This window comes from Burkholderia sp. PU8-34 (assembly GCF_053427725.1).
Map to the genome: position 1 here is coordinate 115,344 of NZ_JBSAXC010000010.1, position 57,463 is coordinate 172,806.

At 67.6% G+C, this 57,463-nt stretch carries 51 protein-coding genes and 1 pseudogene (2 of these 52 only partly in view); 13 read left to right on the top strand and 39 right to left on the bottom strand.

Going from position 1 to position 57,463, the window contains the following annotated elements; translation table 11 throughout:
• The 15 genes from ACV22Z_RS23075 to ACV22Z_RS23145 all read right to left on the bottom strand — a co-directional run.
• Positions 1-938, bottom strand: partial view of a type II secretion system F family protein gene (locus tag ACV22Z_RS23075; protein ID WP_448078588.1) — the 5' portion only. The gene continues 40 nt to the left of window position 1, outside the view; only the first 938 of its 978 coding nucleotides appear in the window; it begins with the start codon at positions 936-938; the stop codon falls past the left edge of the window.
• Positions 939-986: 48 nt separating this feature from the next.
• Positions 987-2,354 (bottom strand): CpaF family protein, encoded by a 1,368-nt coding sequence (locus ACV22Z_RS23080; protein WP_448078589.1) that lies wholly within the window; start codon positions 2,352-2,354, stop codon positions 987-989.
• Positions 2,355-2,374: 20 nt separating this feature from the next.
• The gene (locus ACV22Z_RS23085) at positions 2,375-3,583 is read right to left on the bottom strand and encodes an AAA family ATPase (RefSeq protein ID WP_448078590.1); all 1,209 of its coding nucleotides are present in this window, start codon (positions 3,581-3,583) and stop codon (positions 2,375-2,377) included.
• A 22-nt stretch (positions 3,584-3,605) separates the two neighbouring features.
• The gene (locus ACV22Z_RS23090; RefSeq protein ID WP_448078591.1) at positions 3,606-4,067 is read right to left on the bottom strand and encodes a TadE/TadG family type IV pilus assembly protein; all 462 of its coding nucleotides are present in this window, start codon (positions 4,065-4,067) and stop codon (positions 3,606-3,608) included.
• Complete coding sequence (locus ACV22Z_RS23095) at positions 4,064-4,597, bottom strand: TadE/TadG family type IV pilus assembly protein (protein WP_448078592.1); 534 nt, start codon at positions 4,595-4,597, stop codon at positions 4,064-4,066. Before ACV22Z_RS23095 ends, ACV22Z_RS23090 begins: the two co-directional genes overlap by 4 nt.
• A 13-nt stretch (positions 4,598-4,610) precedes the next feature.
• Positions 4,611-5,897 carry a pilus assembly protein TadG-related protein gene (locus ACV22Z_RS23100; protein WP_448078593.1) on the bottom strand — a complete coding sequence of 429 codons (1,287 nt, stop codon included), beginning with the start codon at positions 5,895-5,897 and terminating at the stop codon, positions 4,611-4,613.
• A 25-nt stretch (positions 5,898-5,922) separates the two neighbouring features.
• Positions 5,923-6,222, bottom strand: coding sequence for a hypothetical protein (locus ACV22Z_RS23105; protein WP_448078740.1), 300 nt, complete (start codon positions 6,220-6,222; stop codon positions 5,923-5,925).
• A 19-nt stretch (positions 6,223-6,241) separates the two neighbouring features.
• Complete coding sequence (locus tag ACV22Z_RS23110) at positions 6,242-8,365, bottom strand: type II and III secretion system protein family protein (RefSeq protein WP_448078594.1); 2,124 nt, start codon at positions 8,363-8,365, stop codon at positions 6,242-6,244.
• Between the two features lie 105 nt (positions 8,366-8,470).
• Positions 8,471-9,316 carry a Flp pilus assembly protein CpaB gene (cpaB, locus tag ACV22Z_RS23115; RefSeq protein WP_448078595.1) on the bottom strand — a complete coding sequence of 282 codons (846 nt, stop codon included), beginning with the start codon at positions 9,314-9,316 and terminating at the stop codon, positions 8,471-8,473.
• Between the two features lie 35 nt (positions 9,317-9,351).
• Entirely contained in the window at positions 9,352-10,752 is a 1,401-nt protein-coding gene (locus ACV22Z_RS23120; protein WP_448078596.1) for an ATP-binding protein, read from the bottom strand.
• A gap of 40 nt (positions 10,753-10,792) precedes the next feature.
• Positions 10,793-11,332: an A24 family peptidase gene (locus tag ACV22Z_RS23125; RefSeq protein WP_448078597.1), complete on the bottom strand. Its 540-nt coding sequence runs from the start codon at positions 11,330-11,332 to the stop codon at positions 10,793-10,795.
• A 28-nt stretch (positions 11,333-11,360) separates the two neighbouring features.
• Positions 11,361-11,546, bottom strand: coding sequence for a Flp family type IVb pilin (locus tag ACV22Z_RS23130; RefSeq protein WP_448078598.1), 186 nt, complete (start codon positions 11,544-11,546; stop codon positions 11,361-11,363).
• Positions 11,547-11,680: 134 nt separating this feature from the next.
• Positions 11,681-11,851: a Flp family type IVb pilin gene (locus ACV22Z_RS23135; RefSeq protein ID WP_448078599.1), complete on the bottom strand. Its 171-nt coding sequence runs from the start codon at positions 11,849-11,851 to the stop codon at positions 11,681-11,683.
• 220 nt (positions 11,852-12,071) lie between these two features.
• A complete protein-coding gene (locus ACV22Z_RS23140) occupies positions 12,072-12,245 on the bottom strand; it encodes a Flp family type IVb pilin (RefSeq protein ID WP_448078600.1) in 174 nt (57 codons plus the stop codon).
• 710 nt (positions 12,246-12,955) lie between these two features.
• Entirely contained in the window at positions 12,956-13,216 is a 261-nt protein-coding gene (locus tag ACV22Z_RS23145) for a hypothetical protein (protein ID WP_448078601.1), read from the bottom strand.
• A gap of 78 nt (positions 13,217-13,294) precedes the next feature.
• Between ACV22Z_RS23145 and ACV22Z_RS23150 the strand changes: the two genes are divergently transcribed.
• The 5 genes from ACV22Z_RS23150 (at position 13,295) to ACV22Z_RS23170 (ending at position 18,819) form a co-directional block, all read left to right on the top strand.
• Positions 13,295-14,530, top strand: a complete 1,236-nt coding sequence (locus ACV22Z_RS23150) for a glycosyltransferase family 87 protein (RefSeq protein ID WP_448078602.1) — start codon at positions 13,295-13,297, stop codon at positions 14,528-14,530.
• A gap of 2 nt (positions 14,531-14,532) precedes the next feature.
• Entirely contained in the window at positions 14,533-15,912 is a 1,380-nt protein-coding gene (locus tag ACV22Z_RS23155; RefSeq protein WP_448078603.1) for a glycosyltransferase family 87 protein, read from the top strand.
• A gap of 23 nt (positions 15,913-15,935) precedes the next feature.
• Positions 15,936-17,000, top strand: coding sequence for a glycosyltransferase family 2 protein (locus tag ACV22Z_RS23160; RefSeq protein WP_448078604.1), 1,065 nt, complete (start codon positions 15,936-15,938; stop codon positions 16,998-17,000).
• Between the two features lie 21 nt (positions 17,001-17,021).
• Positions 17,022-17,429 (top strand): GtrA family protein, encoded by a 408-nt coding sequence (locus ACV22Z_RS23165; protein ID WP_448078605.1) that lies wholly within the window; start codon positions 17,022-17,024, stop codon positions 17,427-17,429.
• A gap of 154 nt (positions 17,430-17,583) precedes the next feature.
• Positions 17,584-18,819 (top strand): glycosyltransferase family 87 protein, encoded by a 1,236-nt coding sequence (locus tag ACV22Z_RS23170; protein WP_448078606.1) that lies wholly within the window; start codon positions 17,584-17,586, stop codon positions 18,817-18,819.
• Positions 18,820-18,928: 109 nt separating this feature from the next.
• Here the strand turns inward: ACV22Z_RS23170 and ACV22Z_RS23175 are convergent, their stop codons facing one another.
• Both ACV22Z_RS23175 and ACV22Z_RS23180 read right to left on the bottom strand, forming a co-directional pair.
• On the bottom strand, positions 18,929-20,410 hold the full coding sequence (locus ACV22Z_RS23175) for a sigma 54-interacting transcriptional regulator (RefSeq protein WP_448078607.1): 1,482 nt from the start codon (positions 20,408-20,410) through the stop codon (positions 18,929-18,931).
• Positions 20,411-20,887: 477 nt separating this feature from the next.
• Positions 20,888-21,469: pseudogene (locus ACV22Z_RS23180) on the bottom strand (metal-dependent hydrolase); the annotation flags it as partial.
• Between the two features lie 760 nt (positions 21,470-22,229).
• Between ACV22Z_RS23180 and ACV22Z_RS23185 the strand changes: the two are divergent.
• From ACV22Z_RS23185 to ACV22Z_RS23195, 3 genes are all read left to right on the top strand, one after another.
• Entirely contained in the window at positions 22,230-22,571 is a 342-nt protein-coding gene (locus tag ACV22Z_RS23185; protein WP_448078608.1) for an FKBP-type peptidyl-prolyl cis-trans isomerase, read from the top strand.
• Between the two features lie 23 nt (positions 22,572-22,594).
• A complete protein-coding gene (locus tag ACV22Z_RS23190) occupies positions 22,595-23,371 on the top strand; it encodes an AraC family transcriptional regulator (RefSeq protein ID WP_448078609.1) in 777 nt (258 codons plus the stop codon).
• 219 nt (positions 23,372-23,590) lie between these two features.
• Positions 23,591-25,057, top strand: coding sequence for an MFS transporter (locus ACV22Z_RS23195; RefSeq protein ID WP_448078610.1), 1,467 nt, complete (start codon positions 23,591-23,593; stop codon positions 25,055-25,057).
• Between the two features lie 152 nt (positions 25,058-25,209).
• On the opposite strand, the gene ACV22Z_RS23200 is transcribed toward ACV22Z_RS23195, so the two are convergent.
• The 10 genes from ACV22Z_RS23200 to ACV22Z_RS23245 all read right to left on the bottom strand — a co-directional run bounded on the left by ACV22Z_RS23200 (position 25,210) and on the right by ACV22Z_RS23245 (position 38,138).
• Entirely contained in the window at positions 25,210-26,373 is a 1,164-nt protein-coding gene (locus tag ACV22Z_RS23200) for a glycosyltransferase family 4 protein (RefSeq protein WP_448078611.1), read from the bottom strand.
• A complete protein-coding gene (locus ACV22Z_RS23205) occupies positions 26,373-27,557 on the bottom strand; it encodes a glycosyltransferase family 4 protein (protein ID WP_448078612.1) in 1,185 nt (394 codons plus the stop codon). The genes ACV22Z_RS23200 and ACV22Z_RS23205 overlap by 1 nt, the downstream gene beginning before the upstream one ends.
• Positions 27,554-29,032, bottom strand: a complete 1,479-nt coding sequence (locus ACV22Z_RS23210) for a glucose-6-phosphate isomerase (protein ID WP_448078613.1) — start codon at positions 29,030-29,032, stop codon at positions 27,554-27,556. The genes ACV22Z_RS23205 and ACV22Z_RS23210 overlap by 4 nt, the downstream gene beginning before the upstream one ends.
• An 11-nt stretch (positions 29,033-29,043) precedes the next feature.
• A complete protein-coding gene (locus ACV22Z_RS23215) occupies positions 29,044-30,183 on the bottom strand; it encodes a glycosyltransferase (RefSeq protein WP_448078614.1) in 1,140 nt (379 codons plus the stop codon).
• A gap of 199 nt (positions 30,184-30,382) precedes the next feature.
• Positions 30,383-31,342, bottom strand: a complete 960-nt coding sequence (locus tag ACV22Z_RS23220) for a glycosyltransferase family 2 protein (protein ID WP_448078615.1) — start codon at positions 31,340-31,342, stop codon at positions 30,383-30,385.
• A 30-nt stretch (positions 31,343-31,372) separates the two neighbouring features.
• The gene (locus ACV22Z_RS23225) at positions 31,373-33,598 is read right to left on the bottom strand and encodes a polysaccharide biosynthesis tyrosine autokinase (RefSeq protein WP_448078741.1); all 2,226 of its coding nucleotides are present in this window, start codon (positions 33,596-33,598) and stop codon (positions 31,373-31,375) included.
• 50 nt (positions 33,599-33,648) lie between these two features.
• Positions 33,649-34,830 carry a polysaccharide biosynthesis/export family protein gene (locus tag ACV22Z_RS23230; protein WP_448078616.1) on the bottom strand — a complete coding sequence of 394 codons (1,182 nt, stop codon included), beginning with the start codon at positions 34,828-34,830 and terminating at the stop codon, positions 33,649-33,651.
• Positions 34,824-35,267 carry a low molecular weight protein-tyrosine-phosphatase gene (locus ACV22Z_RS23235; RefSeq protein WP_448078617.1) on the bottom strand — a complete coding sequence of 148 codons (444 nt, stop codon included), beginning with the start codon at positions 35,265-35,267 and terminating at the stop codon, positions 34,824-34,826. The genes ACV22Z_RS23230 and ACV22Z_RS23235 overlap by 7 nt, the downstream gene beginning before the upstream one ends.
• A gap of 16 nt (positions 35,268-35,283) precedes the next feature.
• Positions 35,284-36,696: a UDP-glucose dehydrogenase family protein gene (locus ACV22Z_RS23240; protein WP_448078618.1), complete on the bottom strand. Its 1,413-nt coding sequence runs from the start codon at positions 36,694-36,696 to the stop codon at positions 35,284-35,286.
• Positions 36,697-36,761: 65 nt separating this feature from the next.
• Positions 36,762-38,138 carry an undecaprenyl-phosphate glucose phosphotransferase gene (locus ACV22Z_RS23245; RefSeq protein ID WP_448078619.1) on the bottom strand — a complete coding sequence of 459 codons (1,377 nt, stop codon included), beginning with the start codon at positions 38,136-38,138 and terminating at the stop codon, positions 36,762-36,764.
• A gap of 426 nt (positions 38,139-38,564) precedes the next feature.
• Here ACV22Z_RS23245 and ACV22Z_RS23250 point away from each other — a divergent pair, with 426 nt between their 5' ends.
• Complete coding sequence (locus tag ACV22Z_RS23250; RefSeq protein WP_448078620.1) at positions 38,565-40,085, top strand: mannose-1-phosphate guanylyltransferase/mannose-6-phosphate isomerase; 1,521 nt, start codon at positions 38,565-38,567, stop codon at positions 40,083-40,085.
• Between the two features lie 85 nt (positions 40,086-40,170).
• Here ACV22Z_RS23250 and ACV22Z_RS23255 read toward each other — a convergent pair whose 3' ends face one another.
• The 8 genes from ACV22Z_RS23255 to ACV22Z_RS23290 form a co-directional block, all read right to left on the bottom strand.
• A complete protein-coding gene (locus tag ACV22Z_RS23255) occupies positions 40,171-41,142 on the bottom strand; it encodes a DUF6566 family protein (RefSeq protein WP_448078621.1) in 972 nt (323 codons plus the stop codon).
• 765 nt (positions 41,143-41,907) lie between these two features.
• Positions 41,908-42,489 (bottom strand): DUF3501 family protein, encoded by a 582-nt coding sequence (locus tag ACV22Z_RS23260; RefSeq protein ID WP_448078622.1) that lies wholly within the window; start codon positions 42,487-42,489, stop codon positions 41,908-41,910.
• A 31-nt stretch (positions 42,490-42,520) separates the two neighbouring features.
• Positions 42,521-43,858: a heterodisulfide reductase-related iron-sulfur binding cluster gene (locus tag ACV22Z_RS23265; protein WP_448078623.1), complete on the bottom strand. Its 1,338-nt coding sequence runs from the start codon at positions 43,856-43,858 to the stop codon at positions 42,521-42,523.
• 174 nt (positions 43,859-44,032) lie between these two features.
• Entirely contained in the window at positions 44,033-44,455 is a 423-nt protein-coding gene (locus ACV22Z_RS23270) for a rubrerythrin family protein (RefSeq protein WP_448078624.1), read from the bottom strand.
• A gap of 162 nt (positions 44,456-44,617) precedes the next feature.
• Complete coding sequence (locus ACV22Z_RS23275; protein ID WP_448078742.1) at positions 44,618-45,886, bottom strand: RNA polymerase sigma factor; 1,269 nt, start codon at positions 45,884-45,886, stop codon at positions 44,618-44,620.
• Positions 45,883-46,299 carry a VOC family protein gene (locus ACV22Z_RS23280; protein WP_448078625.1) on the bottom strand — a complete coding sequence of 139 codons (417 nt, stop codon included), beginning with the start codon at positions 46,297-46,299 and terminating at the stop codon, positions 45,883-45,885. Before ACV22Z_RS23280 ends, ACV22Z_RS23275 begins: the two co-directional genes overlap by 4 nt.
• Positions 46,300-46,325: 26 nt before the next feature.
• Positions 46,326-46,748: a YciI family protein gene (locus ACV22Z_RS23285; RefSeq protein WP_448078626.1), complete on the bottom strand. Its 423-nt coding sequence runs from the start codon at positions 46,746-46,748 to the stop codon at positions 46,326-46,328.
• A 114-nt stretch (positions 46,749-46,862) separates the two neighbouring features.
• Complete coding sequence (locus ACV22Z_RS23290; RefSeq protein WP_448078743.1) at positions 46,863-47,216, bottom strand: YciI family protein; 354 nt, start codon at positions 47,214-47,216, stop codon at positions 46,863-46,865.
• 749 nt (positions 47,217-47,965) lie between these two features.
• Between ACV22Z_RS23290 and ACV22Z_RS23295 the strand changes: the two genes are divergently transcribed.
• From ACV22Z_RS23295 to ACV22Z_RS23310, 4 genes are all read left to right on the top strand, one after another.
• Positions 47,966-49,906 carry an ExeM/NucH family extracellular endonuclease gene (locus ACV22Z_RS23295; RefSeq protein WP_448078627.1) on the top strand — a complete coding sequence of 647 codons (1,941 nt, stop codon included), beginning with the start codon at positions 47,966-47,968 and terminating at the stop codon, positions 49,904-49,906.
• 354 nt (positions 49,907-50,260) lie between these two features.
• Positions 50,261-50,647 carry a DUF883 family protein gene (locus ACV22Z_RS23300; protein WP_448078628.1) on the top strand — a complete coding sequence of 129 codons (387 nt, stop codon included), beginning with the start codon at positions 50,261-50,263 and terminating at the stop codon, positions 50,645-50,647.
• Positions 50,648-50,697: 50 nt separating this feature from the next.
• Positions 50,698-51,282, top strand: a complete 585-nt coding sequence (locus tag ACV22Z_RS23305) for a BPSL1445 family SYLF domain-containing lipoprotein (protein WP_448078629.1) — start codon at positions 50,698-50,700, stop codon at positions 51,280-51,282.
• A 185-nt stretch (positions 51,283-51,467) separates the two neighbouring features.
• Complete coding sequence (locus tag ACV22Z_RS23310) at positions 51,468-52,520, top strand: AI-2E family transporter (RefSeq protein WP_448078630.1); 1,053 nt, start codon at positions 51,468-51,470, stop codon at positions 52,518-52,520.
• A gap of 684 nt (positions 52,521-53,204) precedes the next feature.
• Here ACV22Z_RS23310 and ACV22Z_RS23315 read toward each other — a convergent pair.
• From ACV22Z_RS23315 to ACV22Z_RS23330, 4 genes are all read right to left on the bottom strand, one after another.
• Entirely contained in the window at positions 53,205-54,221 is a 1,017-nt protein-coding gene (locus ACV22Z_RS23315; protein ID WP_448078631.1) for an NADP-dependent oxidoreductase, read from the bottom strand.
• Positions 54,222-54,409: 188 nt separating this feature from the next.
• On the bottom strand, positions 54,410-55,198 hold the full coding sequence (locus tag ACV22Z_RS23320) for an SDR family oxidoreductase (protein ID WP_448078632.1): 789 nt from the start codon (positions 55,196-55,198) through the stop codon (positions 54,410-54,412).
• Between the two features lie 276 nt (positions 55,199-55,474).
• Positions 55,475-56,065 carry a phosphatase PAP2 family protein gene (locus ACV22Z_RS23325; protein WP_448078744.1) on the bottom strand — a complete coding sequence of 197 codons (591 nt, stop codon included), beginning with the start codon at positions 56,063-56,065 and terminating at the stop codon, positions 55,475-55,477.
• A 136-nt stretch (positions 56,066-56,201) separates the two neighbouring features.
• Positions 56,202-57,463: the 3' portion of an Nramp family divalent metal transporter gene (locus ACV22Z_RS23330; protein WP_448078633.1), read on the bottom strand. The gene runs 55 nt beyond the window's last position; only the last 1,262 of its 1,317 coding nucleotides appear in the window; its start codon lies off the right edge, out of view — the gene reads right to left on this strand; it ends in the stop codon at positions 56,202-56,204.

Below are 57,463 nucleotides of genomic sequence, written 5' to 3' on the forward strand. Positions count from 1 at the left end.
CCGCAGACCATCAGCACCAGCATCATGCAGACGACCTTCAGGCCGGCCGGATCCTCCCAGAGCACCGAGAGGAACTTGCGGTTCATCGCCATCATCAGCGAGGCGGCGACGAACGGCAGCAGACCGAGCACCCACGCCGACATCCGCCCTTCGGCCGACAGCACACGGATCTTGTCGAACAGCTTGAAGCGCTCGCGGATCAACGCGCCGATGCTGTCGAGCAGCTCCGCGAGATTGCCGCCCGTCTCGCGCTGGATCAGCACCGCGATCACGAAGTAGCGCAGATCGCGGATCGGCACGCGCGTCGCGAGGTTCATCAGCGCGTCGTGCAGCGACACGCCATAGTTGATCTCGTCGAACGTGATGCGGAATTCGCTGCCCATCGGTTCGCTGAACTCGTCGCTGATCATGCCGATCGCGCTCGTGAACGCATGCCCGGACCGCAGCGCGCGCGAGATCATGTCGCAGACCTCCGGAAGCTGCCGTTCGAGCTTGCGCATCCGGCGGTTGCGGCGCCGCATCACGTGCAGCAACGGCAGCCCCGCGCACGACAGCGCGATCGGCAGGATCGCCAGGAGCGGCAGCGGCGTGAACATCAGCACGAACAGCACGAGCGGCGGCACCGCGAGCGACATGCCGATCAGTTTCGAGACCGACCAGCTCATGCCGGACTGCTGCAGCAGCAGATCGAGCGACTGCATGCGCGGCATGCTCATCAGCAGCCGTTCGAGCGGCTTCGCGTCGTTGAGCATCCGGTCCTTGAGAATCGACAGCCGCTCCTGCTGCACCTGCCCGCCCGCCGACATCGCGCGGAGGCGCGACTCGATGCGTTGCGCGGCGGCGCCGTGCCGCGCGTTCCACCAGTGATAGAGCCCCTCGAACGCGAGCACCACCGCGACGAACAGGAGAATCACGAATGCATAGAAAATCGGGTCCATGGCCATTCCTCGACATCGGACGGCGGCCGGCTCGCGCCGGCCGCGCGGTCAGTTCGCCTCGTAGCGGCGCGCCGGGTCATACAGCGAATCGGGCAGGTTGATGCCGAATGCCTGCAGCCGCTCGGCGAATTTCGGGCGCACGCCCGTCGCGCAGAAATGCCCGCGCACCGTGCCGTCCTGGTCCATGCCCGTGCGCTTGAACGTGAAGATCTCCTGCATGTTGATGATGTCGCCCTCCATGCCGGTCAGCTCCGAGATGCTGACGATCTTGCGCTTGCCGTCGGTCAGGCGTGCGGCCTGCACGACGACCGAAATCGCCGATGCGATCTGCTGACGCATCGTCTTCGGCGGCAGCGACAGGCCCGCGACGCTGATCATGTTCTCGAGGCGCGTGAGCGCATCGCGCGGCGTGTTCGCGTGGATCGTGGCGAGCGAACCTTCGTGGCCGGTGTTCATCGCGTTCAGCATGTCGAGCGCTTCGGCGCCGCGCACTTCGCCGAGGATGATGCGATCGGGCCGCATCCGCAGCGCATTGCGCACCAGCGTGCGCTGCGTGATCTCGCCCTTGCCCTCGATGTTCGGCGGGCGGGTTTCGAGGCGCAGCACGTGCGGCTGCTGAAGCTGCAGTTCGGCCGCGTCCTCGATCGTGACGATCCGTTCGTTGGGCGGGATGAAGCCGGACAGGATGTTGAGCAGCGTCGTCTTGCCGCTGCCGGTGCCGCCCGACACCAGCACGTTCACCTTCGCGCGCGACAGCGCGTCGAGCAGTTCCGCCATCGGCGGCGTGAGGCTCTGGTAGCGCACGAGGTCGTCCATCTTCAGCGGGTTCACCGCGAAACGCCGGATCGACATCAGCGGACCGTCGATCGCCGACGGCGGGATGATCGCGTTGACGCGCGAGCCGTCGGGCAGGCGCGCGTCGACCATCGGGCTCGCCTCGTCGATGCGGCGGCCGACGCGCGACACGATCTTCTCGATCACCTTCATCAGGTGCGCGTCGTCGTAGAACGTGACGTCGGTCAGCTCGAGCTGGCCATGGCGTTCGACGTACACCTGCTTGTACGTGTTGACGAGAATGTCCGACACGCTCGGGTCGCGCAGCAGCGTTTCGAGCGGACCGAACCCGAACATCTCGTCGTAGACGTCGATCGAGAGCTGGCGCCGCTCGATGTCGTTCGCCGGCAGCTTGTCCTCGTCGAGAATGCGCGAGATCAGCGCGGTGATTTCCTGGCGGACCTGCTCGAGCGGCAGGCGTGACAGGCGCTCGAGCTCGACCCGCTCGAGCACCGCGGCATGGATCTCGCGGCGCAGCTTCTGATAGGCTTCGCGCACCATCGATCCTGCCCCGCTCCCCTGATCGCCCCGCGACATGAAGGCTGTCGACCGTTGCAACGACATCTGTTCGCGCAGTGACATGATGGACTCCCCGTAAGATTTCACATTGACTTGAGCTTCGGTGCGCCGCCGCGCCCGAACAGCCGCGCAATCAGCGGTTCGCTGCGCGCCGCGCCGTGCGTCGCGCGCTGGTCGCCTTCGACGATCTGTTTCGCACAGGCCTGCAGCGCGCGCGCAACGGCGCTGTTGCGCGCAAGGCGTGTCACCGGATGCCCCTGGTTGATCGATTCGAGCACGACCTCGACGTCCTCCGGAATCACGCATGCGGCACGCATCCCGAGCACCTCTTCGAGCGCCGCGCGCGTGCGCTCGCTCGAACGCGCCTGGCGGTTCAGCACGAGGCGCAGGCGGTCGAGCGGATAGCCGAGCGACATCAGGATTTCCTGCAGCCGGCGGCCGGCGCGCAAGTGCGGCATCATCGGCTGCAGCACCAGCTCGATCTGGTCGCTGCGGTCGAGCGCGATCATCGACAGCTGGTTGAGGCTCAGCCCGAGATCGAAGATCACGAATTCGTAGCGCGGCGCGGCAACGCCGAGGATCCACTCGAGCGCCTCCTCCCGCATCTCGGCGGCCTTGACGGGATCGCCCGCGCCGGCGAGCACGTGGAACGTCTCCGTCACGCGCGCGACGCTCGCGTCGAAAAACGCGCCGTCGAGCCGCTCCAGCTGCGTGCACAGCTGCGGCAGCGTGGACGGCGGCGTCTCGTCGGTCACGAGAAACGCCGCGTCGCCGAAATGCTGGTTCAGGTCGACCAGCAGCACGCGGCGCTTGCAGGCCTCGGCGATCTCGTACGCGACGTTGCCGGCGATGAAGCTGGTGCCCGCACCGCCCTTGCACGACAGGAACGACACGATGCGCGTCTCGTTGCCGTCGCGCCGGCTGCTCTGCGCGGCGGCGCGCTGCAGCGCATCGGTCAACGCGTGCGTCTCGAGCGGCCATGCGAGCACGTCGCGCACGCCCGCGCGCATCGCGTCGAGCAACGTATGCGGCGACGCATCCGCGGTGATCAGCATGCAGTTCAGGCCCTGGTGCAGCCGGCACATCCGCTCGATCGCGGACAGCTCGGCCGCATCGATCGACGCGCCGTCGATCATCAGCACGTCGAATGCATCGAGCCCGTCGGTGCGGTGCTCGATCTGCGTCGGCCGGCCGGCCGCACGCGTGACCCGATAATTGCCGCATTCGGCGACGAGCCGGGCAATTTGAGTCAGTCGCCCCGTATCGTCGGACGCCACGAGGATGTTGATCATGTTGTTCGCCTCGGCTGTTCTGTCATTGGCAAACCGATCCGCCCGTCGACGTCGCCATGCTCTCGCGCGGCAGCGTCGTCGTGAACGGCGGCATCGTCACCGTCAGGTTCACGAAGGGGATCAGCGTCGAAACGGTGACGTTCGAGACCTTGACGGTCACGAACGTGCAGGTGCTGCGCGCGGTCGCTGCATCGGCATCGCAACCGGACGGCAGGTAGGTGAGCGACACGTTCGCGCTCGCCAGGATCGGCAGCAGGTCCGTGATGCGCTGCTTGACGACCGGCGCGGCCACGTCGCAGACAGTCGCGGTGCGCGCGCCGAGGCGCATCGCCTCGCTCGCGGTATTCCAGTAGAACAGCAGGCGGCCGAATTCGCAGATGCCGATCAGCAGCGTGCAGAACACGGCGGAGATGATCGCAAACTCGACGGCGGTCGCGCCACGCTGGCGGCGGCGGCGCGGCTGGGAAGGAGCGCGCGGGTTCATGACACTTGCCTCATCACGGTGATGATGTCGCCGAAGATCACCTGCTGCAGCCCAGGGTACGCGGGGATCGGCTGGTACTGGTAGCCGGTGACCTTCACTTCGACCAGATTCATGCTGCCCGACGGCGTGCCGCTCGCCGAACCGTTGTTGCTGTCGTAGGTCGGCACGTTCGCGAACTGTGCGGGATCGTTCGTACCCGCGCAGCCGGTCGTATGCGACGCGTCGCAGATAACGACCATCGACGTCGTGAGGCCCGGCAAGAGCTCGGTGCCCGACGACCCGCAGGTCGTGCTGCCGTAGACGACGAGGCACTGTGCGGCCGACAGCGGATACGCGGGGTCGCTCGGCTTGAACGTCGACAGGTAGCGCGCCGCGTCTCGCGTCGCCTTGGTCAGCGCCTCGTACTGGTAGATCATGCGGCCGAATTCGGCGACGCCGGTTACGAGCAGGATCATCGGAATCAGCACGATCGCGAACTCGACCGCCGCGACACCGCGCGTCTTCGAACGCCTGACCGGATATGGTTTCATGATCGCCTCCCTGTCATTGGACGAGCACCGACACCTTCGGGCCGACCGAACTGCCGTCACCAGGCACGCCTTCGCTTGCGCACGGATTGCCGGCCGCGGTCGACGTGCCGAGATACTCGACTTGCGCGACGATGGTGCCGGCGCCACTGCTGCCGGCATTCGCATCCATCGGCTCGAGCATCAGCACGCAATCCCACCGCAGCACGGCCGTCTTGTGGGTGCCGGTCACACTCAATGCCGAGCAGTCGACTTCGGGCGCCAGCGCGATGCGGCGGTCCGCGCCAAAGGTCTGGTAACCACTCTTGGTGAGCGCCGTGCCGCCGGTGTTGACATGGGTCGCAGTGTCGCCCTGGTATACGGTGTTCGCGAGCCGGGCGTTCACGAACTTCGTGTAGGCGTCGCCGGAGCCGTAGATGTTCGAGGTCGCGGCATCGCCCGTCGCCGCGTTGAAGGTCAGGCCCGTGAAGTCCGGTGTGTTGTCCGGCGTACCAGCGGTCGGCGCCTTGAAGCCATGCCCATAGACCCCGAAACGCGTGTTCCACGCATCGGAGCTCGCGGCGTTCTGTCCCGGCGAGCCGATCTGCGCGCCGCTTGCCGGCAAGCTGCAGAAGTTGCCGGTCAGCTCGTTGGTGATCTCCGAATTGCTGTTCGAACCGTCGAGCGCCGCCCAGCCGAAATTTCCCGCTCCCCACGACGACTGCGTGCCGCCGAGCGAGCTCAGCCACTCACCTGCCGTATGGCCGCCGCTCGTCTGGCAGAGGAACACCGGGATCGCGCACGTCGTCTGCGCGGAGCCGAGGGTCGCCACCGCAGACACCGCCACCGATGCGTTTGCGACGTTCATCCCCGGCAGCGCGTTCAGCACCTGCATGAACCAGTTGGGAATGTTGGTCAGCGATGCCGTGCACTTGACGTACTTGATCGTCGATGGCGACGTGACCGAACCGCTCGGCAAGAACGGATTGGTCAGCGAATCGCTGTACGTGACGCTCGAATTCACCTGGTATTGCACCGGCGCACCCTGGAACATCGCGTAATTCAGGTGGCCGGCAGTGATGCCGGCCGCCTCTGAAACCGACAGGCTCGGAATCGCCCCTGTCAGATCGCGCGCGGCCGCCAACGCGCAAGCGTCGGCGCTGTTCTGTAGTTCGCTCCGCGCGACGTACAACTTGCCGAGGTCCAGTGCGAGGCCGACGCATCCGATCAGTACCGCCAGCGTCAGCGCGACGATGACCGCTACGGCGCCGCGCTGTCGATGGATGTTGCGAAAGGCTCGCGAGTGTTGAATGACGCTGGACATGGCAATCTCCCTGAGCAACCTGTCGTTATTGGGCGCCGCCCTTGCTGATGCCGATGACGAACGCATTGCCCTTCGGCTCCGGCGCCTGGAACGACTTGTCGTAGTTGTCCAGCGCGGCCGAGGCCGCCGAGCCCGGCATGCCGGCCGGGGACTGCGTATGTTCGGCGGCATGCGGGTCGATGATTTGCGCTTGCATCACGGTACGGACCGATTCACTGAACCGGGTGTCCCACACCGGCGTCGACGACATGCAGCCGGCGAGTGCGGTGGCGAGCGGTGCGGCGAGCGCCGCGCGCCGCAAGAAAACGAGGTAGGCGGATTTCATGAGCTTCCCCTTGATGACTTCAACGATCGTTGGACGACGGCGTCGCGTTCGCACCGGCGACCTGCTGTACGCGGCGCTTGGCCGTGCCCTGCGACCCTGACTGCCCGGCTGCCGCGATCCGCGCGGCCGCCGCTTCGATGCGGGCGACCCGGGCCGCCGTCGCGGCGTCCGCCGCCTGGGTTGCCTGCGGCGCGGACTCCGCCGCCGGCGCGGCAGAAGGCGCGGGTGCCGCAGGTACCGCCTCGGCCGCAGGCGCGGGTGCCGCAGGTACCGCCTTGGCCGCGGGTATCGGCGCCGCGGACGCCGCCTTGGCGGCTTTCGCGGGCGCCGAGACGAGCGGCTCTGCAGGCACGTCCTGCGTCGAGACCGGCATCGGCGACGCGGTCGGCTGCGCGATCGCGTCGGCCGGCTGCGCGGCACGCGGCGCCGGCAGCGCAGCCGTCGGGCCGCTCGGCTCGTCCTGCTGCGGGGCCGGCGCCGGCGCCGGAGCGGGCGCCTGCGACTGCGGCGACGGTGCCGCTTCGCTCGCCGGGGCCGGAGCCCGGCCATGCTTGCGCAGGCCGCCGCGGCCTTCCATGTCGCCCGTCGCAAACACGTCAGCCTCGTTCGGCTTCGTGAAGCTGTCGGTCGGCAGCGGCAGGTCGGCCGTCTGCAGCGGCTTCACGAGATGCGGCGTGATGACGAAGATCAGCTCGGTGCGGTCCTGCTGGAACGACGTGCTGCGGGCCAGCGCGCCCAGCACCGGAATTTCGCCGATGCCCGGCACCGCCTTCAGCGCGCCCGACGCGTTGTCCTTGATCAGCCCGCCGATCGCGAACGATTCGCCGTCGGCCATCTGCACCGTCGTCGACGCGCGCCGCGTCGTGATCAGCGGCAGGATCGACGCGCCGGCGACGTTGGTCGCGGTGAGCGTCACGCCTGTTTGCGACAGCTCGGACACTTCCGGCGCGACGCGCAGGTTGATGCGGCCGCCCGACAGCACCGTCGGCGTGAACTTCAGCGCGACGCCGAACTCCTCTTCCTGCAGCGTGATCGTCGTGCCGCCGCCCGTGTTGCTCTGCGGGACCGGGATGAAGATCTTGCCGCCCGCGAGGAACGTCGCTTCCTGGCCGCTGATCGTCACGAGGTTCGGCTCCGCGAGGATCTTGACGAGGTTGTCGGTGTTCTGCGCATCGACCGCGACGTTGAACGGCCTGTTGTTCGCCTTGCTGGCCGTGATGGCGCTCGCGACGCCCGCGAGCAGGTTGCTCACGAGCGCGCCGCTCCACGAGCCGAAGCCGCCCTGGATGTTGAAGGCCGAGCCGAGCTGGTTGATCAGCGTCTTCGACACTTCGGCGACCTTCACCTCGAGCATCACCTGCTGCGGCTGCGTGACGGTCAGCATGTTCAGGACCGTGCCGGTCTTTCCGCCGCCACCGCCGCTGTCGCCGTTGCCGCCTCCGTTGCCGCCGCCTCCGTTGCTGCCACTGGCAGCGTTCGCATACGCCTTCGCGATCGCCGTCGCCTGCTGCGACGCCTGCGCGCTCGTCACGCTGCCGGCGAGCACGATCGTGTCGGCCGCGCTCGTCACATGAATGTCGCGCTCGTTCGGCATCAGCTGCGCGAGCGAAGCCTGGAGACCGCCGGCGTCGGCGCCGACGGCCACGTCGATGATCCGGCACGCGCCGCTCTTGCCCTGGACGATCATGTTGGTCGTGCCGACCGACAGCCCGAGGATGTAGAGCGTCTGCGGCGACACCATCGTCGCCTGCGCGACGGCCGGGTTGCCGATCGTGCGGTTGCGCACCGGCTCGGGCATCGGCACGAGCAGCGACTTGCCGAGCGGCACGCTGACGGACGTCGAATCGCGCACGGCGCCGACGCAGTTCGGACCACGCAGCGGCCCGGAGGCCGCCGCCGCGCCTGCTGCTCCCGCGGCCGGCACCGGCGTCATGCTGATCGTCATCTGCATCGGCCCCTTGCCCATCGCGGCCGGCGCCGTCGCGGTGCCGCCCTTCGCCAGCGCACCGGCCTCCGCGCCTTCCTGCGCGACCGCGCTATACACGTTGAACCATCCGGCGCACAGCATCGCCGCGACCACCGTGCCGCGCAGGGCGCGCGTACGCGCCGGCCCGGCTCCAGAACTTTGCGGTTTGATCTTCATTTCGTCTGATCCCCCGAGTACCCGGCGAAACGCCGGGCTTGACTGTCAAAGGTCGCAGCGCGTCGCGTACGGCCTGGAAACTTCGCGTTTTTTCGATTAATTCATTCAGAAGCATTCGACGCTGCCGCGAACGCCGCTCAGCACGCCGACGCAATCGCGTGCCACCGCCGGCGCCGCGTGGGACGCCACACGCACCCGCACGGTCCGCACACGCACCGGCGCGGGCGCGGGCGCGGCGGCGGGCGCCGGCGGCGTGCCGAGCAACGTCACCTTGGTCGCGCCGCCGGTGTTCATCGTCTCCTTGTCGACCTGGTTGCGCAGCACGAGCGACAGCGTGCCGACGCTGCGTGCGAGGTCGAGCTTCTCGGCCTGATCGGGCGACACCTCGAGCGTCACCGCGTTGACGACCTTCGGCGCGGTATCGTCACGGCTGACCTGCTGCGCGACGGCCAGCACGAGGATGTGCTCGAGCACGATCTTCGAGATGCTCTGCTGGTTGTCGGTCTTGCCCGGCTCCTGCGTGTTGACGATGACGTCGACGTAGTTGCCCGGCAGCGCGAAGCCCGCGACGCCGATCACGTCGTTCACGCGCACCGTGATCGCGCGGTTACCCGCGCCGATCACCGCGGACAGCCCGCCCTTCGTGCCGAGCGGCGCCAGCTTCGACTCGAGCACCGGCTCGCCACGCGTGAGGCTCGTGCGCACGACCCGCCCCTCGAGCTCCTTGGTGTCGCTGAACGCGCCGGGCGGCACGCTGGCGGTCGGCCAGCTCACCGTGCGCATCTGGTTCGGCCCGAGCGGTTCGCCCAGGTTCAGGTCGGTGGTCGCGACCGCGACCTGCGTGACCGCGCTGGACGACGTCCTCACGAGCCAGCGCGATGCGAACGCGACGGCAGCGAGACCCGCCACCATGGCGATGATCAGCATCGTGATTGCGCGAGTGTTTTTCATGGCAATGCTCCTCGTCAGATCGTGAATGAAACAGCTCAACCGGAGGCCAGCGTGCGGCCGATGCGTTCGGTCGACGGCGGATGCGGGCTCTCACGTTCCGGCGCGGAGCCGAAATACGCGGTCCACGCTTCGTGCAATCCGTCATGCGTGACTTCGAGCGGGTCGCCGCGATAACGCGCCGATGCCGCAACGAGGCGCAGCAGGTCGCCCGGGAAACAGGCAAGGAACGCCTTGCCGGTCGGCAGGTGCAGCCGGTGCGCGAGGTAATCGAACGCGTCGGAGGCCGGCACGAGGCCGAGCGACTTGCACATCGTGTCGAACACGGCGTGGTAGTCCTCGATCGCCATCGGGCCGACGTAGAGCTTCGAGCCGAGCCGGCGCAGGAACGCGTCGTCGCCGAACTGCGACGGTGCGATGTTGCTCGAGAACACCGGCCACACGTCGAACGGCACGATGAAGCGGTTGCCGGTGCCGAGCGTCAGCAGGTCGATGCCGCGATCGAGCGGCCGCAGCCAGCGGTTCAGCAGGTCGCGCGGCTCGACACGCTGCCGGCCGAGGTCGTCGACGATGTACATCCCCATGTTGGCCTTCATGTGCGGCGGCGCCTGGTAGTAGCCGGCGCCCGCGTCACGCCGCAGCTCGAGCTCGTCAAGCGTCAGCTCGCCGCCCGACATCACGATCGGGCGCTCGCACAGACGCCAGCGGCGATCGACCGCCTGTCCTTCCGGCTGCGTCTTGACGTCGGCGTGCACGAGCGGGTCGTAGATCTGGATGATTTCGCCGGCCACGCAGATCGCATACGGAATCGGCACCTCGCCGCCCATCAGCGAGCCGAGCCGCTCCGCGAAGAACGTCTTGCCGCTGCCAGCCGGCCCGTGGATCAGCAGCGGGCGGCCCGAATTCAGCGACGCGGCCGCGGCGTCAATGGTCGCCGGATCGATCACGATGCCGTCGAACGCGGCCATCACCTCGGCGCGCGAGATGTGCAGCTTGCGCACCGAATGCGCGGCAATCACGTCGAGGTATGCGTCGAGCGTAACGGGCGCCGGACCGTCGTAATTGCTGTGCGCCTTTTCCTCGATCGCGAGCGCACGACCTGCATCGGTGAGGCGGAACGACACGTCGATGTCGGTCACGCCGCGATGGGTGATTTCGACGAGATGTTCGCGCACGAGGAACGCAAGCACGTCGTCGAGCACGGAGATCGGCAGGCAATGCCGCTCGATCAGATCCGCGTACTCCGAGCGCCCGTGCATCAGCGTGGACTTCAGCACCAGCCCGGCGAGAAAGGTCTCGCCCAGCCCGGTGTCCGCCACCGTGCGCGGTGCGCGCGGCAGCCGCGGCGGGCGCTTCGTGTGCTGTTCGCGTGACGGCGCCGGATCGGGCAGATGGGCGATCTGCGCGTCGTGTTGCGATGAGGGTTGGTCAGTGTTCATGATCGCTCCGTATGCGGTATCCGGCCGGTGTCACATGGACTCACACGGACGCCGCGAACAACATGCTCAGCGTGCCCAGCGCGATCGCGACGCCGTAAGGCAACGCGCCGACCGACTCGCCTTCAACCGGCGCGCCGGCCGCGCCGCCCTGCCCGCGCACCGCGGCGCGTATCGCGATCAAGCGCATATTCGCGAACAACTGCCGCGCGCGGCCTCGCCAGATCACCATCGCGAGCGCGCCGACTCCGCCCGCCAGGAACGTCGCGACCGCGATGTAGACCGCGAGCGCCGGGCCGACCCAGGCGCCGACCGCAAGCATCAGCTTCACGTCGCCCGCCGCCATCCCGCGCAGCAGATAGAACGGCAGCAGCATGAAGAAACCGGTGGCGGCGCCCGCCAGCCAGGCGATCGCGCCCGCGCCGATGCCGTGCAGCACGCATTGCGCGATCAGCGCGCCCGCGAGACCGATCGCGATCAGGCGATTCGGAATCCGGCGGCTGGTGATGTCGCTGCTCGCGGCGACGATCACGAGCGTCGCGACGCACAGCGGAATCGGATGGGACGGGACGGCTGGCAACATGGCAAACCTCGTTTCTCCGGATCGGACTTCATTGCATCGCGGCCAGCGCACTTGCCGCGACACGTTCGTAAAGCTCGCCGAGCTCACCACCGAGCGTTCCGGCGCCACCCAATATCGCGATCGCGACCAGCGAGCCCATCAGCGCGTACTCGATCTGCGTCGCGCCGCTTTCGTCGTCGATCCACTTCGCTACCGCTTCTCCAAAGGACTGCATGGTGCCCCCGATATTTGTTTGTGACCTGCCTGCTCCGGTACGAGCGCCCGTCCGCCGATACGCGACCGGGCGGATGCCCAGCACGCCGGAGAGCGCCTCGTGCGCGACACCTCCCCCGTGCAACGACGGTTTCGTTACATCATCGTACCGAGGCTGCTGAACAACGAATCCAGGTTCGAGCCAAGAAGCGTCGCGCCCCCCATGAGCGCGACGGCGATCAGCACGGCAAGGAGTCCGTATTCGACGGCCGTGACGCCGTCCTCGTCGCGCGCTAATCGCAGGAACTGATGAACGAATGCCAACATGGTTCTTTCCTCTCGAGTTGAAATCCCGCAACAACGCGTGCGTGGGAGACTCGAATCGTCCGCCCCGCCGTGCTCTTCTCCGATACGAAGCGAGTCGTTCGATCGTGCCGAAGTCGACGCCATCGTGATGGCGCGACTCCGGCGTGTGACCGGAGCCCCCACTCCAGAAAAGACAGCGGGACGGACGAATTCCCCTTCGGAACCGTCCCCGTCGCGCCGCTCAGCCAATCTTCGTGCCGAGGCTGCTGAACGTGGTGTTGAGGCTCGACCCGAGGAGCGTTGCACCGGCGATGAGTGCCACGGCGACCAGCGTTGCGAGCAGGCCGTATTCGATGGCGGTGACGCCTTGTTCATCACGCAGAAATTGCTTGGCTTGTTGGACGATCTTCGACATGATTCACTCTCCCTTTGGATTGCTAAAAAATACCCTTTGCCACCATTGGCTCGGGCGACCTACTGCTGGCACTGCAAGAAAATCAGAATGCGAAAATCGGCTGCAGGCGCGCGTGCGCACGTGCGCACATGCCTTTTCGGACGATATCGGCAAACGGGAAGGCATTCGCCGGATGAACGAGCCTGGCGACACGCCAGACGCGCCGTGCACCCGGAACGGTGTCGGAGCGGGTCGGCATCGGCCGACCGAATCGATGAGCTACCCCGCGGCTTGACGCCTTGGTAACGCGGCAACGGAACGCCGGCCGCGATGTGATGTGGTCAGTCATTTTTTCTACCCCCGATTTCCTGCACTCAATTCGTTCTGGTTGTCGGACGATGCCGGCATTCCGCTGATCGGGCGACGGGTTTCCCAATCGGCCTGGAACGGCGCTCGTCGCGCTCTGTTCCGGCCTTGTACCCCGTGGGCGACGCCGGCTTCGGTTCTCGTTTGATCGATTCTCTGAACCGGCCGGTCGTCACGCCGTCGACCTCCGCGGATCTCCCATCGCAAAGAGCGGGCCAGCTCGCGACGAATCCGCTCCGGACAAGGGCTTGCGAAACCGACGCTGCCAAACGGATCGGGCACGGACGGCTGGAAGTTTCGATTCTGATACGTCCCGGCGGGGTTTCGCCCGAGCACGACGGGCGCAAAGCCCCGTGGGACAAGGCTCAAAAAATTTTCTCGGGACTTTCCCGGATCGGCACGGGCGCGCGCATGAAGCGATGCCGGTACAGGTTTGCAGCGCCCGAATTGCCGAAATGTTTCAGGTCCGAAACGCTCACCCCCGCCAACCGCCGCGCCTGCGCCCGAAAACGGCAATTTGGCCGCGATCGGGCAGCTGCGCACGCGGCTTCCGGCAGGCAGCCATTTGCATCGCCGGTTTTTTTTTCCAACAATGAAATCGCCCGATGCGACCAGAAAGCCGACACGCTTCGACACTCGGGCGCACAACAACACGATCGGGCCACGTGGACCACACGGCTCTTTCGGCAGACGGGGATTCATTCATGTACGAAGCAATTCGGGGACTGCGCGGTCGCAGGTGGCGTGGCGTCCACTGGCTCACCGCCGATCGCATCGTGCCGTATAGCTGCGCGATGCTGATCCTGTGCGGCGCGATATTCGGCGCATGGGCGATGGCGACCCACGGCTTCACGACCGACAACGTGATGCGGCCGGGTTTCGACTTCGCCGTGTTCTGGACCGCGTCCGACCTGACCCTGCACGGACAGATCGCGTCGGTCTTCGACTACCATCGCTTTTCCGTCGCGGAATTCGAACACTTCAGCAACTACACCCATCGGGCTTTCCTCCCGTGGCTCTATCCGCCGACGATGCTGCTCGTCGTCGCGCCGCTCGCTTTCGTGCCGTTTCTGCCCGCATTCTTCCTCTTTTTCGCGGGCAGCTTTCTATGCTATGCGCGTGCCGTCAACGGCCTGTCCGGGCTGCGCGCGCACCTTCCGCAGCCGCGCCTCGCCACGCTCGCCGTGCTCGCCTATCCCGGCGTGTTCGTGACGACGGTGTGCGGACAGAACGCACTCCTGACCGCCGCGATCGCGGCGTTCGCGGTCCGTCACGTCGAGCGCCGTCCCGTCGTCGCCGGCCTGTTCATCAGCCTGCTGGCCGTCAAGCCGCAACTGGCGGTGCTGTTTCCCGTCGTGCTGATTGCGGCACGCGCGTGGCGCGCGTTCGCGGCCGCGGCCGCCGGCACCGTGCTGCTCGTCGCGACCAGCACGTGGCTGGCCGGCCATGCCGCGCTGACCGGCTTCATCGACAGCATGTCGATCACGCGCGAGGCGCTGATCGAGCACAACGTGCAGTACTGGATCGGCTCGCCGACGCCGTTCGCCGCGATGCGGCTCGCCGGCCTGCCGCTGCCGCTGTCGTACGCAGTGCAGATCGCGGTGGCGCTGCTCGCCGCCGTCGCGGCCGCGACGGTCTGGCGCAGCACGCGCGACGTGCGCCTGCGCGGCGCGGTCATCGCGGTCGCCACGTTGCTCGCGACCCCGTACCTGCGCGGCTACGAACTCGCGTGGCTCGGCGTCGCGGTCTTCTGCCTCGTGTCGTACGGCTTCGACAAGGGCTGGCTGCCCGGCGACCAGGGCATCCTCGTGCTTGCCTGGCTCCTGCCGTTATTCGAATTCCTCAATTACACGCCGCTGCTGCCGCAGATCGGCCCGATCGTGCTGCTCGCCGTGCTGTTCGTCGTTGCACGCCGTGCCGCCGTTGCCGCGAGGAGTTGACAATGCACCTCCACCGCCACAGCTCCGCCGTGCTGCATGTCGACGCCGATCCCGAGCTGCCCGCCGCCGGGCCGCGCAGGCGTCCTCACTGGCTCACCGAGAGGCGCATGCGCGCATATTCGCACACGGTGCTGCTCTGCTATTTCGCTTTCGTCGGCGCATACGTCGTGCGCCTGTTCGGCCCGCACAGCACGGACCTGCCCCGGCTTACGCTGGATTTCACGCCGATCTGGAGCGCCGCGTGGCTGGCCGCGCACGGGCATGCGCTCGACGCATGGCAATACGCAGCCGTCGGCGCGGTGGAGCTTCGGGCGATCCCGGCCATGCAAGCGATGCCGGGCGGGCTGCCGTGGCTCTATCCGCCCACCATGCTGCTGTGGGTGCTGCCGCTCGGCTGGCTGCCCTATATGCTCGCGGCCGCATTGTGGCTCGGCGGGGCATATGCGTTGTTCGTCGCCGTGTGCGGCGCGATCGTGCCGCGCCGGACCGCGATGCTGTGCGCATTCGCGTTCCCGGGCGCTTTCTTTGCGACGCTCATCGGCCAGAACAGCCTGCTCACCGCCGGGCTGGCGGGCCTCGGCCTGCTGATGCTGCAGCGGCGTCCCGCTGCCGCGGGCATCTGCTTCGGCCTGCTCACCGTGAAGCCGCAACTCGCGGTCCTGTTCCCGCTCGCGCTGCTGTGCGCAGGGCAATGGCGCGCGCTGGCCGCGTGGGCCGCGACCGTCGCGGGTGGCGCAGCACTCGCGACGCTCGCGTTCGGACCCGCCGCGTGGCTCAGCTTCCTGCACGGCATATCGGGCACGTATCAGGCGGTCGGTAACAGCCAGGCGATCCTCGCCCGCCTCCCGACGCTCCATGCGATGTCGATGCTGGCCGGCTGGCCCGCTATCGCGACAAAGGGGCTGGAGGCCGTCTCGGCGCTCGTCGCCGCTGCGGCCGTGTGTTACGCGTGGCGCGGCACCTGCACCTATGCGCTGCGCGCGGCGACGCTCGCCTGCGCGAGCCTGCTCGCGAGCCCTTACCTGTTCGACTACGACCTCGCGTGGTACGGCATCGTCATCGCGTGGTACGCGCGCCATGCGTTCTCGCACGGCTGGCGGCGCTTCGACCGCGAATGGCTCGTGCTGCTGTGGCTGATGCCGCCCGCGGGCGCCAAGCTCGTCGACCACCTGCACGTCCAGTTCATGCCCTTCGTCACGCTCGCATCGCTCGCGCTGCTCGTCGCGCGCATCTCGCGCGAACGCCACGAGGCGCCGTGCCTGCCCGACGCACACGACAGCGCGACCGACACCGATTTCGCACATGCCTTACGGCCGCACGACGCGGCGCCGCGGCTTCATCGACTCGACCGCCAGCATCTGCCGCGCGGTAGCCGCCATTAGAGCGGCGTTCACGGGGGAACATCATGCGCGCACTAGTCCAGAAACCGCTCATTTCGCTGGTCGTGCCTTTCTACAACGAAGGCGAAGCGGTCGAGCGCTTTTTCGACGTCGTGATCCCGGTCATGGTCGCGATCGACGGGATTCGCTTCGAGATCGTCTGCATCAACGACGGCAGCCGCGACGACACGCTCGAGCGCCTGATCGCGATCGGCGCGAAGGACACGCGCGTGCGCGTGATCGATCTCACGCGCAACTTCGGCAAGGAAGCCGCGCTCACCGCGGGCCTCGACGAAGCGACCGGCGACGCGGTGATCCCGCTCGACGCGGACCTCCAGGATCCGCCGAGCCTGATCCCGGTGATGATCGAGCACTGGCGCGACGGCGCGGAAGTCGTTGCCGCGAAGCGCACCAACCGCGCGTGCGATTCGTTCGCGAAGCGCACCGCAGCCGCGCTCTACTATCGCGTGCACAACGCGCTGTCGGAAGTGAAGCTGCCGGAGAACGTCGGCGATTTCCGGCTGATGGACCGCCAGGTCGTCAATGCGCTGCGCGCGCTGCCCGAGCGGCGCCGTTTCATGAAGGGGCTGTTCGCGTGGGTCGGCTACCGGACCGTGATAGTCGAATACCAGCGCGACCCGCGCAGCGCCGGCCATTCGAAATTCTCCGGCTGGAAGCTGTGGAACTTCGCGCTCGAAGGCATCACGAGCTTCAGCACGGTGCCGCTGCGCAGCTGGACCTACATCGGGCTCGGCATCGCCGCGCTCGCGTTCCTGTACGGCGCGTTCATCATCGGCCGCACGCTCGCGTTCGGCAATCCGGTGCCCGGCTATGCGTCGCTGATTTCGGTCGTACTGTTCATCGGCGGCATCGAACTCGTCGGGATCGGCGTCATCGGCGAGTACATCGGGCGGATCTACTACGAGACGAAAGAGCGGCCGGTTTACCTCGTGCGCCGCCGCTACCAGGCGCGCAGCAAGGTGTCGGCGCTGCCGGTGTCGCGCGATTCGCTTCGCCAGGCCTCGGCCGCGGCTCGGGCCGATCTCGCACGCCGCCGCTCGCTGGCACGCCACCGCGTCGCCGCACGCTGACTTCCGTTCCGGAGCCCCCCTGTGATCCGTTCCGTCTACGCGGCCGAACGCGCCCGCCTGTTCCGCTTCGGCGTCTCCGGCATCTGCTCGACCGCGATCCATACGCTCGTCGCGTCGGCGATGTTCGCGCTGCTCGATGCGTCGCCCGTCACCGCAAACGCGGTTGCGTTCGTCGTCGCGACCGTGTTCTCGTATCTCGCGAACACGCTGTGGAGCTTTTCGGCGACCGTGCAGTGGAGCAATCTGTTGCGCTTCCTTGTGGTGGCCGTGTCGGGCCTCGTCGAGACGATGCTGCTCGCGCGCGGCACCGAGGCGCTCGGCCTCGCGCCCGGGTGGAGCATCGTCGCAGTCGTACTGTTCGTGCCGCCGGTGACGTTCGTACTGCACCGGCTGTGGACGTACCGGGAGGCGCGCACGGACGGCGCCTGACGTCGCGCGCCGCGGTTGCCGGCGGTGCAGCGGTCGTGCGCGCGCGGGTTCGCAGCAGGCGGACGCCGCGACCCTCCTGCGCGGGTTCGGCCCGGCATCGATTCCGGCTGTCCACCCGACGGAACTGCTGTCCCTCTTCATACAGGAGCAAGCCATGTCATCGCCCGCGAGACCCGCAACGTACCCGCCGGAAACGGGCTGGCTGACGTCGCAGCGAGTCGCGATGTATGCCGGCACCTTGCTTGTCTGCCAGTGCATCCTCGTGGCGATGTGGTGGTGGCAGAACGTCGTGCAGAAAGCGCGCGACGTGCCCATGCTCGGGTGGGATTTCGTCGTGTACTGGAGCGCATCGAGCCTCGCGATCCATCACGGCCCTGCCGCCGCCTACAACTGGACATGGCTTCACGCGGTGGAGAAGTCGGTCTACCCGCCGATGTTCGAACCGTTCGCCTACCCGCCGACTTTCCTGTTCACGATCTACCCGATCGCCACGCTGCCTTTCGGCGTTGCCATCGTCGCATGGTCGGCGCTAGGCATCGCGTGCTACCTGCTGCTCGTCCGGGCGGCCGTCGTGCCGATCGACCATCAATGGCTGCTACCCGCCCTCGCGTTCCCCGGCATGTGGCTCTCGCTGGTTGCCGGTCAGAACGCGCTGTTCACGCTGGCGTTGTGCGGAGCGGCGCTGCTGTTGCTCGACCGGCGGCCGGTCGTCGCAGGCGCCTGCATCGCGCTCCTCTGCATCAAGCCGCAGCTCGGCGTGCTGTTCCCGCTGTTTCTGCTGTGCCGGCGGTACTGGACGACGTTCGCGTCCGCTGCGTCATTCTCGCTGCTCTATGGCGGACTGGTCTGGCTCGCATTCGGTACCGACGCATTCGTCGCGTTTGCACGTGCATTCACGACGTTTCAGCACGTCATCGCGGAAAACTCCTTCGGGACCATTCGCGGCGCGCCGACGGTATTTGCGATCGCGCGCGTCGCGGGCGCATCCGTTCATGCGTCGTATCTCGCGCATGCCGCCGTCGGCGGCGGTGTGGTCGCGAGCTGCATCTGGCTCTGGTGCACGAACGCCCGTTTCGGGCTGTCCGCCGCCGCACTGGCGGTCGCGACGATCCTCGTGCAGCCGTACCTCATCTACTACGACCTCGCATGGCTGGCGCTGCCGGTCGCGATCCTGACCGCCGATTACGCACGGCATGGCGCCGACAGGCTCGAAAAGGCCGTGCTGATCGCCGCGTGGCTCATTCCCGCGCAGGCGTTCGCCGCCGCGATGGCCGGCACCTTGCAGTGGACGCCCATCGTGCTCGTCGCGCTGCTGGCCGTTATCGTGCGCCGCCACCTGAAGACGGCAAAAGCCGTGCGATCGACGGAGGGTACACTCCGGCCGGGTTGAGTGGGACGGCGTGCGCACGCCGTGACGAAGGCCTGCTCGGCCCGGCCCGCACGACGCGCATCCGCGCGCCCGTGCCGGACTCGACGGCAACGAACGTGCGCGACGCCCGTCAACCGACCCGCCGATCTCCCGCATCGCCCGACGGCGGCCCGGACGGCGTGCCGTCCTTCCCGCCGTTGTCGCCGTTGTCGTGATCGTTGAGCCCGTGCTCGATCATCATCCGGTACAGCGTCACGCGCGAGATGCCGAGTTCGGCGGCCGCCTTGTTGATCCGGTGATCGTTGCGCAGCAGCGCATTCTCGATCGCGGTGCGCTCCGCGAGCGCGCGCGCCTGCTCGAGCGTGACGGGCTCGGTTTCGCCCGGGGTCTCGAGCCCGAGATCGTGCGGCGTCAGCAGCCGGCTCTCGGCCATCACGATGCCGCGCCGCACGCGGTTGATCAGCTCGCGCACGTTGCCGGGCCATTCGTAGCGCCGCATCGCGTCGAGCGCGGCCGACGTGAAGCCGCTGATCTTGCGGCCGCTGTCGGCCTTGTATTTCTGCAGCACGTAGTGCGCGAGGATGTCGATGTCCTTGCCGCGCGCGCGCAGCGGCGGCTCGTGGATGCGCAGCACGCACAGCCGGTGATACAGGTCCGCCCGGAAGCGTCCGGACTCGACCGCGCCGTCGAGATCGACGTGCGTCGCCGACACGATCCGCACGTCGACCGAAATCGATTCCTGGCCGCCGAGCCGCTCGATCTTGCCTTCCTGCAGGAAGCGCAGCATGCTCGCCTGGCTTTCGAGCGGCATGTCGCCGATCTCGTCGAGGAACAGCGTGCCGCCGTCCGCGGACTCGATCCGTCCCGCGCGCCGCTGGTTCGCGCCCGTGAACGCGCCGCGCTCATAGCCGAACAGTTCCGATTGCAGCAGGTGATGCGGAATCGCGCCGCAGTTGATCGCGATGAACGGCCCCTTGCCACGGGCGGAGCGCTCGTGGATCGCCAGCGCGGTCAGCTCCTTACCGGTGCCCGATTCGCCCGAGATGAATACGCTCGCGTCGGTCTTCGCGACCTTGCGGATCGTGCTGAACAGTTGCTGCATCGCCTCGCAGTTGCCGATCATCCCGTGCTCGCCGATCGAAGCCGCATAGGCCGCGCCGTCGACGCGGTCGAGCGCCGCCATGCCGCGCGCATGGCCGAGGACATGCGAGATCCATTCGTAAGGGAGCGGCAGCGTCACGTAGTCGAAGCAGTAGCTGCGGATCATCTCGCGCACCGCCGGGCCGATCGACACGCCGGCCCGCGCGATCGAGATCCAGCCGATCGCCGGCTGGCTCAGGCACCCTTTCAGCGCGGGGTACTCGCGCGACGTGAATCCGGTGAAGTCGATCAGGCCGGCCGCCACGCCGGCGCCGGCCGTCATGTTCTGCGCGGTGCCGGCCGTCTTCGCGATCGAGATCTCCCAGCCGAGCGCGCGAAGCTGGTCGAGCAGCGCCTCCTCAGGCGCACGCGCGATCACGAACAGCCTGCGACCGGCTTCGGGCGCGGTCACGGACACCAGCGGCCCGTCGGCCGCTGCTCCCCGGGTTGGATCGGGTGACTTTGCAACCATCGTTGTTCCCCGCTCAGCGTTGGTATCGCCGTTGGTATCGCGCTTCGGCTCGCTGCCGCGGCGCGCGACAGGCCAGACGTGCGAACCCACATATTCGCCGGATTTCCGTCTGAATAAAATACCCCGGGCAAACTTCGCACCGGGTTACTTCCTGTCTTGAGCGGTATATCGGTGCCGGCGAGCGGCGGCTAGATAGGTGTTATCCCGGTAGTGCGGACGGTGCGAAACGGGCTGGCGCCGGCTGACGCGCGGCCCGCACGCTCGTTCGGGCGCGGCTTGCCGTCGTGCGGCAGGCGTTGCCGAGCATCGCGCCGGCGATGCATCGGCCGGCGCCCATTTCGGGCCCGATCCGACGCGGAATGCGGCGCCTGCGGTGCAGCGGGAAAGGCTTGATTTCGGTCAATCCTTAGACCTGACCGGCTGACGCGCGGGCACAACACGCGGCGCGTGGTTTGTCCGCCGAATTGCCGCCGCACATCAGCGGCCCGACGTCATCGGCGCGAGTGCGCCCGCGCGGCCACGGCCGGACGACGCGGCGTCATGCCCGCCATACCTGGCGACGATCGCGTCGACTTGCGCGAGATGATGGCGGTTGTCGTGATCCCACGGATGAAAGCCCGGCCGGAAAAAGCTCAGCCATTCGCGCGTGATGCGCGGGAACAGCCCGCGGCGCGGCCCGTACAGGAATGCGATCATGCGCAGCATCCCGCGCACATGGTGCTTCGACGCGCGGTCGCGCCACAGCAGCGTCACGTGCATCAGGAACACGGTCGGCCAGAACGTGAGCGTCGTCGCGAGATAGACGCCGATGCGGATCAGGTAGCGCCGCGCGCCCGGTTCGATCACCGCGTTCCACACGTCGAACGACACCGACTTGTGCTCGGTTTCTTCGAGCGCGTGCCAGATCCACATCTGCCGGTAGCCGTCGTCCGAGCCGGCAAGCCGCGACGGGTCGCGCAGGATCCAGTCGGCGAGCATCGCGGTGTAGTGTTCGGCGGCGACGGTATGCGCGAGCTGCACCGAATGCGGCAGCTTGCGCTTCATGAAGCCGAGCAACCGAAAAACCCATCCCGATTGACACTGGGAGTCATATCAGTCCTTCGCGCGCTCGACCGGCAGATCGAAGCGCAGATCGCGGCGCACCGGCATCACGTCGGCGGCGGCGGTTGAAGCGGCTGACTTCATGTTCGTTTGTCTCCTGTCGGCCGGAGTTAGCGCTTTAGCGCTTACTCCGGCCCCATGCTTCGCGGTCGGCCGGAGTTGGCGCTTTAGCGCTTACTCCTGGCCCATGCTTCGCGGTCGGCAGCAGGTGCCGGCCCGGCGGACGTCATCGAAAATCGTGACATTGACAGATGTAAAGATAGGCGTCGGGGGTCAGGGCGCGCAAGCAATGCGGTAGATGCGCGCTTCCAAACACGGTGCGGTGAAAATCGCGTGAAAAACGCTGGCAACGTGACGCGGATGCCGGAAGAGATCCGAACGCCTGCCGGCTTCGCCAGCAGGCCTGCGCGCGTCGCCGGAACCGGGCGCGAGCCCGGCCGGACCTACGCGCCACGCGCCTCCCGCGGGTCGGGCACGCACTGCGCGCGTCACGGCGCGCCCCGCGGACGAAACCGATTCATACGCGCGCTGCGTGCATCCGCCGCGCGGACGGCCGTGCTGTCGCCGTTCAATTCAAACGCGCGTTCCAACGACGATCCGGGTGACCGATGCGTGGTGCGATGCCGGCCGCGCATCGCCACCTCGTCCGCGACGTGCTGCCGCGTACGGTCTGCTCGCCTACAATAGCGGTTTCACCCAATCCCACTCAGGAGAAGTCATGGCAGTCATCACGACCGAATCGGGCCTCAAGTACGAAGACCTCACCGAAGGCACCGGGGCCGAAGCGAAAGCGGGCCAAACCGTCAGCGTGCACTACACCGGCTGGCTGACCGACGGCCAGAAGTTCGATTCGAGCAAGGACCGCAACGACCCGTTCGCGTTCGTGCTCGGCGGCGGCATGGTCATCAAGGGCTGGGACGAAGGCGTACAGGGCATGAAGGTCGGCGGCGTGCGCCGCCTGACGATCCCGCCGCAACTCGGCTACGGCCCGCGCGGCGCCGGCGGCGTGATTCCGCCGAACGCGACGCTCGTCTTCGAAGTCGAGCTGCTCGACATCTGACGCGGCTGTCCGCCGTCCGCCCGATGGAACGCATCCCGTCTCCCGCCATTGCGCTGCGCCGCTACGACGCGTCGGAAGCGTCGGACGTGCACGACTTTCATCAGGTCGTGCTCGGCGTCGACGGCGCGATGGTGATGGCGGTGGATGGCGTCGGCCAGCGCATCGACCGGCACGCCGCGTGGCTGATTCCGGCCGGTTCGCGCCACGACTATGCGGGCCTCGGCGACAACCGCCAGCTCGTGCTCGACCTGCCCGCGTCGTCGCTGGCGGTGCCGCAGCGGATGTTCGATACCGCGCGCGCGGTGTCGATCGATGCGGACCTGACGGCGCTCGTCGCGCAACTCGCGGCGGCCGTCGCGGTGCAGCCGGGCGAGACGGCCGGCGACGCGCAATGCGCAGCCGCGCACCGCTTCCAGTGGCAAGCCGCCGCGCGGCTGTGCGGCGCGCTGCTCGGCGACAACCGCGTCGCCGTGCCTGCGGCAGGCCTCGATTTCGCGCGCATCGACCGATGGCTGCGCGCGCGGCTCGCCGAGCCGCTGCGTATTGCCGACCTCGCCGCGCATTGCGGCTACGGGATGCGCCGGTTTCATCAGCTGTTCGTCGAAGCGTTCGGCGAAACGCCGCATCGTTATCTGCAGCGGCTGCGGCTCGACACCGCCGTCGTGCTGCTCGCCGATGGGCGGCATCCGCTCGCGGACGTCGCCGGGATGGTCGGTTTTGCGGACCAGAGCGCGTTCACGCACGCGTTTACGAAGCGGTTCGGCGTCGCGCCCGGGCGGTGGCGCGGGGAGCGGCATTGATTCGCTGCTGAGCGCCAAAGGGCGGCCGTAGCGCGGCCATCCGAGCGTTGGCGTGCCGGACAAGCCGAGGGTTCGATCGCGCCGACGCTCGCGGTTCGCATCGCGCTCCACGCACGCCACGTTCCGCGTCCTGACCAATCAACCTGCGTTCCCGACGGCGTATCGACACTTCACGTCACCGTGAAACGTCATCGACGCGCACCGTCCTACGATGAACGCATGGATACCTCGAACCCCACCCCCACCTTCCCGCCCGCGCTGACGCGCATCGTCGCGACCGTCAGCATCGGCTTCGTCGTCACGCAGCTCGACGTCACGATCGTCAACATCGCGCTCGCGCATCTCGCCGCCGATCTGCATCTGACCGTCGCCGGCCTGCAGTGGGTCGTCGATGCCTATACGCTTGCGTTCGCGGTGCTGATGCTGTCCGGCGGCGCGCTCGGCGACCGCTTCGGCGCGCGGCGCATGTACGCGGCCGGCATCGCGCTGTTTGCGATCGCATCGCTCGCGTGCGGCGCCGCCACGCGGCCCGCGATGCTGATCGCCGCCCGTGCGCTACAGGGCGTCGGCGCCGCGGCGATGCTGCCGAACTCGCTTGCGCTGCTCAACGACGCGAGCCGCCACGATCCGCGGCTGCGTGCGCAGGCGGTGGGATGGTGGACCGCCGCCGGCGCGATCTCGATCGCCGCGGGTCCGGTCGTCGGTGGCCTGCTGATCGCCGCATGGGGCTGGCGCGGCATCTTTCTCGTCAATCTGCCGCTGTGCGCGGCCGGGCTCGCGGCGACGTACGCCTGGGTGCCGGCGAAGCCCCGACCGGCAGCGGGCGCCGCGCCGGCTCCCGCTATTGCGCACGCGCCACGCGCGCTCGACCTGCGCGGCCAGACGCTCGCGATCCTGATGCTGACCGCGCTGACCGGCGCCGTGATCGAATGGCGGCCGCTCGGCCTCGCGCATCCTGCCGTGGCCGGTGGATTCGCACTGGCGGCCGTCGCCGCGCTGGCGTTCGTCGCGGTCGAAGCGCGCACGGCCGCACCGATGCTCCCGCTGTCGCTGTTCCGCAGCCGCACGTTCAGCGCGGCGGTGCTGTTCGGCATCTGCGTGAATCTCACGTATTACGGGACGGTGTTCGTGCTCGCGCTGTATCTGCAGCGCGTGCGCGGTGAATCACCGCTGCAGGCGGGCCTCGCGTTCCTGCCGCTGACGGGCGGGTTCCTGCTGTCGAACATCGCGAGCGGCAAGATTGTCGCGCGGCGCGGTCCGCGCACGCCGATGATCGCGGGCGCACTGGTCGCCGCGCTCGGCTACGCGCTGCTGCACGGCGTGGATGCGGCAACGCCGCTCGCCGCGCTGCTCGTGCCGTTCCTGCTGATTCCGGCCGGCATGGGGCTCGCGGTGCCGGCGATGACGACCGCCGTGCTCGCGTCGGTCGCGCCCGAACGCGCCGGGATCGCGTCCGCGGTGCTGAACACCGCGCGGCAGGCCGGCGGTGCCATCGGTGTCGCAGCGTTCGGCGCACTGGCAGGTGGCGCCGGCGCGCAGCACGTCGCCGACGGGCTGCGGATCGAAACCGCGATCTCGGCCATGCTGCTGATCGTGGGCGTGGCGCTGGCCTGCATGGTTCGACCGGATGCGCACGCCGCGGATACTGCGCCGCGCACCGGCCGCACCGCGCACGCGATCGACTGACGCGCGCCAGCCGCGTCGCGTACGGCTTCGGTGCCGCAACGGCCTGTCGCGTCCGCATGGCGACGGTCGTCGCGCCCCGCCGATGCGCCCCGCCGATGCAAGTGCAGCGCCCGTCGCGCTGCACTTGCGCAGGACCGGCGAACGCGGCCCGCTCAACCGGCCCGGATCGCCTCGTCGTACACGTCGGCGACACGGCGCGCGATCACCGCGTTGTCGAAGTGGTCGCGCGCATAACGCTTGCACGCGGCCTCGTCCGGCAGCGCGATCGCGCCCGACAGCGCGGCGCCGAGCCCGTCCGCGATCGCGTCCGCGCCCGTCGACGGCAGCACGAGATCGTCGGACAGCCCGGCCACCGCCTCCGGCAGCCCGCCGACCGGCGTCACGAGCACCGGCGTGCCCGACGCAAGCGATTCGACGGTGATCAGGCCGAAGCCCTCGAGCGCGACCGTCGGCACCACGCTGACCGTCGCCGCGCGGTACAGCGCCGCGAGATGCTGGTCGGGCACGAAGCCGAGCAGCTTCACGTTGTCCTGGAGCCCCGCCGCGTCGATGCGCTGCTGCAGTTCCTCGGCGAGCTTGCCCTTGCCCGCGATCAGCAGCAGCACGTCCGGGTGGCGGCGCTTGACGAGTGCGATCGCGTCGATCAGATCCTCGAGCCCCATCCGGCGCACGAGCCGCCGCACCGCCAGCACGATCGGCCGGTCCTGCGGCAGCTGCAGCTTGTGTCGCGCCTCGCCGGGCGTGAGCGGCGTGTCGAACTGCGCGGTGTCGACGCAGCCGGGAATCACGCGCACGCGCGCCGGATCGATGTCGTAGCGGCTCGTCAGGATCTGGCCGAACGCCTGCGACAGCACGATCAGCCGCGACGAACGCGCGTAGACGGCCTGTTCGAGATAGCGCTTCGCGCGCTGCCCGAGCGACGCGGCGCCTTCGACCTGGCTTTCGTCGGCCCACGGGCCCTGGAAATGCGACACCTGCGGAATCCCGCGCGTGACGTCGAGGCCGGGGAACGTGTACAGCGCGAAATGCGACGAGATCACGTCGGGCCGTTCGCTGCGGATCGTGTCGCGCAACGCGCGGCGCGCGGCCAGCATCCGGCGCGCGAGCGGCTGCGACGCGGGGCCGAAGCCGCGGATCGCGCCGCCCGTGTCGTTCGCGACCTTCTCCGAACCCGCGACGAGCCCGCGCACCGCGACGCCCGCGCCCGGCAGCGCGCCGACGAGCGAGTAATACATCCGGTCGAGGCCGCCCGCGCGTTCGGGAAACCAGTGCATGCCGATTTGCAGCGATTTGATCGGCCGGGAAGAGAGATTCATCACGATTGCTCCTGCGTGAGCGCATGCTCGACGCGCTCGAATGCGCTCGGCTGCGAGGGTTGGCCGATGCGCCGGTAAAGCGCAATGTACTGGGCGCCCATGTGCGCCCAGCCGAATCGGGTCATCAGTTCGCGGGCCGCGTCGCCCATCGCGCGGCACGTGTCGCGCGACGCGGCAAGCGAGCCGATCGCCTGCGCGAGCGCGGCCGGATCGTCCGGATCGTCGAGCACGATTCCGCACTCGCGCGTAATGATCTCGGCGCCGCCCGCCGTGCGCGCGGTGACGACCGGCAGGCCGGCCGCCATCGCCTCGAGCAGCGACAGGCTCATCGCTTCGTAGCGCGACGGAAACACGTACGCGTCGACCGAGCGCATCAGCGTCGGCATGTTCTTGACGAGCCCGAGGAAATGCACGCGCGCGTCCAGCCCGAGCGCGCGCGCCTCGTCCGGATACGGGCTGCCGGGCAGCCAGCCCGCGACGGCCAGATGTACGTTCGCCGGCAGCTTCGTCAGCGCCTTCAGCACGGTGCCGAGGTTCTTGCGCGGCGTGCGCAGGTCGCCGACGAACAGCAGCAGGAACGCGTCGGCCGGCAGCTTGAACGCCGCGCGGTCGGGCTGCGCGTGCGCGAACGCGCTGCCGTCGACGCCGTTATAGATCACGCTGATCTTGCCGCGATCGATGCCGAGCCCGGCGATCTCGTCGGCCACCTTCCCCGACACCGCGGTGATCGCGCGCGAGCGCCGGTACGCCCAGCGTTCGAGCGCGGTGTTCACGCGCGTATAGACGTACTGATACGCGGACCACAGCCCCTTCGTCGGCCCGAACGGGTAATACGGGCTCTTGAACCAGCCGCCGTGCACGAAGTGCGCGGTGTTCACGTCGGCCTTGATCCACGAGATGAAGCCGTTGACGTGCAGCACGTCGTATTCCGCGCGATGCGTACGCAGCCACGACGCGCTCTTCAGCGCGAACACCTGCTGCCTGACGAGGTTCGACGGCCAGAAGCGCCCGACCTTCACGGGCACCCAGCGCACCCGGTGGTCGGCCAGCAGTTCGGGCGCAACATGCGACGCGACGAGCGTCACCTCGTAGTTCTCGGCCAGCGCGGCGCGGGCGATTTCGTAATTGACGCGGCCCTGCCCGTCGTTATGACGCACGACATGCGTGACGATCGCGATTCTCAATGGTCGGCTCCCCGTGAGTATGCGGCGGCGGTCTGGCGCCGGGCCTTCTGCCAGTGCGCCGCGGAAAGAATCGAAGAAATGGCGGTAAACAGCAGCAGCCCGCCCGTGCCGATCAGCGAGTTCGTAAACACGAGCATCGCGACCACCGACAGGCACAGGCTCAGGCATGCGCCGACGAACTTGTCCTTGCGCAGCTTCAGCGCCGCGCGCAGCGTGCGGCCGAGCAGCAGCGCGATCCCCGCGAGATACAGCAGCGTGCCGGGCCAGCCGAGCACGAACGGCACGTTCATCACGCCGCTGTCGAAGCTGCCGTACTTGCCGAGCTCGCCGCTGTCGCTCGACAGCTTCGTCGACGCGCCCGTCGCGCCCATCCCTTCGCCTGCGACGTCGGTAAACGCCGTCTCCGCGAAGGTCGCGTAGAACTTGTTGCGGTCGTCGTAGCTGCGGTCGTCCTTCAGGTTCGTGATCGACTGCAGGCGCGCGCCGAGCCGGTCGGCCACCGGCCCGACGGTCAACAGCGGCACGCACAGCCCGGCCAGCACGAGCGCGCTGACGAGGATCCGCATCCGCACCCGGTTGTTCGACTGCACGAGCTGGATCGCGAGCGCGATCACCCAGCCGCCCCACGTCGAACGCACGAGACACAGCGCGAACGAGATGAAGCCCGCGGCACCCGCGACCCAGCGGATCTTCTGCGGCGCCGCGAGCACGAACACGAGCGCGCCCATCATCGCGAACGCGAACGGTCCCGACGAGTTCATCGTGCTGAACACGCGCACGCCGTACGGCACCGGCTCGCCCTGCGAACCCATGTCCGAACCGACCATCCACAGCACGTCCCACTGCGGCATCGCGAAGTACTGCACGACGCCGTACAGGCCCATCACGAGCATGCCCCACATGAACGTGGACAGCAGCACGTCGCGGTACTCGGGATAGTCGCGCGCGTTGACCATGATGTGAAAGCCGATCAGCACCGGGTACACCCAGTTCGCAAGGTCGTAGGTCGCCGCCATCACGCCGCTCGACACGATGCCGACGAGATACGCGTACGCGAGCCCGAACAGGATCAGCAGCACCGGAATCCCGCGCCGCTGCGCGAGCGCGCGGTAATGGCGCAGCAGGCCGAGGCCCGCGATCATCGTCACGGCAAGCGGTGCGATCTGGATCAGGCTCGTCGGCGTGAACGCGCCCTTCGACCAGTCGGCAAGACGCCGCACCTCGGGGCTCAGGAACCACACCCACCACATGAAACCGACGTAGCGCGCCGGGCTCTTGAAATACAGCCACAGGCCGACCGCGATCGACAGCGCCGGGAACGCGAGCGTGAGCACCGAGCCCTGGTGCGCGGCGATCAGCGCGGCCGTGACGGTCCACAGCCCGGCCTGGCCGGCCCAGTGCTTCGGCTCGGCGAACCAGCGGCGCGAGCGGGACGAGCTGGACGGGGGGGACGGGGCGGCAATCGACGTACTCATTGCACTTGCACTCATTGCGACGACGACGGGCGGGAATCCGCGAGCGGCATCGACACACCGGCCGCCGCCGGCGTGCGGCGCTGGCGCAGCAGGTCGCGCGTAATCCGCACGTGCTGCGCGGCGAATGCCTGCGTCGTCAGGTCATGGTCCCGCAGGCGCGCGGCGGCGGCCTGCGCGCACTTGAGCGCGAAGCCCGGCTCGGCCGCGAAGCGGTCGGCTGCCTGGCGCATCGCCTGCGCATCGAACGCCGGCACGTAAGCGGTCGTGTCGTGCGGGAAGTAGTCGGCAAGCCCGCCGACGTCGGACACGATCATCGGCTTGCCGACCGCGGCCGCCTCGAGCATCACGGTGATGCCCGACGCGTGGAAGTTCGGCCGCAGCGGCACGACGATCACGTCGGCCCATGCATACAGTTCGTGCTGTTTCGCAAGCCCCGACGCCGAGCCGATCTTCACGTTCGGCGCGTGCCATTCGCGCGGCACGCGGCGACGCGTCGCGAGCCGCACGTCGTAGCGCTCGTCGCCGCCGAATGCTGCGAGGAAGGTCCGCCAGTCGCGATCGCGGTCGTTGCCGATCGCCGCGATGCGCAGCGGCCGGTTCGGCCGCCATTGCTGCGGCTCGCCGATCGGGAAATCCTGCGTGTTCAGCCCGTAATAGACGAACAGCGCATCGCGATGCAGATAGCGGCGGCACAGCTCCGCGTTGTCGCGCGCGAGCGTCGTCAGCACGTCGGCGCGGGCGAGCAGCTTGCGATAGAGCCAGCGGCGCGGCGCGCCGAAGCTCGACCACTTGTCGTACAGCCACACGCTCTGCGCGAGCAGCAGCGGCCGCTTGCCCTGCGCGCCCGCGAGCTTCAGGATCAGCGCCGCGGCGAGGTGTTCCTGCTCGGTATGCGTCCAGATCACGTCGGTGCCGATCAGCGCGGCGCGGTTGCGCCATGCGTGGACGACATCGAAGCCGAGCGCCGCCTTCAGTGCGCGGCGCGCGATGCTGGCGACGCGGCTCTCGCGCTTGTCCTGCGAATAGGTCAGCTTGAATTCGTCGGATTCGGCGTGGTGATAGCCGTACAGGCAGCCGATGTCGTCGCCTTTCCGGTAAGTACGCGGATCGGCGCCGTAAAACAGGTGGACATGTACTTTCGTGGCGGTCATGTCAGCCTCCGCCGGGCCGCCCCAAGGGCGTAGCAGGGAATTCGCAGAGCATCGCTCTGCGCCTGCGCAGCCGGCCGGCTTTGCAAAGCCGGCCGTGGGCGGCTGACCGCCCCCTCGGGGGGCAGCGAACATAGTGAGCGTGGGGGTCGTTTCATTTCAAGCCCTCCGGATGTGGCCGTGCGGGATACGCGCGGCCCGTTCAAGGCGTCACCGGCGGCAGCGCCGCACGGTGGGGGGCATGCGTCGCGCGGCGGGCGTCGCGCGCGCCGCGGCGCACAGCGCGCCAGTGCTCGCGCACGCGGTCGCCGTCAGCGGAGCGCAGCGCGAGCACGACGTGCGCGAGGCCCGGGTACACGCGCGTGCCGACGACCGTGTACCACCACCACGCGATTTCGCGGCGCAGCGGCGGCAGGTTCTCGCGCAGGATCAGGTGCAGGTTGTAGGCGGAATTGCTGACCGCATTCAGCGACGCGGCGTCGCGCCGGTTGTCGTCGAAGCGCTCGGCCGGATAGTGGTCGACCGCGACGAGCGGGTCGTACACGAGCTTCCAGCCGTCGCGCTTCACGCGCATGCTGAACCCCATGTCGTTGTGCACCTGCGCGCCGGCGCCGCGCAGCCGCGTGTCGAAGCGCAGCCGCTCGATCGCCGCGCGGCGATAGCTCATGTTCGCGCCCTTCAGCATGTCGACCTCGCGCGCGCCGCCCACCCCGAGATGGTGGTTGCCGATGATCTTGCCGGACGCCATCAGGCGGCCGACGAGCGAACGCGATTCGTCGAGCACGCGGCCTTTCTCGTGCACCCAGTCGCGCCCGCCGACGGCGCCGACGCGCGGATCGGCCAGGAACGCGGATTCGATGCGTGCGAGCCATTCCGGGCGCGGCGCCGCATCGTCGTCGGTGATCGCGACGACGTCGCCGCTCACCGAGTCGAGCCCCTTGTTCAGCGCGGCGACCTGCCCCGGCACGTCGACCGGCACGATGCGCAGCGGCAGCATGCCGCCGACGGACGGATCGGCGAGGCGCTCGTGCGTCGCGTCGTCTTCCGGGCGCGCGACGACGATCACCTCGTCGGGCAGGCGCTGCTGGCGCTGCAGCGCGTGCAGGCAGCGCGCGAGGTCGGCCGGACGCCGGTAGGTCGGAACGAGCACGGAAATCTTCATCGTTGGTTCTCCTGTCCTCTTGCGAAGCCGTCAGGCACTCAGGTATTCGTGGACAGCCATATAGCCACGGCCATAGCCGCGCGTCTTCGGCGGCACGCCGTTGAAGATGCCGCCTTCGAGGTCGACGCCCGCGGTGCGCAGCCGCTTGATCGCATCGGCGATCTCGGCTTCGGTATGCATGCCCGAACGCAGCACCATGAACGTCGCGCCCGCCATGCGGCCGATGATCGTCGCGTCGGTCACGGCCAGCACCGGCGGCGAATCGACCAGCACGACGTCGTAGCGCTTGCCGAGGCCCTCGAGGTACTGCGGCAGGCGCGTCGACATCAGCAGCTCGGACGGGTTCGGCGGGCGCGTGCCGGCCGCGATGAACGACAGGCCCGGCACCGGGGTCTCGCGCACCGCATCCTCGAGCGCCGACTGGTCGCTCAGCAGCTCGGACAGGCCCGGCTGCGCGGTGAGGCCGAAGTAGCGCTCGAGCACGCCGCGGCGCATGTCCGCGTCGATCAGCAGCACACGCTTGCCGGAGTGCGCGAGCAGCACCGCGAGGTTGACCGTCAGGAAGCTCTTGCCGATCCCCGGCGTCGGGCCGGTCAGCACGATCACGCGGTTCTTCGCCTCCATCAGCGAGAACTGCATCGCGGTGCGCAGGCTGCGCAGGCTTTCGATGCTCGGATCCTTCGGACGCAGGCTCGCGAGGATCGCCCGGGTGCGCCCGCCGCTCTTCTCGGCCGTCGCGTCGAGGCGCACCTGCTCGGCGCTCTGCGGCACGAGCCCGTACAGCGGCAGGTTGAACGTGCGCTCGATGCGGTCCGGATCCTCGATGCCCTGGAACATGTTGCGGCGCAGGAACACGACGCCGGTGCCAAGGATCAGCCCGAGGAACACCGCGGCCGACAGGATCAGCACCTTCTTCGGCTTGACCGGGTCGCCCGGACGCAGCGCCGAGTCGACGAGGTGGATGTTGCCGCCCGTGCCGGCCTTCTGCACCGACAGTTCCTGCACGCGGTTCAGCAGCAGCACGTAGATGTCTTCGGCGACCTTCGCGTCGCGCTGGAGCTGCACGGCCTTCACTTCGGTCGCCGGCAGGCTGCGGAAGCGGTTCGCGTACTTTTCCTTCTCGGCCTCCAGTTGGCCGAGCTGCTGCTTCGCCGCGATCACGAGCGGATGCGAATCGGTGAAGCGCTGTGCGAGCGACGCGAGCTGCAGGCGCTGCGCGGCGATCTGCTGCTCGTACTGCACGCTGCCTTCGAGGTAGACCTTCGCCTCGTCGCTCGCGTTGATCGAGCCCGACGTGCGCTGATACTGCGTCAGCGCGGCCTCCGCACGCTCGAGATCGGCCTTCAGGCGCGGTTCCTCGCCCTTCAGGAAGTCGAGCATCTTGGTCGTCTCGGCCTGCTTCGCGACCACGTGCTGGTTCAGGTACGACTGCGCGAGCGCGTTGGCGATCGCCGCGGTCTGGTCCGGATCCTTGCCTTCGAGCGAGATCTGCACGACGCCCGTCTGCTTGCCCTGCTCGGTCACCTGGATGCCGGACTGGAAGCCGGTGATCGCGTCGAGGTCGTTGTACCGGACCACCGTGAACTGCGTGCCCGGTCGCGCGGCCAGCTTCGACACCATCAGCGTCACGCCGCCACCCTGCTCCGCTTCGCCGACGCGGCCGGCCAGCAGCCGCCCGCCATTCTCGTCGGCCAGCGAGTAGGTGCCGTCGGGGCCGGCGGTCAGCGTCAGCTTCTTGCCTTCGAGCGCGGGCACGACGTTGACCGTGTCGATGTCGGCGATTTCGCCACCCCACGCGTACGAGCGCAGGCCGAGCCACGCCTTCGCGGGCTGGCCCGGCGTCGCGAGACGCGCAGCCAGGCTGCCGAGCACGGGGATCGTCTTCGGCATCACCGAGAAGTTCAGCTTGAACTGCTCGACGACCGGCGCGACGACGCCGCGGCTCTTGATGATCTCGATTTCCGCATCGGTCGGCGCCTGCTGCGGGCCGCTGTTGATCATCGCGCCCGTCTGCGTCTGCGTCAGCGCCTGCGACGTGTTGTCGTTGCCCTCGACGCGCACGTGCACGTCGGCCTGGTACACCGGCTTCGCGATGAAGCAGTACAGGCCGGCGAGCGCGACGACCGTCACCGCGATGCCGAGCAGCAGCCAGATGTCGTCGAAGATGACCTGGATCAGCTGGCCCAGGACGACGTCTTCTTCCTCGGTTTTCGCGGTCAGGTCCGCGTAGGAGTTTCTTGCTTGCGTGTTCACAATGTGTTCCCGCTCGAGTGGTGCCGGGGCGGGATCGCCGCCCCGGCGGTTCATCAACGCGTGATCTGTCGCATGTAGAAGATCGTCTGGATCGTCGGCAGCACCTGCTGCAGCACGCGGTTGAACTGCACCGAACCCGCGGTGTCGACGTACACGACATCGAGCGGTTGCAGCTGGAAGCGGCTCGACAGCATCAGCGCATCAGGCTGCGTCATGTCGAGGCGGAACACTTCCGGTTTGGTCGGGTTGTCGCGCATCCCGCGCATCACGTAGATCTTGCGCGGGTTCGCATCCGTGTCGAGGATGCCGCCGCCGGACGTCAGCGCGTCGGCGATCGACAGCTTGCCCTTCATCATCGGGATCGCGACCGGCGTCTTGACTTCGCCCATGATGTATACGCGGCTGTCGCTGCGGTCCGGCACGTTGACGATGTCGCCCGGCTGCAGCATCACGTTCTGTGCCACCTCGCCGCGATCGAGCACGCCGTTCGCGTCGAGCGTATAGAGCTTGCCGTCGCGCGTGAGGCGCACGCGCTGCAGGTCGGCCTCGGTGGTCGAGCCGCCCGAGCGCGAGATCGCGTCGACGAGCGTCAGCGGCACGTCGCTCATCGCGAGCGGGCCCGGCTGCTTCACTTCTCCCGTCACGTGCACCTTCTGGCTGCGGTACGACAGCACGCGCACGTCGATCTGCGGGTTCTTCACGTAGCGCGCGAGGCTCGTCGCCAGTTCGTCGCGGATCTGCCCGATCGTCTTGCCCGCCGCGCGGATGCGGCCGACGAACGGGAAATAGATCGTGCCGTCGGCGCCGACGGTCTGGCCATACGGATCGGCCTGGCCCGGCAGCGCGGTCGTATACGGCGCCTGCAGCGCGCCCGCGACCGACTGCGTCGTGTTGCCGCCGCTCGAGAACGACTGGCCCTGCGGCGTCGTCAGCTCGGGGTGGTCCCACACGGTCACACCGAGAATGTCCTGCGGCCCGACGCGATACACGTACTGCGACGGATCCGTATAACGCGACGGCGGCAACGGGTGCGCCATCTGCTGTTGCTGCTGAAGCTGATCCATGACCAGCTTGGCGTCGATGTAATGAACCGGATAGGTCTCGGCCTGTTGCGTCGGACCTTCGTCCTTCAGGCGCGAACCGTCGAGATAGTTGCCGGGCGCGGTCGCGCAGGCTGACAGAAAAGTCGTCAGCGCAAGGGAAAGCGCCACAGGGCGCATCGAGCGAGTCAGCATAGTCTTTGCAGCCATCCTTGAACCAGACGTTCGATCAATGTGTAGCTTTCGCGATAGTCGGCCTCGCGGCCGCCATGCGGATCAGCGATTTCGGTGCCCTCCCACTTGCCGAGCAGGTGCACCTTGCCGCGCGCGAACGGGTCGACGGATTCGACCGACGCGATCTGCGCGCGCTCGCTGACGAGAATCAGGTCGGCGTCGCGCACGATCTTGCGGGACAGGCGCCGCGAGCGGTGCGTCGTCGCGTCGACGCCCCGCTCCGCGAGCAGCCGGCGCATCATCGGATCGATGCCTTCGCCGACGTTCGCATCGACGCCTGCCGAGTGGAATGTCACGCGCGGCCCGCCGCGCACCGCGGTGTGCGACTTGAACAGCATTTCCGCTGCCGGGCTGCGGCAGACGTTCGCGTGACAGACGATCAGGATGTTTCGGAACATGGCGTATAGCGGGGCCTCACGCGTTCGCGCGCGCGGCTCCCGGAATGCGTGCGGCCACGGCCTGGCGCGAGCCCGGGCGGCCGATCGGGTGATATTCGATGCCCTGCTCGCTCATCGCTTCCGGCTCGTACAGGTTGCGTCCGTCGAAGATCACGGGCGACTTCCACAGCCGGCCGAGCGCGGTGAAGTCCGGGCTCTTGAACGCCTTCCATTCGGTGACGATCACGAGCGCGTCGGCGTCGCGCGCGACCTGCGATTCGTCGTCCGCATACGTGAGGCGCTCGAGCCAGCTCGGGTGGCTCGCGAGATCGAGCGCGATCACGCGTTGCGCCTCATGCTGCGCGACCGGGTCGTACGCGGTCACGCGCGCGCCGCGCGACAGCAGCTCGGCGATCAGCTCGCGGCTCGGCGCCTCGCGCATGTCGTCGGTGTTCGGCTTGAACGCGAGGCCCCACAGGCCGAACGTGCGGCCCGTCAGGTTCTCGCCGAAGCGCGCGATGATCTTGTCGGCGAGCACGCGCTTCTGCGCGGCATTCACCGACGACACGGCCTTCAGGATCTGCAGCGACTGGCCGTGCTCGTCCGCGGTGCGGATCAGCGCCTCGACGTCCTTCGGGAAGCACGAGCCGCCATAGCCGCAGCCCGCGTACAGGAAGTGGTAGCCGATGCGCGGATCGGAGCCGATCCCGCGCCGCACCGCTTCGATGTCCGCGCCGAAGCGGTCCGCGAGATTCGCCAGCTCGTTCATGAACGAGATGCGCGTCGCGAGCATCGCGTTCGCCGCGTACTTCGTGAACTCGGCCGAACGCACGTCCATATAGAGCGTGCGCTCGTGGTTGCGGTTGAACGGCGCGTAGAGCTTCTTCATCAGCTCGCGCGCGCGCTCGCCGGGCACGTCGTCGTCACAGCCGATCACGATGCGGTCCGGCCGCGTGAAATCGTCGACCGCCGCGCCTTCCTTCAGGAATTCCGGGTTCGACACGACCGAGAACATCTGGTCGCCGCCGCGCTTCGCGAGCTCTTCGGCGACTGCCGCGCGCACGCGCTCGGCGGTGCCGACGGGCACCGTCGACTTGTCGACGATCACCTTGAAGCCGGTCATGTAGCGGCCGATGTTGCGCGCGGCGGCGAGCACGTACTGCAGGTCGGCAGAGCCGTCCTCGTCGGGCGGCGTGCCGACCGCGATGAACTGCACGTCGCCGTGCGCGACCGCGGCTTCGATATCGGTCGAAAAGCGCAGGCGGCCCGCGGAGCGGTTGCGCGCGATGACTTCCCTGAGGCCCGGCTCGTGGATCGGCACGCCGCCGTTATTCAGGATGTCGATCTTCGTCTGATCGACGTCGAGACAGAACACGTCGTGCCCGATGTCGGCGAGGCATGCGCCGGTGACGAGCCCTACGTAACCGCTGCCGATGATAGTCAGATTCATGATGTGTCGGACCTCTTGACCAGTGATTCGAAATTCGGAAAAAGCAGGTTGCCTGCTCTCGGTATTCAGTACGCGTTGCTGCCGGTGAAGCCCTTCCACAGCGTCAGCGCGACGATCTTGATGTCGAGCCAGAACGACCAGTTCTGCATGTAGTAGAGATCGAGCTTCACGCGCCCCATCATCTTCTCGACCTGATCCGTCTCGCCGCGAAAGCCGTTGATCTGCGCCCAGCCCGTGATGCCCGGCTTGATCCGGTAGCGGAACATGTAGCCCTTGACCAGATCCTTGTAGATGTCGTCGTGCGCCAGCGCGTGCGGGCGCGGGCCGACGACGGACATTTCGCCCTTCAGCACGTTGATGAACTGCGGCAGCTCGTCGAGGCTCGTGCGGCGCAGGAACCGGCCGACCGGCGTCACGCGCGCATCGTTCTTCGTCGCCTGCGTGACCTTGCCCGCCACTTCCTGGTGCACCTTCATCGAGCGGAACTTGTAGATCTCGAACTCGTGGCCGTCGATGCCCTTGCGCTTCTGGCGGAAGAACACGGGGCCATGCGACGTCAGCTTGATCAGGCACGCGATCGCAAGCATCACCGGCGCGAGCGCCGTCAGCGCCGCCAGCGCGAACAGCCGGTCGAACACGAACTTCGGCAGGATCCGCACGTCGGTGATCGGCGACGCCGCGAGGTTGATCGCCGGCACGCCGAGCAGCTCGACGACTTCGTGATTGAAGAACGACAGGCTGCGCACATCCGGGATGAAGCGGATGTTCACGAAATCATGGCGGAACATCTGGACGATCCGGTGGATCTGGCGCTCTTCCGTAATCGGCAGCGTGAGCCACAGTTCGCGGATCGCGCGGCTGCGCACGAGCCACACGAGCGAGTCGAACTGCCGTTCGATCCGCACGTCGTCGAGCGCCACGTCGCTCGCCGCCGCGCTTTCGTCATACACGCACACCGGGTTGAACCCCGCTTCCGGCTGCGCACGCATCTGCGCGATCAGCCGCCGCGCCGCGGGCGTGCCGCCGACGATCGCGACCGCCTTCAGGTTGTAGCCGCCGCGCCGCAGTTGCCGCAGCGCCGCGTGCACGCACGCCTTCGACGCAGCAAGCAGCACCATCGTCGTGACGGCCCAGTAGCCGAGCCACAGCCGCGACAGGTCGCCCGACTCGTGAAAGCTGAAGCTCATCAGGATGCCCGCGAGCTCGACGACGAGCCACGCGAACGCGACGCGCCCCATCAGCCCGACGAGCCGCTTGCCGCGCCACGACTGGTAGATCCCGAACGCGGGAAAGAACACGACGACGAGTACGCAATCGAACAGCACCATCGTGCGTTGCAGGTCGTCGAGCCAGACGATGCGTCCGCCGTGCAGCGCGGCGGCGGTCAGGGCTCCCGTCATGACCATCGCGATGTCGATGATTCTGGCCAGCACGCTCAACATGTTCGCTTCCTCTTTGGACAGGCGTTTGCCGAACAGCTCCTTGCGCAGCCCCTGCCGCGCATTCGATTCAAACGTTGCATGACGCTATTGAACCGGGAAGAAAATACCTCCGGCAAGCCCACAAGTATTTCGAAAATTAATCGGAAATTCTTGCCGGCGAATCGGGCATTTATATCGGCATGTTTTCCCGGATTTGCGGGAAATATTGATTTTTTCAGGTTCGTTACGCCGCCACGGACACCTTGACAGGCCTGCGATGCGCGGAATCGCACGGAATTATTTTTTATTTTTTATTTAGCCGGCATGGTGCCGCGGAAAATTTTCCCTGCCGATAAAAAGATGAATATCGAATGAATGGTATGGTTTTATTGTCGATTTACTTCATGCTACAACGGCAGGCACCGACATCACTCTGGGAGTGCCATCATGAATGCTCAGGCCGTGGCAGCCGATACGCGCCAATCCTCCACCGCAACCGCGGGCTCGCGCGTTGCGGTGCAACCCGTGATCCTCGCCGGCGGCTCCGGCACGCGCCTGTGGCCGATGTCGCGCGAGCACTATCCGAAACAGCTGATCGGCCTGCTCGGCGACCATTCTCTGCTGCAGTCGACCGCGCGCCGTCTCGACGGCCTCGCGGCCGGCCATCCGCTGAGCGACGACGTGCTGATCGTCTGCGGCGAGGACCATCGCTTCACGACGTCCGAGCAATTGCACGTGACGGCCAAGCGCGCGTCGATCGTGCTCGAGCCGCTCGGCCGCGACACCGCGCCCGCGCTGACGCTCGCCGCGCTGCGCATCGTCGCCGACGGCGGCGATGCAGTGATGACCGTGATGCCGGCCGACCACGCGGTTGCCGACCTGCCGCGCTTTCACGCGGCCGTGGCCGCCGGCGTGCAGTGCGCGGCGCAAGGCAAGATCGCGACGATGGGCATCGTGCCGGACCATGCGGAAACCGGCTATGGCTACATCCGCGTCGGCGGCCCGATCGGTGCCGCCGCAGCCGACGGCCTCGACGTGCGGCGCCTCGACCGCTTCGTCGAGAAGCCGCATCTCGAGCTCGCTCAGCAGTACGTCGCCTCCGGCGAATACTGGTGGAACAGCGGCATCTTCATCGTGCGCGCGTCGGTATGGCTGAACGCGATCCGTCATTTCGAACCGGCAATCTACGCGGCCTGCGAACAGGCGGTTGCGCAAGGCAAGACCGACGGCGAATTCTTCCGGGTCGATCGCGACGCATTCGCCGCGTCGCCATCGAACTCGATCGACTACGCGGTGATGGAGCCGCTCGCCAACCTGCCGTCGGTGTGCGAGAGCGTCGTCATTCCGCTCGATGCGGGCTGGTCCGACGTCGGCTCGTGGGACGCGATCTGGCAGATCCTGCCGAAGGACAGCGCCGAGAACGTCGGCCGCGGCCACGTGCTGTTCGAGAACGCCGAATCGACGTTCGCGCATTCGGAAGGCCGGCTCGTCGCGTGCGTCGGCACGCAGAACCTCGTCGTCGTCGAGACGCCCGACGCGGTGCTCGTCGCCGACAAGTCGCGCGTGCAGGACGTCAAGAAAATCGTCGGCCGCATCAAGGCGGAACGCGGCGCGGAAGCGACCGATCACCGCAAGGTGCATCGCCCGTGGGGCCATTACGACTCGGTCGACATGGGCGAGCGGTTCCAGGTGAAGCGCATCGTCGTGAAGCCCGGCGCGCGGCTGTCGCTGCAGATGCATCACCACCGCGCCGAACACTGGATCGTCGTGCGCGGCACCGCACGCATCACGCGTGGTGACGAAACGTTCCTCCTGTCGGAAAACGAATCGACGTACATCCCGCTCGGCGTGTCGCATCGCCTGGAAAACCCCGGCAAGATGCCGCTCGAGCTGATCGAAGTGCAGTCGGGCTCGTATCTCGGCGAAGACGACATCGTGCGCTTCGACGATACCTACGGCCGGCAGTAAAGCCGGCATGCGCAAAGGGCGCCGTCATCGAACGGCGCCCTTCGAGCGCGACATGCGCGGCGCGGTCAAGCGCCGCGCGTCAGACTCAACCCACCCGATACGCGAGACGCTCGGCCTGCACCGGATCGTTGCGGCCGTCGGTCAGCGACGCGGCGCGACGCTCCGCGATGAAGCGCTGGATGTCCGATTCCGCGCGCACGAGCGCGGACAGCACCGGCGCATTCTGCGGCACGCGCACCGGCTCGCCGCTCGCGCCATGCCGGTCGATCCACTGCCGCGCCCAGTCGAGCGCGAACTGCACCGCTTCCTCGGCATCGGTGAAACGCGGCCCGATCAGACCCGAGCGCTCGACGCGGCGGTCGTCCTGCGTGATCTCGGCCCACGCGCGATACATCAGGTTCTGCACGGGCTGCGCGATGCCATGGATCGTGTAGCCGCGATACTCGTCGACCTGCGGCTCGGACGCCGAGAAACTCGTGGCGGACGAGCGCGCCTGCCGCGCGCCCGACGCGGCGGCCGGCGTGCCGGGCACCGTGAATGCGTGCTGCGCGGACGTGCCCGCGTGCATGTCTGCGTGCCTGTCCGCGTGCCTGTCCGTCTGGCCGCGCGACGTCACGGCCAGCGCCGCATCGTCGCGATGCCAAACGTTTGCCTGCGTGGCCGGCAATTGCCACGATTCCGGGTTTTGCCAGAACACGCCGCGCAGGCGGTCGTTTTCCGGCGCCGGTTCCGCATGGCGCACGGGCGCGACCGGCACCGGCGGCGGCGGGATGTACGCGAACGTCCGCCCGCTGAACTGGGTCAGCACGTCGATCATCTGCAGCAGCGTGCCGTTCGCGAGCCACTCCTCGTAGCGACGGCGGCACGTGGGCCCGGACGGATAGCGGCCAGGCAGCTTGGACCACGCCTCTCCGGTCGTCAGGATCCACAGCACAGCGTTGGCGACGACACGCGGTTCCGCGCGTGGTCGACCACGACGATTCAGCCGAATCGGTTCGTCGGCGATCAGCGTTGAAAGACGAACCCACTCTTCATCGTTTAGCTCATCGAAGAACATAGTAGATCTCTCCACGCAGCCAGGCCGGGCTGCGATTGGCGGCGCCGTCGCGAACGAGTCGCGGGGCGGCCAGGTTGCACATTATGGTTATCCGGTAGTGCATGCGGTCGCGACACGCACAAAGGCGGTGCCGACATTCCCGGCAATGACGCACAAATCCGGTCTCACTCCAATGTGGGAATTTTTGTGCACGAAGCATACCATCACTAGGGTTTATCTCAATATGACAATGACTTTATGTTACGTAATGAAACATCATGCCATGGATGCGCAATAAATTTACGCTTGAATTTTTTTACGAGAACTTTATGCGCCCGGCTGCAAAGCCCCGTCTTGCGGGGCTCTGCGGGGTGTCATAGCGCCCCGCTCCGCCTGCCCGACAAACCGTTCAGACCCCAATCAGTAAAAAACTCCGGATCGCACAACGAAAATCGGTAAATCAGGGAAAAATCCGTAACGAGATATTTAAAGATCGGTAATTCATTCGAAATGATTTCATTAGACTTTTCTCCATACGCAATCTCTTTATTGTTTCTCACCGGGCAATGACAGGCGTGTGACGGCAGGCGTGCCGTTGCGGGTCTGCACACGATGCGCGCAGTCGCCGCACGCCTTCGCAACGATCGCGCATGCAGCGACGTGCGCCGGGATGCGAACGGGGATGCAATGATCAGGCAGCCGGCGTTCGAGCGAACGCGCCGCCGTACTTTTTCGGAGTTCGATTGATCCTGATCAATCGCCGTCGATTCGTGCAGCGCGCTGCGGTCAGCGCAGATCGCCGGCGAGCGACGCGGCGACGTCGGCGTCGATACGCTGCGGCGGCACCGTGTAGCCCGGATGATCGCAGCCGATCGACAGCGCCGCGCCCTGCTTCAGCGCCGCACGCATCGGCGCGTCCAGCTCGAACCGCACGAAATGCACGGCGGAGGTCTTCACGTCCGTCTCGCGATCGAGGTCTTCGTCCGCGATCGCATAAACGGGCGCATGGCCGTCGACTTGCACGTACACACGATCCTCGACGCCGATCAGCCGCGCAAGCGCCGCGCGGCGCTCGGCCTCGTGCTCGTATTCGATCTGCATCGTCGCCTTCAGGTTGGTGCCGTCGGGCACCAGCGGCAGGTACGCTTCCAGCTCCCCGGCAATCCCCGCTTCGTCGAAGATCTTCTCGATGTGCAGCATTTCATGGATCTGGTAACGGATCGTCGTTTCGTCCTCGAACAGGAAGCGCAGGTGGTTGCCGAGCTGCACCGCGCGCCGCCGCTTGTGCTCGATGAGCCGTGCGTGCTCGGATTGGCGGATCTTCGCGTAGGCTTCGAGCGTCAACAGGGAATCACGGGTGAGCGTCATGGGAGGTCCTTCGTCGATGTGGCGATGCGGATCAGATGCCGTACGCGCGGCGCAGCAGCGTGAGCGGATGTGCGAGCGGCGGCTCGCCGAGCCCGGCCTCGCCGATGCCCTGCATGATGTGATGGCCCGCGAGCGCGCAGTCGGACGACACGAAGTCCGGCTTCGGCTCCGCCATCGCCTTGAACACCGGCCCGCCGATGCGCATCGCGTCCGCGTGGAATTCCTTCTTCACGCCGAACGTGCCCGCGTGGCCCGAGCAGCGCTCGACGACGTTCACGCGCGTATCGGGCACGAGCGACAGCACGTCGGCGGTCTTGCGGCCGATGTTCTGCACGCGCGCGTGACACGGCACGTGATACGACACGGTGCCGAGGCCGGTCTTGAAATCGGTCTTCAGGAGGCCGTCGCGATGCCGCGCAACCACGTATTCGAACGGATCCCAGAACGCATCGGCGACCGCACGCACCGCGTCGTCGCCCGGGAACATCAGCGGCAGCTCGCTCTTGTACATCAGCACGCAGCTCGGAATCGCGCCGATCAGCGCATAGCCTTCGCGCGCGTAGCGCTCGAGCACCGGAATGTTCGTGTCCTTCTTCGCGGCGACGCCCGCGAGGTTGCCCTGCTCGAGCAGCGGCATCCCGCAGCACGCCTCGCTCGACACGAGCTCGTACGGAATGTCGTTGTGCGCGAGGATCGCGAGCAGGTCGTGGCCGATCCCGGGCTCGTTGAAGTTCACGTAGCAGGTCGCGTAGATCGCGACCTTGCCGGGCGTGCGCTCGCCGTCGCGCACCGGATGGCCGTCGGAGCGCAGCGCCGCGCGCCGGAACTTGCGCGGCGCGAATTCGGGCAGCCACGCGTGACGGTCGACGCCGAGTGCCGCCTCGAGCGCGTGGCGCGCGGGCGGCGTGCGGTTCACCGCGTTCACCGCCTGCGTGACGATCGGAATGCCCGCAAAATGGCCGAGCGCGTCGGTGTTCGACAGCACCTTGTCGCGCAGCTTCACGTCGCCGCGCTTGTAGCGCGCCGCCTTGCCGCGCAGCATCAGGTGCGGGAAATCGACGTTCCATGGATGCGGCGGCACGTACGGGCATTTCGTCATATAGCAGAGGTCGCACAGATAGCACTGGTCGACGACCTTGCCGAACGATTCCTTCGGCACTTCCTCGACGTCGCCCATCGGTGTCTCGTCGACGAGGTCGAACAGCGTCGGAAACGCGCCGCACAGCGACACGCAGCGCCGGCACCCCGCGCAGATGTCGAACACGCGGGTCATCTCGGCGTCGATCGCCGCCTGGTCGTAGAACGCGTCGGACTGCCAGTCGAGCGGATGCCGGGTCGGGGCTTCGAGACTGCCTTCCTTGTGGGGCATGAGGCGCTCCAGCGTGATGCGAATGCGCACGCACCCGCCCGCCGCGCCAGCGCGTCGCATCGCGCGAGCGTCGGGCGGGTGTGAACGGCGAACGGCGGGCGGCCGGCGGCGGACTGCAGGCGGACTGCCGGCGTGCCGCGGCGGACGGATGCCGGCCGCGCGGGTCAGTCAACGTCAGTCGACGAGTGCGTCGAGCGCCTTCGTATAGCGGTTCGCGTGGCTGCGCTCGGCCTTCGCGAGCGTCTCGAACCAGTTCGCGATTTCGTCGAAGCCTTCTTCGCGAGCGGTCTTCGCCATGCCCGGATACATGTCGGTGTATTCGTGCGTCTCGCCGGCGATCGCCGATTCCAGGTTCTGCCGCGAGTTGCCGAACGGCAAACCCGTCGCCGGATCGCCGACCGCTTCGAGATACTCGAGATGGCCGTGCGCGTGACCGGTTTCGCCTTCAGCGGTCGAGCGGAACAGCGCGGCGACGTCGTTCTGCCCTTCGACGTCGGCCTTCGACGCGAAATACAGATAGCGGCGGTTTGCCTGCGATTCGCCCGCGAACGCATACTTCAGGTTCTCTTCGGTTTTGCTGCCTTTGAGTTGAGCCATCTGCGCCTCCGTACATGCCGGGGCGACCGAGCGCCAAGCCGGCCGTGGATATGTGGGGAACGATGCGCGCAGTGCGCCATCGTGCTCTTTAATCTAGGCGTAGTCGCGCGCATCCCCCAATAGGCATTTTCAATCCGGGCGATAGCCGGACGGCTGACGCGCTCACGCGTCGGCCGCGCGCTTCAGCAGCAACTCGCGTTCCCGTGCGTTGTGGGTCAGCTCCGCGGCGCGGCGGAACTCCGCTTTTGCCTCGTCGGCGCGGCCGAGCTTCGCGAGCAGATCGCCGCGCACGCTCGGCAGCCAGTGATAGTGCGCGAGCGCCGGATCGTCGCGCAGCGCATCGACGAGTTCCAGCCCGGCGGCCGGCCCGAACGCCATCCCCACCGCGACCGCGCGGTTCAGCTCGACGACGGGCGACGGCGCGACTTCCGCGAGCGCGTCGTACAGCGCGACGATCTGCGCCCAGTCGGTCTCCGCTGCATGCCGCGCCCGCGCATGACAGGCCGCGAGCGCCGCCTGCAGCGCATACGGTCCGCGCACGCCGCCGAGCTTCGCCGCGCACTCGAGCGCGGCAAGGCCGCGCCGGATCAGCAACGGATCCCAGCGGCTGCGGTCCTGGTCGAGCAGCAGCACCGGACGGCCCTGCGTGTCGGTGCGCGCACGCATCCGCGACGCCTGCAGCTCCATCAGCGCGACGAGCCCGTGCACCTCGCTGTCGTCCGGCGCGAGCCCCGCGAGCACGCGGCCGAGCCGCAGCGCTTCGTCGCACAGCGCCGGACGCGTCCAGTCGTCGCCGGCGGTTGCCGCATAGCCTTCGTTGAAGATCAGGTAGATCACTTCGAGCACCGACGCGAGCCGAGCCGGCCGCGCGTCGGCGGCCGGCACCTCGAACGGCACGTGCGCCGCCGCCAGCGTGCGCTTCGCGCGCACGATCCGCTGCGCGATCGTCGGCTCGGGCGTGAGGAACGCGCGCGCGATCTCGGCCGTCGTCAGCCCGCCGAGCAGCCGCAGCGTCAGCGCGACGCGCGCGTCCTTCGACAGCACCGGGTGGCAAGCGGTAAAGATCAGCCGCAGCAGGTCGTCGCCGATGTCGTCGTCGCGCGCATCGGCGAGCGCGTCCGCAATGTCGGGCACGACATGCGCTTGCAGCGCGTCGAGTTCATGGCCGAGCTGGTCGCGCTTCGCCGCGTGCAGCGACTCCTGGCGGACCCGGTCGAGCGCGCGCCGTTTCACGGCCGTCATCAGCCACGCAGCGGGATTGTCCGGCACGCCGTCGACGGGCCAGTGCTCGAGCGCCGCGACGAGCGTGTCCTGCGCAAGCTCCTCCGCGACGCCCACGTCGCGCACCACCCGCGCGGCCCGCGCGATGATCTTCGGCGCCTCGATCCGCCAGACGGCCTCGATCGCACGATGCGTGGCCGCATGCGTCACGACGCCGGCCCCTGCGCGGCCGCGTCCTGCGCCATATACGTCAGCTCCCACACGTGGCCGTCCGGGTCCGCAAACGCATGCCCGTACATTCCCGGATATTCCAGCGGCGGACGCGGCGCCGTGCCGCCCGCCGCGCGCGCGTTTGCAACCACCGCATCGACTTCGCCGCGGCTCTCGCACGACAGGCACGGCAGCACCTGCACGTGGGTTGCCGCATCGACGATCGTCTTGTCGGTGAAGGTCTGGAAAAACGGCCTGACGAGCAGCATCGCGAAGATCGCATCGCTGATCCGGATGCAGGCGCCCTGGTCGTTCGTGTACGCGGGCACCGGCTCGAAGCCGAGCGCCGCGTAGAACGCCTGCGCGCGCGGCAGGTCGGCCACCGGCAGGTTGATGAAGATCTGCTTGTGCATGATGTGCGCTCCTGGCGGGTCCGCGATCAAACGGCGTTGCCGCGGGCGGCTTGCAGTTCGCGGAACCGTTCGACCGCGTCGCTCGGCGTGAGATCGTCCAGCTCCATCAGCTGGCGCACCTCGATCTCGCAGTCCATCTCCGCGCCGAACGGCGCCGGGAAGCGGCGCGACCATTCGAGCGCCTCGTCGCGCGAGCGCACCTGGATCAGCGTATAGCCGGCGATCAGTTCCTTCGTCTCGGCGAACGGGCCGTCGATCACCGTGCCCTTGCCGCGCACATAGCGCACGCGCCAGCCCTTCGCGCTCGGCATCAGGCCCGTTGCGTCGAGCAGCACGCCGGCCTTTGCCAGTTCCTCGTGATAGGTCGTCATCACCTCGACCAGCCGGTTGTCCGGCGGTGCGCCGGACTCGCTGACGGCATTCGCCCGCACCATGATCATGAATCGCATCGTTCGCTCCTGGTTTCAGTTGTGTGGGACGCCGGCGGCGGCGCCTTATCCGGACGACGCGCGAATGATCTCCGGATCGACGTCCTTTACGACAAATCAGGGTAAGCACCTAGATCAGAGAAAGCACGGGCCGACCGCGCGCACCTCGACCGTGCACCACTGCGCGGCCGGGCACTGGCGCGCGATCTCGACCGCTTCCGCGTGCGTGTCGACGTCGACGAGGAAGAAGCCGCCGACCATCTCCTTGGCCTCCGCGAACGGCCCGTCGGTGATGTGTGCCTCGCCGTCGCGCACCTGCACGCGCGTCGCGCGGTCCGTCCGTTCGAGCGACTCGACCGCGCGCAGCACGCCGCGCGCCTTCAGGCCTTCCGCGAAATCCTGCATCCGCGCGTAGAGCGACTGCCCTTCGGCCAGCGTGCGTTCGGCGCGCTGGTCGATCGGTTCGACAATCAACAGCATGTAAGTCATGAATCTCTCCTCGGAATGGGGTGGCGGGGTGGCGGTCTGGTGGCCGGTGATCGACGCACGGATCGGCCGTCGGTTTCGACGTTTCGATGCGGCGCGTGCTTCGCGCGTCGTGCTTGCGGTTCGCGGCAGATGATCCGCTATTTTGAGCCGGTGAGGTACGACGCTCCATTCGACCGCATGGCGGCGACGCGGCAGGTACGCCGTCACCCAAGCCCATGCGACGCCCGCGATCCAGCCCGCCAGCGACGCGCATGCGGCCAGGCACGCGGCGTTGAGCCACGCGTGCGCCCAGCCGAGATGCACGAAATGGCCGGTTGCAACACGCCACACCTGCCCTGACGAGATCGCCGCGCGGTCGTAGACGAGCAGCCCTGCGCTCGCTGCTGGCAGGCACTGCAGGCCAATCACGGCCACGCAGACCGCAAGCCAGCCGGCATCGAACCGCATGCCTTTGCAATACGCGGCTGCCGCGCGGGAAAGCGATGGCGATGGCGATGGCCAGATGTCAGTCATTTCGTCGGGTTCTCGCGTAAACGGACCTGCGCACGAGCGCAGGCAAGCAGGCGCAGCGCGAGCCTCGACATCTTGCATGCGGCCGCTACGCATCAGCATGTTGCAGCATCCGGCGGCAAACCGCGGCATCGCTGGCCGATCGGCACTGGCCGGACGGCATATTCATGTCACTTCATTACATTTTGCTGTCAGCATGCGTTACCCATTTTTCGGATTCGCCCCGTCAGGATCGCCCCATGCGTCGCTCGCTTTCATCGTTCACCCTTGCGCTGTCGCTGGCCATTTCGCCCCACGCTACCTTCGCCGCGCTGCCGGTCAGTGCCGCCTGCGGCGGCGCGGCGTCGCTCATCGCCGAGATCCGGGGCCACGGCGGCCCGTCGCCGCTGGCCGGACAGACGACGTCGCTCGAAGCCGTCGTCACCGCGGATTTCGGCGGTGCCGACGGCTTCGGCGGATTCTTCGTCCAGCAGGCCGACGCGCAACACCGCCACCGGCCGGGCGTGTCGGAAGGCCTGTTCGTCTACGCGCCGAAAGCGCGCGCCACGGCCGGCGATCTCGTTCACGTGACCGGCAAGATCGAGGAGAAATACGGCCAGACGCAGCTCACGCTGTCGGGCGGCATTGCGGTCTGCGCACGCGGGCAGACGGTCACGCCGGCCAAGCTCACGCTGCCCGTCGCGTCCGCGACGGCATTCGCCGCGTACGAGGGCATGCTGGTGCGGCTGCCGCAGACGCTGACGGTCAGCGATACCTACGAACTCGGCCGCTACGGCAGCGTCGTGCTCAGCAACGGCCGGCTGCGCACGCCGACGCATCTCGTCGTGCCGGCACAGGCCGCCGCGCAGGCGGACGCGAATGCGCGCAACCGGATCGTCCTCGACGACGGCTCGAACCAGCAGAATCCCGCGACCGTGCGCTACCCGCCGCCCGCGCTGAGCGCCGCGAACACGCTGCGCGCGGGCTATACGGTGCGCGGCGTCGAGGGCGTGCTCGAGATGCGCTACAACGCGTGGCGGCTGCAACCGGTGCCGGGCGCGGCCGCACCCGCATTCAATCCGGCCGCGAATCCGCGTCGCGACGCGCCGGCGCGCCACGCCGATGCCGACCTCCGGGTTGCATCGTTCAACGTGCAGAACTACTTCAACGGCGACGGCCACGGCGGCGGCTTCGACGATCCCGGCAACCGCGGCGCGAAGACGCCGGCCGGGTTCGCGCGGCAGGAGGCGAAGATCGTCGCGACGCTGCGCGCGATGCGCGCCGACGTGATCGGCCTGATGGAAATCGCGAACAACGGCTATGGCGACGCGAGCGCGGTGCGGCGTCTCGCGGCACAGCTCGGCGACCACTGGCGCGTGGTCGAGCCGGGCACGCCCCGCCTCGGCGGCGATGCGATCGCAGTCGCGATGCTGTACGACAGCCGCACGGTCGAACCGACCGGCCGCGCGGCCACGCTCGAGATCGACAGCCTGAACCGCCAGCCGCTCGCCCAGACGTTCCGCCGCATCGGCGGCACCCGCGCGGTCACGATTGCGGTCAATCACCTGAAATCGAAGAACTGCCCGAAGGCGACCGGCGCGGATCTCGACCAGGCAGACGGCCAGGGCTGCTGGAACGCGACGCGCACGCGCGCGGCCGAGCGCATCGCCGACTGGCTCGCGGGCACGCCGACCGGCGCGGCAGCCGACGGCGTGCTGCTGATCGGCGACCTGAACAGCTACGCGAAGGAGGACCCGATCCGCGCGCTCGAGACGCGCGGCTTCGTGAATCTCACCGCACGCTTTCTCGGCGACGATGCATACAGCTATGTATTCGGCGGCGAAGCGGGCTATCTCGATCACGCGCTCGCGACACCGGCGCTGGCCGCACGCGTGAAGGCCGTGCATGAGTGGCACACCAACGCCGACGAGCCGGTCGCGCTGCAATACACGACGGATTACAAGACACCGGAGCAGCAATCGAGCTACTACGCACCGGATTCGTACCGTGCGTCCGACCATGATCCGGTGATGATCGATCTCGCGCTCGCCGATCGCGACACGTCGGCCGGCCCGGACGGCATCACGGCCGACGGCACGGGCGCAGGTTCGACGCGCGCGGGCGGCACCGACGCATGGTTGTTGCTTGCGCTTGCGGCCGTCGCCGGCGTCGCCGTGCGGCACACGCGAGGCCGCGCATGAACCGGCGCGTGCCGGCCGATGCCGGCAGGCTCACGTCGTCATCTCGCGCCGCCGACGCCTCGGCTCGCCTTCAGGAATCGAAACTATTACGAAATTACCGGCACATCTTTCAGCTCGCGTCGCTTTTACTCGATCGGCGACTTCTGCGGCATGCGCGCAAATCATGCGCATACCACGTGCCCGCTCGACGAAAAAAAAACTCTCCCCCGCTGCGTCAGGACCGGCGGGGCTCTCCGGGCTATGCGCCGACGATTCGATTTTTTATCTCGAAACTCCCCCGCTTTGAAAGAATCACACAGATTGCAGCGAATCTTCTTATCTTCAATTTGCTTGGTTCAAAGGAGGATGATCACCATGGCGCTCACCGACTCGATCGAGCACAAGCTGGACCGCGGCCTGTCGGACATCCGCCGCACCGGCCGCCGCATGGGACGCACCACGCGCGCTGCCGCGCGCGACCTGCATGCGGACGTGAAGGACGATCTGCGCGAGCTCGTCGACGAGCTCGAAGATCTGCTGAAAAACGATGGCGACGGCGACATCGCCGCGTTGCGCAAGCGCGTGCAGTCGCGTCTCGACGAGGCGCGCAACACGCTCGATATCGCGTCGCATTCGGCAACCGCCCGGCTGCGCGATTCCGCCGAGCGCGTGTCGCAGGTCGTGCACGACAACCCGTGGCGGACCGCGGGCGCCGTCGCCGGCCTCGCACTCGTAGCGGGAATGCTACTTGCGCGCCGATGATCGAGGCCGGCGCTCGTGCCGCTCTCACCCCGAAACGAAGGAGAACCAGCATGCAAAAGACTCTCGTGATGAAAGCCGCAGCGGCCGTGGTGCTCGGCAGCCTCGCCCTCGCCGGCTGCACCACCACGCCCGACAAGAATCCGCCCCCCGCCGCGAGTGCGTCCAAACGCGAATCGATCGATGCGAGCGTGAATGCGACGCTGTCGCGCCTCTATTCGACAGTGCCCGGTTCGCGTGAGCTCGTCTCGAAGTCGCGCGGCGTCCTCGTGTTCCCGAACGTGCTGCAGGCCGGCCTGATCGTCGGCGGCCAGTCCGGCAACGGCGCGCTGCGCGTTGGCGGCGCGACGGTCGGCTACTACAACACGTCGTCGCTGTCCGTCGGCCTGCAGGCCGGCGCGCAATCGAAGGCGATCGTGTTCCTGTTCATGACGCAGGATTCGCTCGACACGTTCCGCAGATCGGATGGCTGGTCGGCCGGCGCCGACGCGTCGGTCGCGGTCGTCAAGGTCGGCGCGAACGGCGCGGTCGACACGACCACGGCCACCGCGCCCGTCGAAGTGCTGGTGCTGACCAACGCCGGCCTGATGGGCGACCTGTCGGTGAACGGCACGAAGGTCTCGAAACTCAGCATCTGACGACGTAATGCGATGCGGCGCGACGCCGCATCCGCTCTACGGCAGCGCCGCGGCTTCGGTCGCGGCGTTTTCGTCTGTGCACGACGGCCCACCTATGACAGCGGCGCCTTTGCGGGCATACTCCGGTTCGGGCCGTCCCGGACGCGCGCCGGGCCTTCAGACTTCACCTTCACGCGAATGCCATCATGGATAGCGGAAACGACCACCAAAAATTCTTTCACTTCCTGCTGATCGTCGTCACCATCGGACTCTGCTGGATCCTCGCGCCCTTCTTCGGCGCGGTGTTCTGGGGGACCATCCTGGCGATCCTGTTCCAGCCCGTGCAGCGCTGGCTGGCGGCCCGCTTCGGCAAGCGGCGCAATCTCGCCGCACTCCTGACGATGACGCTGATCATCCTGATCGTGATCCTGCCGCTCGTGTTCGTCGCCGCGACGCTCGTGCAGGAAATCGCGTACGTCTACCAGGAGATCAAGAGCGCGCAGCCGAATTACTCGCAGTACTTCCACGACATCATCCACGCGCTGCCGACGTCGATCCAGAATCTGCTGCAGAAATACGGGCTGACCAACCTCCCCGGCATCCAGAAGAAGCTGACCGACGGCGCCGCGCAAATCAGCCAGTTCGCCGCGGCCCAGGCACTCAGCATCGGCCAGAACACGTTCCAGTTCATCGTCAGCTTCGGCGTGATGCTGTACATGGTGTTCTTCCTGCTGCGCGACGGCGGCGAGATCGGCCGTCGCGTGCGCCGCGCGCTGCCGCTCGACGACGAACACAAGAACCTGCTGCTGTCGAAGTTCACGACGGTCGTGCGCGCAACCGTGAAGGGCAACATCGCGGTTGCGCTCGTGCAGGGCGCACTCGGCGGACTGATCTTCTGGATTCTCGGGATCGAGGGGGTCGTGCTGTGGGGCTCGCTGATGGCGTTCCTGTCGCTGCTGCCCGCGATCGGCGCGAGCCTCGTGTGGGTGCCGGCCGCGCTTTACTTCCTGATGATCGACGAGATCTGGAAATGCGTGATCCTCGTCGCGTTCTGCGTCGGCGTGATCGGCCTCGTCGACAACCTGCTGCGTCCGATCCTCGTCGGCAAGGACACGAAGATGCCCGACTGGGTCGTGCTGATCTCGACGCTCGGCGGGATGGCGCTGTTCGGCATCAACGGCTTCGTGATCGGGCCGCTCGTCGCCGCGCTGTTCATGGCGAGCTGGGACATCTTCGCGCGCGCCGAACAGGGCGAGTGACGGGCGGGCCGCGCCGTCGGCGTGATGCGTGTTGCGTGTTGCGTGATGCGTGATGCGTGATGCGTGATGCGTGATGCGTAGCGTAGTGCCGTGCGGTGTGCAATCGCAATCGCAATCGCAATCGCAATCGCAGTAAATTATCGCCCGCTGGTTTCGAATAACCGGTCGGGCGATGCCAATCCCGGCGCATGGCGCTCCGCCGCGCACACGCCCGATGCGACGAGCGCAATGCACATTCCGGCGAGCATCGCATGCCACGCCGGGTTGCGAGACGTCCGGCACGTGTTGCCGCTTCGCGCCGCGCCAGTCGCATTCGTGATTGCCGTCGCTGCCCGCTGCAATGTTGTCCGCATCTGCCGCCCTCCCTCTGCCAACCAATCGAGAACGGCGGCATCACGATTGCGCGACGCCGCCTCAGGTGTTGGCAATTACTTTAGGGAAATGCGCCGGGATCGGATATTAGACAAGTCCTAAATCCAGACTCGACCAATCAGACAACAGCCCGATATGACATTCCATGACAATCGGGCAGACGCATGCGCACGTGCACGCGACTCAGCCCGATCGGACAACAGCCCGATCTGCCGCTGCGTGACAATCGGGCGAACACTTGCGCCCCGTCCGCATCGGCAACCCCGAGCGGCACCCGCCCCCATTGCGCGCGCCGCCCGCCCCCCGCCCCGTTTACGCGTTCGGATCGACCCGCAGCACGAGCTTGCCGCGATGATCGCCGTCGAACAGGCGATTCAGCACGTCAGGCGCATTCTCGAGCCCGTCCGCGACGGTTTCCTCGGCCTTCAGCCGGCCGTCGCGCAGCCAGCCCGCGAGCGTCTGCACGGCCTCGCGGCTGTTGCGATAGTCGAGGATCAGGAAGCCGCGCATCGTCAGCCGCTTCGAGATCAGCACGCTGACGTCGTCGGCCGCGCGTCCGCTGTTGTAGTTCGCGATCGTGCCGCACAGCGCGACGCGCCCGCCGATCACCATCCGCGACAGCACCGCGCGCATCACGTCGCCGCCGACGTTCTCGAAGTTCACGTGCACGCCATCCGGCGTCGCCGCCTTCAGTTGCTGGCGAAAATCGTCGGCCTTGTAGTCGACCGCCGCGTCGAAGCCGAGCGTGTCCGTCAGGTAGCGGCACTTGTCCGCCCCGCCCGCGATCCCGACCACACGCGCGCCGTGGATCTTGCCGATCTGCCCGGCGATCGACCCGACCGAGCCGGCCGCGGCCGATACGACGAGCGTCTCGCCCGGCTGCACCGGCGCGATCTCGGTCAGGCCGTAATACGCGGTCAGCCCGCTCATCCCGCACGCGCCGAGCAGCGTCGGCAGCGGCAGGCCCGACTGCGCGGGCAGCTTCACGAGCTGCGCGGCCTCGCTGGCCGGCACGACCGCGTAGTCCTGCCAGCCGACAAGCCCCTGCACGAGATCGCCCTCCGCGAAGGCGGCGGAACGCGACGCGACGACGCGCCCGATCCCGAGCGCGCGCATGACTTCGCCGATCGCGACGGGCGGCAGGTACTGCGGGATGTCGCTCATCCACACGCGATTGGTCGGGTCCATCGACAGGTACAGCACGCGCACCAGCACTTCGCCGTCGCCGAGCGCCGGCACCGGCGTCTCGACGAACGAGAAGTGTTCGCGGCCGACGCGCCCTTCCGGACGCGTCTTCAGCAGCAGTTGACGGTTGACGAGCGTCGACACGATGTTCTCCTCCATGGTTCCAGGGTCTGTTTATTTACATAAAGAACGCACATGCGAATGCCCGAAATCGCTCCCCCAACGGGACTTCCTGCGGGGTGCAGGCAAGAAGCGAGGAGCGCCGATTGGCCGAGCCAAACAAACGAGCAGCGACGCGCGCGATGCACGCGCGCCCGATCAGATCGCGCGCGTCAGACCGCGCACATGCCGCCGTCGATCACGAGCTCGGCGGCCGTTACGAAGCGGCTCTCGTCGGACGCGAGATAGACGGCCGCATGCGCGACGTCGTCCGGCTCGCCGAGGCGCCGCATCGGAATGCCGCGCGCGAGCCTGCGCGTCGCGTCGCGCTCGCCGAGCTGCTTGAACAGCGGCTCGACGATGCCCGTGCGGATGAACGCCGGATGGATCGAATTGCAGCGCACGTCGAGCTCCCGGCGCGCGCAGTCGATCGCGACCGACTTGGTCAGCGACGCGACCGCCGCCTTCGATGCGTTGTACGCGGTGAACTCGGGTTCGACCTTGAACGCGGCGACCGACGAGATATTGATGATCGACGCGGGCCGGCTCGCGCTCAGGTACGGCATCGCGTACTTGCAGCCGAGCACGATGCTCTCGACGTTGATCTCCATCACGCGCCGCCATTCCTTCAGTTCGAGCTGGTCGAGCGCGCCGACCGAGCCGACGCCCGCGTTGTTGACGAGCACCGACAGGCCGCCCATCGCGTCGTTAGCCTGCGCGAGCAGCGCTTGCCAGCGTGCGTCGTCGCGCACGTCCTGCGTTGCGGAGAACGCGAGCGGCGCAGTGCGGCCGGCGTTGAGTTCCTGCGTGAATGCGTCGAGCACCGCCGCGTCGACGATGTCCGTCACGAACACCCGCGCGCCCTGCTCGACCATGCGGCGCGCAATCGCGCGGCCGAGGCCGCCCGACGCGCCGGTGATGAATGCGCACTTGCCTGCAAGGCGTGAAGAAACTGCTGTCATCTGTCCCACTCCCGATCATGATTCGACGCCGCGGCCGACGCCGCGTGGTTCACGAGTATATCGAGACGATCATGCCGGTCGGCATCGTCGAATGACAGGCAGCGTACGCGAACGGCACCAATCGATGAAATGAATATTCGTTATGTCCGGTCATAGACCGAATTGATGACCGTCGGCGCGCCGGCCGCGATCGTGGCGCGACGCACCGCGCATGCGCTGCGCGGCCACGTTACGGGCAAGCCGGCGGGCCTTTCGCCATGGGGATGGCAACCGCCGTCAGAACCGGTCCGACGACGTCGAGCGCACGAACGCGCAGAGCTGCGGCGAATGCGTATCGATCATTTGCTGGAAAGGCGCACGGTGCCCGTAAGCGATGCCCGATATGAGGAACAGGCTGATCGCGGCCACCCGCGGCGAAAACGGCTTTTTCTCCACGCGATCGTAAGCGCGCAGGAAGGCCAGCGCGACCGACGCGCCGAGCACCCAGCCTGCGACGACTTCGGGAAACGTATGCGAATGGTCGAATACGCGCGCGACCGCCGTCATCGCGCCGACGCTCAGGCCGATGAGCACGCCGGGCAGTTTCCCGGCGCGGAACGCCTGCCACAACATGGAAGCCGCCACGGTCCACACCGACGTCGACAGCATCGTATGACCGCTGATCACGCGAAAATCGAACTGAGGGATGCCGATTCCGCACCCTGCGTAAAGAATCTTGGTTGCACCGACGACACTCATGCCTGCCGCCAGCAGTGCGATCCAGCGGACCGCAATGCGCCAGTCGAACAGCGCGAGCCACGCGGCGCAGGTGACGGCGATCGGCAATGTCAGGGCGGCATCGCCGATGTTGCTGATTTCGCTCCACATATCGAACATCGCGTTACTGCTGAAAAGACTTGCAGTCTAACGCACACGCACGCAATGCCCCGATGTCGGCCGGCGTTTCAACCGGCGTGTCAGCCCGCTCGTCACCCCGATGTCAGCCCGAGTTTCAGCCCGACTGTCAGCCCGCGACGCCGGTGATCAACAGCAGGTTCGTGCCCGAGATCACGGCGAACAGCGCCCACGCGGCGACCTGCATCCGCCTGCCGATCGCATGCTCGCCCATCGTCGAGCGGTCGCTGACCGAACGGATCAGCGGCCACATCGCGAACGGCAGCTGCAGGCTCAGCAGCACCTGGCTCCACACGAGCAGCTGGCCGACCGCGCGATCGCCGAGCCACAGCACGCCGATCAGCGCGGGAACGAGCGCGAGCCCGCGCGTGATCAGCCGGCGCTGGTAGCACGGAATCTTCATGCGCAGGAAGCCGTCCATGATCACCTGGCCGGCGATCGTGCCCGTCAGCGTGGAGCTCTGCCCGGACGCGAGCAGCGCGATGCCGAACAGCAGCGCGGCCGCCCCGCCGACGAGCGGCGTGATCAGCCGGTACGCCTGCTCGATGTCGGTGACGTTGGTCTGGCCGGTCGCATGGAACGCGGCGCCGGCGACGATCAGGATCGCCGCATTGACGAGCATCGCGACGAACAGCGACACGAAGGTGTCGACGCGCACGAGCGCGAGCGTGTCGCGGATCATCCCGCGCGCGCCGCCGACGACGTGCCGCGTCTGCACGACCGACGAGTGCAGGTACAGGTTGTGCGGCATGATCGTCGCGCCGACGATGCCGAGCGCGAGCACGATCGCGTCCTTGCGGTCGTGGCCGGGGTCGCCCGGCACGAGGCCCTTGAACACCGCATGCCAGTCGGGCGGCACCATCGCGACCTGCGCGACGAAGCAGAACGCCATCGTGCCGATCAGGCCGAGCACGATCGCCTCGATCTGCCGAAAGCCCTTGCCCTGCAGGCCCAGCACGATCATCGTGTCGAGCGCGGTCAGCACGATCCCCCAGGCGATCGGCACGCCGAGCAGCAGCTTGAATGCGAGCGCGCAGCCGAGCACTTCGGCGATGTCGCACGCGACGATCGACACCTCGGCGGTGACCCACTGGACGACGCGCCCCAGCGAGCCGTAGCGGTCGTAGCTCGCCTGCGCGAGGTCCTTGCCGGCGACGAGGCCGAGGCGCGCGGCGAGCATCTGCAGGAAGATCGCCGCGAGGCTCGAGAAGGCGACGACCCACAGCAGCGAATAGCCGAACTGCGAGCCTGCCTGGATGTCGGTGGCCCAGTTGCCGGGGTCCATGTAGCCGATCGCGACGAGCAGGCCGGGGCCGAAGAAGCGCTTCAGCTTCGCCCAGCGGGACGCGCCGGCGTCGATCGTGATGCTGC

Coding starts and splice junctions, on each gene's coding strand:
- ACV22Z_RS23080 (WP_448078589.1), bottom strand. CDS start 2,354: ATGTCACTGCGCGAACAGATGTCGTTGCAACGGTCGACAGCCTTCATG.
- ACV22Z_RS23085 (WP_448078590.1), bottom strand. CDS start 3,583: ATGATCAACATCCTCGTGGCGTCCGACGATACGGGGCGACTGACTCAA.
- ACV22Z_RS23090 (WP_448078591.1), bottom strand. CDS start 4,067: ATGAACCCGCGCGCTCCTTCCCAGCCGCGCCGCCGCCGCCAGCGTGGC.
- ACV22Z_RS23095 (WP_448078592.1), bottom strand. CDS start 4,597: ATGAAACCATATCCGGTCAGGCGTTCGAAGACGCGCGGTGTCGCGGCG.
- ACV22Z_RS23100 (WP_448078593.1), bottom strand. CDS start 5,897: ATGTCCAGCGTCATTCAACACTCGCGAGCCTTTCGCAACATCCATCGA.
- ACV22Z_RS23105 (WP_448078740.1), bottom strand. CDS start 6,222: ATGAAATCCGCCTACCTCGTTTTCTTGCGGCGCGCGGCGCTCGCCGCA.
- ACV22Z_RS23110 (WP_448078594.1), bottom strand. CDS start 8,365: ATGAAGATCAAACCGCAAAGTTCTGGAGCCGGGCCGGCGCGTACGCGC.
- cpaB (WP_448078595.1), bottom strand. CDS start 9,316: ATGAAAAACACTCGCGCAATCACGATGCTGATCATCGCCATGGTGGCG.
- ACV22Z_RS23120 (WP_448078596.1), bottom strand. CDS start 10,752: ATGAACACTGACCAACCCTCATCGCAACACGACGCGCAGATCGCCCAT.
- ACV22Z_RS23125 (WP_448078597.1), bottom strand. CDS start 11,332: ATGTTGCCAGCCGTCCCGTCCCATCCGATTCCGCTGTGCGTCGCGACG.
- ACV22Z_RS23130 (WP_448078598.1), bottom strand. CDS start 11,546: ATGCAGTCCTTTGGAGAAGCGGTAGCGAAGTGGATCGACGACGAAAGC.
- ACV22Z_RS23135 (WP_448078599.1), bottom strand. CDS start 11,851: ATGTTGGCATTCGTTCATCAGTTCCTGCGATTAGCGCGCGACGAGGAC.
- ACV22Z_RS23140 (WP_448078600.1), bottom strand. CDS start 12,245: ATGTCGAAGATCGTCCAACAAGCCAAGCAATTTCTGCGTGATGAACAA.
- ACV22Z_RS23150 (WP_448078602.1), top strand. CDS start 13,295: ATGTACGAAGCAATTCGGGGACTGCGCGGTCGCAGGTGGCGTGGCGTC.
- ACV22Z_RS23155 (WP_448078603.1), top strand. CDS start 14,533: ATGCACCTCCACCGCCACAGCTCCGCCGTGCTGCATGTCGACGCCGAT.
- ACV22Z_RS23160 (WP_448078604.1), top strand. CDS start 15,936: ATGCGCGCACTAGTCCAGAAACCGCTCATTTCGCTGGTCGTGCCTTTC.
- ACV22Z_RS23170 (WP_448078606.1), top strand. CDS start 17,584: ATGTCATCGCCCGCGAGACCCGCAACGTACCCGCCGGAAACGGGCTGG.
- ACV22Z_RS23175 (WP_448078607.1), bottom strand. CDS start 20,410: ATGGTTGCAAAGTCACCCGATCCAACCCGGGGAGCAGCGGCCGACGGG.
- ACV22Z_RS23185 (WP_448078608.1), top strand. CDS start 22,230: ATGGCAGTCATCACGACCGAATCGGGCCTCAAGTACGAAGACCTCACC.
- ACV22Z_RS23190 (WP_448078609.1), top strand. CDS start 22,595: ATGGAACGCATCCCGTCTCCCGCCATTGCGCTGCGCCGCTACGACGCG.
- ACV22Z_RS23195 (WP_448078610.1), top strand. CDS start 23,591: ATGGATACCTCGAACCCCACCCCCACCTTCCCGCCCGCGCTGACGCGC.
- ACV22Z_RS23200 (WP_448078611.1), bottom strand. CDS start 26,373: ATGAATCTCTCTTCCCGGCCGATCAAATCGCTGCAAATCGGCATGCAC.
- ACV22Z_RS23210 (WP_448078613.1), bottom strand. CDS start 29,032: ATGAGTACGTCGATTGCCGCCCCGTCCCCCCCGTCCAGCTCGTCCCGC.
- ACV22Z_RS23215 (WP_448078614.1), bottom strand. CDS start 30,183: ATGACCGCCACGAAAGTACATGTCCACCTGTTTTACGGCGCCGATCCG.
- ACV22Z_RS23220 (WP_448078615.1), bottom strand. CDS start 31,342: ATGAAGATTTCCGTGCTCGTTCCGACCTACCGGCGTCCGGCCGACCTC.
- ACV22Z_RS23230 (WP_448078616.1), bottom strand. CDS start 34,830: ATGCTGACTCGCTCGATGCGCCCTGTGGCGCTTTCCCTTGCGCTGACG.
- ACV22Z_RS23235 (WP_448078617.1), bottom strand. CDS start 35,267: ATGTTCCGAAACATCCTGATCGTCTGTCACGCGAACGTCTGCCGCAGC.
- ACV22Z_RS23240 (WP_448078618.1), bottom strand. CDS start 36,696: ATGAATCTGACTATCATCGGCAGCGGTTACGTAGGGCTCGTCACCGGC.
- ACV22Z_RS23245 (WP_448078619.1), bottom strand. CDS start 38,138: ATGTTGAGCGTGCTGGCCAGAATCATCGACATCGCGATGGTCATGACG.
- ACV22Z_RS23250 (WP_448078620.1), top strand. CDS start 38,565: ATGAATGCTCAGGCCGTGGCAGCCGATACGCGCCAATCCTCCACCGCA.
- ACV22Z_RS23255 (WP_448078621.1), bottom strand. CDS start 41,142: ATGTTCTTCGATGAGCTAAACGATGAAGAGTGGGTTCGTCTTTCAACG.
- ACV22Z_RS23260 (WP_448078622.1), bottom strand. CDS start 42,489: ATGACGCTCACCCGTGATTCCCTGTTGACGCTCGAAGCCTACGCGAAG.
- ACV22Z_RS23265 (WP_448078623.1), bottom strand. CDS start 43,858: ATGCCCCACAAGGAAGGCAGTCTCGAAGCCCCGACCCGGCATCCGCTC.
- ACV22Z_RS23270 (WP_448078624.1), bottom strand. CDS start 44,455: ATGGCTCAACTCAAAGGCAGCAAAACCGAAGAGAACCTGAAGTATGCG.
- ACV22Z_RS23280 (WP_448078625.1), bottom strand. CDS start 46,299: ATGCACAAGCAGATCTTCATCAACCTGCCGGTGGCCGACCTGCCGCGC.
- ACV22Z_RS23285 (WP_448078626.1), bottom strand. CDS start 46,748: ATGCGATTCATGATCATGGTGCGGGCGAATGCCGTCAGCGAGTCCGGC.
- ACV22Z_RS23290 (WP_448078743.1), bottom strand. CDS start 47,216: ATGACTTACATGCTGTTGATTGTCGAACCGATCGACCAGCGCGCCGAA.
- ACV22Z_RS23295 (WP_448078627.1), top strand. CDS start 47,966: ATGCGTCGCTCGCTTTCATCGTTCACCCTTGCGCTGTCGCTGGCCATT.
- ACV22Z_RS23300 (WP_448078628.1), top strand. CDS start 50,261: ATGGCGCTCACCGACTCGATCGAGCACAAGCTGGACCGCGGCCTGTCG.
- ACV22Z_RS23305 (WP_448078629.1), top strand. CDS start 50,698: ATGCAAAAGACTCTCGTGATGAAAGCCGCAGCGGCCGTGGTGCTCGGC.
- ACV22Z_RS23310 (WP_448078630.1), top strand. CDS start 51,468: ATGGATAGCGGAAACGACCACCAAAAATTCTTTCACTTCCTGCTGATC.
- ACV22Z_RS23320 (WP_448078632.1), bottom strand. CDS start 55,198: ATGACAGCAGTTTCTTCACGCCTTGCAGGCAAGTGCGCATTCATCACC.
- ACV22Z_RS23325 (WP_448078744.1), bottom strand. CDS start 56,065: ATGTGGAGCGAAATCAGCAACATCGGCGATGCCGCCCTGACATTGCCG.